The 57671-nt window shown below is 55.0% G+C and carries 48 protein-coding genes and 1 tRNA gene (2 of these 49 only partly in view); 21 read left to right on the top strand and 28 right to left on the bottom strand.

The window, feature by feature from the left end; genetic code table 11:
* Positions 1-494 carry the 5' portion of a calcium/sodium antiporter gene (locus AUP42_RS09760; protein WP_062951346.1) on the bottom strand. 469 nt of this gene lie to the left of the window's left edge, so only the first 494 of its 963 coding nucleotides appear in the window; it begins with the start codon at positions 492-494; its stop codon lies beyond the left edge, outside the window.
* A gap of 321 nt (positions 495-815) precedes the next feature.
* Here AUP42_RS09760 and AUP42_RS09755 point away from each other — a divergent pair, with 321 nt between their 5' ends.
* Entirely contained in the window at positions 816-2576 is a 1761-nt protein-coding gene (locus tag AUP42_RS09755) for a cation:proton antiporter (RefSeq protein ID WP_062951344.1), read from the top strand.
* A gap of 61 nt (positions 2577-2637) precedes the next feature.
* On the opposite strand, the gene phoB is transcribed toward AUP42_RS09755, so the two are convergent.
* The 7 genes from phoB to AUP42_RS09720 form a co-directional block, all read right to left on the bottom strand.
* Positions 2638-3333, bottom strand: a complete 696-nt coding sequence (gene phoB, locus AUP42_RS09750) for a phosphate regulon transcriptional regulator PhoB (protein WP_007091986.1) — start codon at positions 3331-3333, stop codon at positions 2638-2640.
* 17 nt (positions 3334-3350) lie between these two features.
* Positions 3351-4073: a phosphate signaling complex protein PhoU gene (phoU, locus tag AUP42_RS09745; protein WP_062951343.1), complete on the bottom strand. Its 723-nt coding sequence runs from the start codon at positions 4071-4073 to the stop codon at positions 3351-3353.
* A 22-nt stretch (positions 4074-4095) separates the two neighbouring features.
* Entirely contained in the window at positions 4096-4899 is an 804-nt protein-coding gene (gene pstB, locus AUP42_RS09740) for a phosphate ABC transporter ATP-binding protein PstB (protein ID WP_062951342.1), read from the bottom strand.
* Between the two features lies 1 nt (position 4900).
* Positions 4901-6250 carry a phosphate ABC transporter permease PstA gene (gene pstA / locus AUP42_RS09735; RefSeq protein ID WP_062951337.1) on the bottom strand — a complete coding sequence of 450 codons (1350 nt, stop codon included), beginning with the start codon at positions 6248-6250 and terminating at the stop codon, positions 4901-4903.
* On the bottom strand, positions 6243-7622 hold the full coding sequence (pstC, locus tag AUP42_RS09730) for a phosphate ABC transporter permease subunit PstC (protein WP_062951336.1): 1380 nt from the start codon (positions 7620-7622) through the stop codon (positions 6243-6245). Before pstC ends, pstA begins: the two co-directional genes overlap by 8 nt.
* Positions 7623-7754: 132 nt before the next feature.
* Entirely contained in the window at positions 7755-8783 is a 1029-nt protein-coding gene (locus tag AUP42_RS09725) for a PstS family phosphate ABC transporter substrate-binding protein (protein WP_062951332.1), read from the bottom strand.
* Between the two features lie 165 nt (positions 8784-8948).
* Positions 8949-9152 (bottom strand): hypothetical protein, encoded by a 204-nt coding sequence (locus tag AUP42_RS09720; protein WP_062951330.1) that lies wholly within the window; start codon positions 9150-9152, stop codon positions 8949-8951.
* Between the two features lie 57 nt (positions 9153-9209).
* On the opposite strand from AUP42_RS09720, the gene AUP42_RS09715 reads away from it, so the two are divergent.
* The gene (locus AUP42_RS09715) at positions 9210-9500 is read left to right on the top strand and encodes a hypothetical protein (RefSeq protein ID WP_062951328.1); all 291 of its coding nucleotides are present in this window, start codon (positions 9210-9212) and stop codon (positions 9498-9500) included.
* A gap of 91 nt (positions 9501-9591) precedes the next feature.
* Here AUP42_RS09715 and glcF read toward each other — a convergent pair whose 3' ends face one another.
* The 4 genes from glcF to pyc form a co-directional block, all read right to left on the bottom strand.
* A complete protein-coding gene (gene glcF / locus AUP42_RS09710) occupies positions 9592-10911 on the bottom strand; it encodes a glycolate oxidase subunit GlcF (protein WP_062951326.1) in 1320 nt (439 codons plus the stop codon).
* Entirely contained in the window at positions 10911-12152 is a 1242-nt protein-coding gene (gene glcE, locus AUP42_RS09705) for a glycolate oxidase subunit GlcE (protein ID WP_062951324.1), read from the bottom strand. Before glcE ends, glcF begins: the two co-directional genes overlap by 1 nt.
* A gap of 90 nt (positions 12153-12242) precedes the next feature.
* The gene (locus AUP42_RS09700) at positions 12243-13727 is read right to left on the bottom strand and encodes an FAD-linked oxidase C-terminal domain-containing protein (protein ID WP_062951322.1); all 1485 of its coding nucleotides are present in this window, start codon (positions 13725-13727) and stop codon (positions 12243-12245) included.
* Between the two features lie 16 nt (positions 13728-13743).
* Positions 13744-17211, bottom strand: coding sequence for a pyruvate carboxylase (gene pyc / locus AUP42_RS09695; protein WP_062951320.1), 3468 nt, complete (start codon positions 17209-17211; stop codon positions 13744-13746).
* Positions 17212-17645: 434 nt separating this feature from the next.
* Here pyc and AUP42_RS09690 point away from each other — a divergent pair, with 434 nt between their 5' ends.
* The 3 genes from AUP42_RS09690 to AUP42_RS09680 all read left to right on the top strand — a co-directional run bounded on the left by AUP42_RS09690 (position 17646) and on the right by AUP42_RS09680 (position 20664).
* Positions 17646-19049, top strand: coding sequence for a cache domain-containing protein (locus tag AUP42_RS09690; protein ID WP_231858222.1), 1404 nt, complete (start codon positions 17646-17648; stop codon positions 19047-19049).
* A 60-nt stretch (positions 19050-19109) separates the two neighbouring features.
* Positions 19110-19781: a response regulator gene (locus AUP42_RS09685; RefSeq protein ID WP_062951314.1), complete on the top strand. Its 672-nt coding sequence runs from the start codon at positions 19110-19112 to the stop codon at positions 19779-19781.
* 166 nt (positions 19782-19947) lie between these two features.
* A complete protein-coding gene (locus AUP42_RS09680; protein WP_231858221.1) occupies positions 19948-20664 on the top strand; it encodes a Crp/Fnr family transcriptional regulator in 717 nt (238 codons plus the stop codon).
* 19 nt (positions 20665-20683) lie between these two features.
* Here the strand turns inward: AUP42_RS09680 and AUP42_RS09675 are convergent, their stop codons facing one another.
* From AUP42_RS09675 to AUP42_RS09660, 4 genes are all read right to left on the bottom strand, one after another.
* Entirely contained in the window at positions 20684-21343 is a 660-nt protein-coding gene (locus AUP42_RS09675) for a hypothetical protein (protein WP_231858220.1), read from the bottom strand.
* Between the two features lie 139 nt (positions 21344-21482).
* Positions 21483-21842 carry a TraR/DksA family transcriptional regulator gene (locus AUP42_RS09670; RefSeq protein ID WP_062951311.1) on the bottom strand — a complete coding sequence of 120 codons (360 nt, stop codon included), beginning with the start codon at positions 21840-21842 and terminating at the stop codon, positions 21483-21485.
* A 110-nt stretch (positions 21843-21952) separates the two neighbouring features.
* The gene (locus AUP42_RS09665; RefSeq protein WP_062951309.1) at positions 21953-23167 is read right to left on the bottom strand and encodes a hypothetical protein; all 1215 of its coding nucleotides are present in this window, start codon (positions 23165-23167) and stop codon (positions 21953-21955) included.
* A 91-nt stretch (positions 23168-23258) separates the two neighbouring features.
* On the bottom strand, positions 23259-23537 hold the full coding sequence (locus AUP42_RS09660) for a hypothetical protein (protein WP_062951307.1): 279 nt from the start codon (positions 23535-23537) through the stop codon (positions 23259-23261).
* 511 nt (positions 23538-24048) lie between these two features.
* Between AUP42_RS09660 and AUP42_RS09655 the strand changes: the two genes are divergently transcribed.
* The 5 genes from AUP42_RS09655 to AUP42_RS09635 all read left to right on the top strand — a co-directional run bounded on the left by AUP42_RS09655 (position 24049) and on the right by AUP42_RS09635 (position 29791).
* A complete protein-coding gene (locus AUP42_RS09655; protein ID WP_231858219.1) occupies positions 24049-25965 on the top strand; it encodes an ABC transporter substrate-binding protein in 1917 nt (638 codons plus the stop codon).
* A gap of 45 nt (positions 25966-26010) precedes the next feature.
* Positions 26011-28368, top strand: coding sequence for an ATP-binding protein (locus AUP42_RS09650; protein ID WP_062951303.1), 2358 nt, complete (start codon positions 26011-26013; stop codon positions 28366-28368).
* Positions 28369-28636: 268 nt separating this feature from the next.
* Entirely contained in the window at positions 28637-28861 is a 225-nt protein-coding gene (locus tag AUP42_RS09645) for a hypothetical protein (protein WP_062951301.1), read from the top strand.
* A 79-nt stretch (positions 28862-28940) separates the two neighbouring features.
* Positions 28941-29489 (top strand): NUDIX hydrolase, encoded by a 549-nt coding sequence (locus AUP42_RS09640; RefSeq protein WP_231858218.1) that lies wholly within the window; start codon positions 28941-28943, stop codon positions 29487-29489.
* Between the two features lie 71 nt (positions 29490-29560).
* Entirely contained in the window at positions 29561-29791 is a 231-nt protein-coding gene (locus tag AUP42_RS09635) for a hypothetical protein (RefSeq protein ID WP_062951299.1), read from the top strand.
* 24 nt (positions 29792-29815) lie between these two features.
* Here AUP42_RS09635 and pncB read toward each other — a convergent pair whose 3' ends face one another.
* From pncB to AUP42_RS09620, 3 genes are all read right to left on the bottom strand, one after another.
* Positions 29816-31096 carry a nicotinate phosphoribosyltransferase gene (pncB, locus tag AUP42_RS09630; protein WP_062951298.1) on the bottom strand — a complete coding sequence of 427 codons (1281 nt, stop codon included), beginning with the start codon at positions 31094-31096 and terminating at the stop codon, positions 29816-29818.
* 179 nt (positions 31097-31275) lie between these two features.
* Positions 31276-35826, bottom strand: a complete 4551-nt coding sequence (gltB, locus tag AUP42_RS09625) for a glutamate synthase large subunit (protein ID WP_062951296.1) — start codon at positions 35824-35826, stop codon at positions 31276-31278.
* A 28-nt stretch (positions 35827-35854) separates the two neighbouring features.
* Positions 35855-37285 carry an NAD(P)-dependent oxidoreductase gene (locus tag AUP42_RS09620; RefSeq protein WP_062951294.1) on the bottom strand — a complete coding sequence of 477 codons (1431 nt, stop codon included), beginning with the start codon at positions 37283-37285 and terminating at the stop codon, positions 35855-35857.
* A gap of 265 nt (positions 37286-37550) precedes the next feature.
* Between AUP42_RS09620 and AUP42_RS09615 the strand changes: the two genes are divergently transcribed.
* Entirely contained in the window at positions 37551-38381 is an 831-nt protein-coding gene (locus AUP42_RS09615; protein WP_062951405.1) for an undecaprenyl-diphosphate phosphatase, read from the top strand.
* A gap of 62 nt (positions 38382-38443) precedes the next feature.
* Positions 38444-38992, top strand: a complete 549-nt coding sequence (locus tag AUP42_RS09610; RefSeq protein WP_231858217.1) for a GNAT family N-acetyltransferase — start codon at positions 38444-38446, stop codon at positions 38990-38992.
* A gap of 29 nt (positions 38993-39021) precedes the next feature.
* Here AUP42_RS09610 and AUP42_RS09605 read toward each other — a convergent pair whose 3' ends face one another.
* From AUP42_RS09605 to AUP42_RS09595, 3 genes are all read right to left on the bottom strand, one after another.
* The gene (locus tag AUP42_RS09605) at positions 39022-39297 is read right to left on the bottom strand and encodes a DUF3572 domain-containing protein (RefSeq protein WP_062951292.1); all 276 of its coding nucleotides are present in this window, start codon (positions 39295-39297) and stop codon (positions 39022-39024) included.
* 46 nt (positions 39298-39343) lie between these two features.
* On the bottom strand, positions 39344-39736 hold the full coding sequence (locus tag AUP42_RS09600; RefSeq protein WP_062951288.1) for a hypothetical protein: 393 nt from the start codon (positions 39734-39736) through the stop codon (positions 39344-39346).
* A 441-nt stretch (positions 39737-40177) separates the two neighbouring features.
* Positions 40178-40266, bottom strand: a tRNA-Leu gene (locus AUP42_RS09595).
* 240 nt (positions 40267-40506) lie between these two features.
* Here AUP42_RS09595 and AUP42_RS09590 point away from each other — a divergent pair.
* From AUP42_RS09590 to AUP42_RS09580, 3 genes are all read left to right on the top strand, one after another.
* The gene (locus AUP42_RS09590) at positions 40507-41904 is read left to right on the top strand and encodes an autotransporter outer membrane beta-barrel domain-containing protein (protein ID WP_231858216.1); all 1398 of its coding nucleotides are present in this window, start codon (positions 40507-40509) and stop codon (positions 41902-41904) included.
* A gap of 102 nt (positions 41905-42006) precedes the next feature.
* Positions 42007-42696, top strand: coding sequence for a 5,6-dimethylbenzimidazole synthase (gene bluB / locus AUP42_RS09585; RefSeq protein ID WP_062951287.1), 690 nt, complete (start codon positions 42007-42009; stop codon positions 42694-42696).
* Between the two features lie 29 nt (positions 42697-42725).
* Positions 42726-42977 (top strand): hypothetical protein, encoded by a 252-nt coding sequence (locus tag AUP42_RS09580; protein WP_062951286.1) that lies wholly within the window; start codon positions 42726-42728, stop codon positions 42975-42977.
* A 48-nt stretch (positions 42978-43025) separates the two neighbouring features.
* Here the strand turns inward: AUP42_RS09580 and AUP42_RS09575 are convergent, their stop codons facing one another.
* The 4 genes from AUP42_RS09575 to AUP42_RS09560 all read right to left on the bottom strand — a co-directional run bounded on the left by AUP42_RS09575 (position 43026) and on the right by AUP42_RS09560 (position 46263).
* Positions 43026-43367 carry a hypothetical protein gene (locus AUP42_RS09575; protein WP_062951285.1) on the bottom strand — a complete coding sequence of 114 codons (342 nt, stop codon included), beginning with the start codon at positions 43365-43367 and terminating at the stop codon, positions 43026-43028.
* 82 nt (positions 43368-43449) lie between these two features.
* On the bottom strand, positions 43450-44211 hold the full coding sequence (locus AUP42_RS09570; RefSeq protein ID WP_062951284.1) for a competence/damage-inducible protein A: 762 nt from the start codon (positions 44209-44211) through the stop codon (positions 43450-43452).
* Between the two features lie 58 nt (positions 44212-44269).
* The gene (mutT, locus tag AUP42_RS09565) at positions 44270-44701 is read right to left on the bottom strand and encodes an 8-oxo-dGTP diphosphatase MutT (protein WP_062951283.1); all 432 of its coding nucleotides are present in this window, start codon (positions 44699-44701) and stop codon (positions 44270-44272) included.
* A gap of 89 nt (positions 44702-44790) precedes the next feature.
* Entirely contained in the window at positions 44791-46263 is a 1473-nt protein-coding gene (locus AUP42_RS09560; protein WP_231858215.1) for an ankyrin repeat domain-containing protein, read from the bottom strand.
* A 113-nt stretch (positions 46264-46376) separates the two neighbouring features.
* Here AUP42_RS09560 and AUP42_RS09555 point away from each other — a divergent pair, with 113 nt between their 5' ends.
* Positions 46377-47252 carry an alpha/beta hydrolase gene (locus AUP42_RS09555; RefSeq protein WP_062951278.1) on the top strand — a complete coding sequence of 292 codons (876 nt, stop codon included), beginning with the start codon at positions 46377-46379 and terminating at the stop codon, positions 47250-47252.
* Positions 47253-47334: 82 nt separating this feature from the next.
* Here the strand turns inward: AUP42_RS09555 and secA are convergent, their stop codons facing one another.
* Positions 47335-50046 carry a preprotein translocase subunit SecA gene (secA, locus tag AUP42_RS09550; protein ID WP_062951274.1) on the bottom strand — a complete coding sequence of 904 codons (2712 nt, stop codon included), beginning with the start codon at positions 50044-50046 and terminating at the stop codon, positions 47335-47337.
* 333 nt (positions 50047-50379) lie between these two features.
* On the opposite strand from secA, the gene AUP42_RS09545 reads away from it, so the two are divergent.
* From AUP42_RS09545 to argJ, 4 genes are all read left to right on the top strand, one after another.
* A complete protein-coding gene (locus AUP42_RS09545; RefSeq protein ID WP_062951272.1) occupies positions 50380-51480 on the top strand; it encodes a hypothetical protein in 1101 nt (366 codons plus the stop codon).
* A gap of 69 nt (positions 51481-51549) precedes the next feature.
* Positions 51550-52677 carry a hypothetical protein gene (locus AUP42_RS09540; protein WP_062951266.1) on the top strand — a complete coding sequence of 376 codons (1128 nt, stop codon included), beginning with the start codon at positions 51550-51552 and terminating at the stop codon, positions 52675-52677.
* A gap of 228 nt (positions 52678-52905) precedes the next feature.
* A complete protein-coding gene (locus tag AUP42_RS09535) occupies positions 52906-53760 on the top strand; it encodes a peptidylprolyl isomerase (protein WP_062951262.1) in 855 nt (284 codons plus the stop codon).
* 146 nt (positions 53761-53906) lie between these two features.
* Entirely contained in the window at positions 53907-55136 is a 1230-nt protein-coding gene (gene argJ / locus AUP42_RS09530; RefSeq protein WP_062951261.1) for a bifunctional glutamate N-acetyltransferase/amino-acid acetyltransferase ArgJ, read from the top strand.
* A gap of 80 nt (positions 55137-55216) precedes the next feature.
* Here the strand turns inward: argJ and AUP42_RS09525 are convergent, their stop codons facing one another.
* Positions 55217-56488, bottom strand: a complete 1272-nt coding sequence (locus AUP42_RS09525; protein ID WP_062951256.1) for a pentapeptide repeat-containing protein — start codon at positions 56486-56488, stop codon at positions 55217-55219.
* A gap of 400 nt (positions 56489-56888) precedes the next feature.
* On the opposite strand from AUP42_RS09525, the gene AUP42_RS09520 reads away from it, so the two are divergent.
* Positions 56889-57671 carry the 5' portion of a response regulator gene (locus tag AUP42_RS09520; protein WP_062951398.1) on the top strand. 438 nt of this gene lie beyond the right edge of the window, so only the first 783 of its 1221 coding nucleotides appear in the window; its start codon is at positions 56889-56891; its stop codon lies beyond the right edge, outside the window.

The following is a 57671-nucleotide window of genomic DNA, read 5'->3' as shown; positions in this document are numbered from 1 at the left end:
TCGACTTCTTCCTCGTGCAGGTGGCTGGCTTCGCCCGGGCTTTTTTTGTCATGCTGATAGGTGAAATACCAGATCGCCGCCAAAACCAGCAGCATCACGGCTCCCGCCCAACGCTCCACAACACCGAACATACAAAGACCGATGAACAGTACAGTGCCCAGCAACATGGTGCCACCATCGCGAACAATCATGGTCCGGGACGCTGCGATTGGCTTCAGAACAGCCGTCGCACCAAGGATCAGAAGAATGTTGGCAATGTTCGACCCAACAACGTTCCCCATCGCGATATCCCCCGAACCGGCAAGTGCCGCATTCAGCGACACTACGAATTCCGGGGCCGACGTTCCGGCGGCCACCACGGTCAGGCCGACGATAACCTTGGAAACACCCATTAGCAGTGCAAGACCAACAGCGCCGCGAACAATGAACTCGCCACCGGCCGTCAAAAGCACAAGACCACCAATAATCTGCAAATAGGGGATGAACTGTTCCAAATGTCGGCCTGCTCGTATGGGGGAAAATTGTGATTATTTTTGTGCCCTTTAACGGGCCAGCGGAACATGGCATTCCGAACACAGAATAGCAAGCCGTGTCGTCCCGCCGCGGAACCCTTTTGGATGGCTGTGTGATGCTGTTCCCACACAGGCAAGCACGCCGAACGTAATCGCCAAGGTCGTGTACTCTTAATACGTGTCGTCTACCACAGATGTCTTCGCATACGCGAAATTTCCATAGAAATCATAGGGGTATTTCCGCTATCCTGATTTGAACGAGTTTCCTTTACACGCCCATCTGCGCCGGACGCATATCCCAACATGTCTCACAGCGTTCTTTTCGAACTGTTCCTTGTCCTGACGGCTGCGGTGATTGCTGTGCCGCTGGCCCAGAAATTACGTGCAAACTCGATCATCGGCTTTCTGATCGGTGGTTTTTGCATCGGACCTTTTGGTTTTGGTCTGATCAATGACCGCGAAGACATTTCAACGGTGGCCGAGCTTGGCATTGTCTTTCTGCTATTCATGATCGGTCTTGAACTGTCGCGCGAACGATTGCGCGTGATTGGCGGCCGGTTTGCCACCCTTGGCTTCCTGCAAATCGGCGTCACGATGGCGGTGATGTTCGGTGTATTGCTGCTGATCAATTACGATATGCCTGCCTCCATCGTGATTGCCGGGGCACTTGCCCTGTCATCGACGGCAATTATCCTCAAACAGCTTTCCGATGAACGCCAGTTGCATACTCGTTTCGGCCGCGCAGCCCTTGCCATCCTGCTGTTGCAGGACGTCGCGGTTGGTCCCTTCCTGATCATGGTGCAGGCCGCTGGCAAGGCCGGAACCGAAACCAGCCCATGGATCAGCGCGTTAAGTGGGGTCGGCGCTGTTGCCGTCCTGCTGCTGGCCGGTCGTTATCTGCTGCCACGGCTGTTTCGTTATATTGCGTCCCTTAAAAATCCCGAACTTTTTGCCATCGGCACCCTGTTTGTCGTTCTGGCTGCCAGTACCCTGACCGAAGCCGCCGGTCTTTCGATGGCGCTTGGTGCCTTCATCGCCGGGGTAATGCTTGCCGAAACCGAATTCCGCCATCAGATCGAAGCGGACATTTCGCCATTTCGCGGGGTTTTCCTGTCGCTGTTCTTCATGTCGGTCGGCATGTCGGTCAATGCCAATGTCGTCATTGGTCAGGCCGGAACCATCATTTTATGGCTGATCGGGTTGCTGGTCGTTAAGGCGGCGGTCCTTTTCGGGTTATCCCTGCTGATCGGCTTTAACCGAGCATCGTCGATCCGGGTTGCCATGAGCCTTGCCGCTGGTGGCGAGTTTGCCTTTGTCATGCTGGCACTGGCATCGCAGAATGGCGCGGTTCCGATTGATATTGCCGTAATGCTGATCCCGGTTGTCGCGATTTCGATGGGTCTGACCCCCTCCCTGATTTCGCTGGGTCACCGGATCGAACAGAAACTTCATCCCAAGGAAAACGATCAGCTCAGCGAAATTTCAGATGAAACCGATGGCATTCAGAAGCATGTTCTGGTGATTGGTTGCGGGCGTGTCGGCCGGGTTCTGGCCCGTCTGCTGCGTACCAAGGATATCCCCTTCATCGTTCTTGAATCCGATGCCCAGCAGGTTTCACGCGGCCGTGCCGAAGGTCTGCCGGTTTATTTTGCAGATGGATCACGTCCGGAAACATTCCGAGCGGCCCATACAGAACAGGCCCATATTGCCGCCGTTGCCATGGGGAACCCACACGCAACCGAAAAGACGGTTGCCCTGTTGCGCCAGCATTATCCACATCTGAAAATCTTTGCCCGCGCACAGGACATCACCCATATCGGGCCCCTGTCACGCAGCGGTGCGGATGCCGCCATCCCCGAAGTACTCGAAACCGGTTTGCGCCTGTCCGACCATGTTTTGGCCGCCTGCGACATCCCGCAGGAAGATATCGATATCGAAATTGCCAAGTTCCGTCGTGCCGATATGCTTCTGATGAACGAACTGGCGCCACGCACCGCGCGCCAGAAAACCGAAGATCCGGCATCAAAATCGGCCAAACCGGCAAAATCCGGGAAAACCACCTGAAAACAAAAACCCCCATCATAAAGATGGGGGTCTTTCGTTTCGTCTTCCGGAATAACCGCAATCAGGCGGCTTCGACATCCAGTGCATAACCCGCGGCACGAACCGTGCGGATCACATCGCGCGTTCCCTTGACGTCATTCAATGCCTTGCGCAGACGACGAATGTGAACATCAACCGTTCGGGTTTCGACATAGATGTTCGGCCCCCAAACCGCGTTCAGAAGCTGCTCGCGCGAGAAAACCCGCCCCGGATGTTCGAGGAAGTAACGCAGCAGACGGAATTCGGTCGGGCCAAGATGTATGGCCTTGCCGTTACGGCTGACACGATGGGCGGCTAAATCCATTTCGATATCGGAATAGATCAACTGCCCCTGTGGTTGCGCCGGGCCGGATCGACGAAGCAACGCACGAATACGCGCCAGCAATTCGCCAATCGCGAACGGCTTGGTCACATAATCGTCGGCACCGGTATCAAGGCCACGGATGCGGTCACCTTCTTCGCCACGCGCGGTAACCATGATCACCGGCAAATCGCGGCTTTCCGGTTTTCGGCGGATCTGGCGGCAAACCTCGATCCCCGACATTACTGGCAACATCCAGTCCAGAAGGACCAGATCGACATGGGTTTCGGCCAGAATCTTCAACGCTTCGTCACCGTCTCCGGCTTCGACAACCTGCATCCCCTCGCGTTCGAGGTTGTAGCGCAACATGGTTACGATTGCAGCTTCGTCCTCGACGATAAGAACCGTTGGGTCCATCTTCCTATGCTCCAGTGTCACTCATTCGGTTCTACGACAGCGAAATTCGCCGCGTCATTTTTTGGCCGAGTATCCATCGGCAGGTCTTCACCCTTGATCCGGTAATAGATCGTTTCGGCGATATTGGTCGCGTGATCGCCAATACGTTCGATGTTCTTGGCAATAAACAGCAGATGGGTCGATGCCGTGATGTTACGCGGATCTTCCATCATATAGGTCAGCAGTTCACGGAACAGGGAGTTATACATATCGTCAACTTCCTGATCACGCGCCCATACACGCTGGGCCTTTTCCGCATCGCCTTCGATATAGGCGTCCAGAACGTCCTTGATGATTTCCTGGCACAGCTTGGCCATGTTCGGGATCACCTGAACCGGACGAATCGGCGGCACCTGGTTGAGAACCTGCGCGCGCTTGGCAATGTTTTTCGCCAGATCGCCAATACGTTCCAGATCGTTGGAAAGTTTAAGCGCTGTCACCACCTGACGCAGGTCATCTGCCATCGGCTGGCGCAGGGCCAGAAGACGTACGGCAAAATCCTGTACTTCCTGTTCCAGCGTATCGATACGATGATCGGAAATAATGACCTTTTCGGCCAGTTCCGAATCCCGCTTCACGATTGCGCGGATCGCAGAAATCAGCTGGCTTTCGGCAAGCCCGCCCATCTGCGAGATGATATTGTTCAAACGGGTCAGTTCTTCGTCAAACGAACTGACGATATGGTGTTTTTCGTCGGCCATCTAATAATACTCCTGCCCGGAATTAACCGAAGCGACCCGTGATGTATCCCTTGGTGCGTTCGTCCTTGGGATTGGTGAAAATCTGATCGGTTTCGCCCACTTCGACCAGCTTGCCGAGGTGGAAGAACGCCGTGCGCTGCGACACGCGGGCCGCCTGCTGCATGGAGTGCGTTACGATCACAATGGTGTAGTTCGAACGAAGTTCGTCGATCAGTTCTTCGACCTTTGCGGTCGCAATCGGGTCAAGCGCCGAGCACGGCTCATCCATCAGGATGACTTCCGGGCTGACGGCAACCGCACGTGCGATGCAAAGGCGCTGCTGCTGCCCACCCGAAAGACCGGTCGCCGGTTCCGGCAGGCGGTCTTTGACTTCTTTCAGAAGGCCTGCCCGTTCAAGCGAGGTCATGACTATCTCGTCAAGCTCGTCCCGCGAGTTCACCAGACCATGAATACGCGGACCATAGGCTACGTTGTCATAGATCGATTTCGGGAAGGGGTTCGGTTTCTGGAACACCATGCCGATACGGGCACGCAACTGAACAACGTCGATGGCCTTGTCATAGATGTCACGGTCATCAAGCGTCACCTTGCCGTTGATCGTGACACCGTCAATCGTGTCATTCATGCGGTTCATGCAGCGCAGGAAGGTCGATTTGCCGCAGCCCGACGGACCGATCAGCGCGGTAACCTGACGTTCGACAATGTCAAGATTGACATCGAAAAGCGCCTGGTTGTCGCTATAGAAAAGATTAAGGTCACGGGCCGTCATTTTCGGGCTAGTGACTGACGGCTCTGCCGTCATTGCGCTTTGAGTTACAACAGCCATTTTACCACTTCCGTTCAAATTTCTTGCGCAGATACACGGCTAATCCGTTCATCAGGATCAGGAAGCCCAGCAACACCATGATCGCCGCCGAGGTTTTCTCGACAAAGGCTCGTTCCGGACTGTCAGCCCACAGATAAATCTGCACCGGAAGAACCGTCGCCGGATCAAGCGCGCCCCCCGGAACATCAACGATGAATGCCACCATGCCAATCATCAGAAGCGGTGCGGTTTCACCAAGCGCCTGCGCCATGCCGATGATGGTTCCGGTCAGAATGCCCGGCATTGCCAGCGGCAGCACATGATGCGTCACCGTCTGTACCGGTGATGCCCCAAGTCCAAGGGCAGCCTGCCGGATTGACGGCGGTACCGCCTTGATCGCTGCGCGCGATGCGATGATGATCGTCGGCAGGGTCATCAGTGCCAGCGTCAAACCACCGACAACCGGTGCCGAACGCGGCAGATGCATGACATTGAGGTAGACCTCAAGCCCGAGAAGACCGAACACGATGGAAGGTACAGCCGCAAGGTTGTTGATATTGACTTCGACAATTGTCGTGAAACGGTTTTTCGGGGCGAATTCCTCGAGATAAATCGCGGCCAGAACACCGATCGGGAATGACAGGAGAAGCGTCACAATCAGAGTATAGAACGACCCGACCGCGGCCCCCCAGATGCCGGCAAGTTCCGGTTCGCGTGAGTCACCATTGGTGAAGAACCGCGTGTGAAACTGCTTTTCAACAGCGCCTTCGGCGGTCAGGGCGTCATACCAGCCGAGTTCCTGGTCATTCAGGCGACGGTCGCCTTCATCTGTATCTGCGCTGATATAACCCTTGTTGAGCATATCAAAATCGTCACCCGAAATTAGCCAGACCTTGCGGGTCTGTCCAATCAGGCTCGGATTATCAAGCACACGTTGGCGCAGGTCGTAAGATGCCCCGCCCGAAACGATGTCATAAAGGTCACGGCGTTCGCGGCGATCGGTTACATCCGGGAACCGGTTGCGCAATGCTTCCTTGACCAGACCATCAAAATTGGCGCGACCGATAACTGCGGGGTCACCTGTTCCGTCCGGATCGATTTCAGCCGGATCGAAATGAATTTCGAGCTGAACATAGGTCTGGAAGAAGGCGCTATACCCCTTCGAAACAATCGAATAGCCAAGCACGACAAGCGCCATAAGAGCGATGGCAATCGCGCTCAGGCCATAAATCTTGAACCGGCGTTCCGCCGCATACCGCCTTTTGATGTTGCGGGCAATTTTCGGGCTATCCCAGTCAACCGGCGTGTGCAGATTGCCAGAGATCACTTTTGCGGCGGCTCTATCTTCCATAAGCGATGCCATATCAGTCATATTTCTCGCGATACTTCTGAACAACCTTAAGGGCAAACACGTTCAGGCCCAAGGTGACGAGGAAAAGAACAAGACCGAGTGCAAAGGCCGACAGGGTTTTGGCACTGTCGAACTCCTGGTCACCGACCAGAAGCGTCACGATCTGCACGGTAACGGTGGTAACCGCCTGCAACGGGTTGACCGTCATATTGGCCGCAAGTCCGGCGGCCATAACCACGATCATGGTTTCACCAATTGCACGCGACACTGCCAGCAGAACCGCCCCGACAACACCCGGCAGGGCAGCGGGAAGGATCACGTGGCGGATGGTTTCCGACCTTGTGGCACCCAGACCATAAGATCCGTCGCGCAGGGATTTGGGCACCTGCGACATGACATCGTCAGACAGCGACGACACAAACGGAATGATCATGACCCCCATAACGAGGCCGGCCGCAAGCGCGCTTTCGGAACTGACATCAAGTCCAAGAATAGCACCATTGTCACGCAGGAACGGCGCGACTGTCAGGGCAGCAAAGAAGCCATACACAACCGTCGGAACACCGGCCAGGATTTCAAGCGCAGGCTTGGCAAAAGCACGGAATTTCGATGATGCATACTCGCCCATATAGATGGCAGAGAACAAACCGATCGGCACTGCGACAAACATCGCGATCACAGTGATCAGCAGCGTCCCTACGAATAGCGGGATCGCACCAAAGGCCCCTTCGGATGCCACCTGATCAGCACGGATCGCCGTCTGCGGGCTCCATTCCAGCCCGAACAGGAATTCGAGCGGGTTGATCTTGGAAAAGAAATGCAGTGCTTCGAACAACAGCGAGAAAACGATCCCCACTGTCGACAGAATCGCGATCCCGGAACAGGCGATCATCGCATAACGCGCGATACGTTCGACATTGTTGCGTGCCCGCATTTCTTTTGCGATCTTGCGATACGAAAGCGCCAGCCCGACAACCGCCGTACTCAGCATCACGACAACCAGTGCTGCATTTGCAATGGTCTGCAGGTTCGCAAGTCGCTGGCCGGCTTCCACCACTTCCGGATCAACCGACAGATGTTCGCCATTGCCCGCGGCAATCAGCGAGATACTGTTCAGCGCCAGTGAAAGACGGCCCGAGTCACCGGTAATTTCAGCAGGAAGATCAGAAACGATCATCGCTTCGATGATCGACCCCTGAAACACGTGCCAGACCAAAAGCAGCAAAAGCGCGGGAATACCGCACCACATCGCCGTATAGGTCCCGTAATGGGCTGGCAGGGAATGAAGATTGCTGTATCGGCCGCCCGACAGGGCAACGGCCCGCTGCCGCCCGAAATAGAATGACAGCGCGCAAAGTGCAGCAACCGCGAGCAACAGAAAAGTCAGGGACATTTCGATAAATCCGTTTGCCTGGAGGGCCTGTTTAAATCACGAGGAGCCAATAGGACAAAAATAATAAATCAATCAAGCCAAGAAACAAAGAAACCGGTGGCAGCAGGGGCCGCCACCGGTTGAAAGATCGCGTTACATGCTCAGCGGAGCAAGGTTCAGCGCAGCATTGCGAACTGCTTCACGCTCGCTCGCATCCATCGGGATGAGACCACGGTCAGCAAGGTAACCTTCGTCACCAAATGCTTTGTCGGAGGTGAATTCGGTCAGATATTCTTTGATACCCGGAATGGTACCGACGTGGGCGTTCTTGACATAGAAGTACAGCGAACGCGAAACCGGGTAATCACCAGCCGAGATGGCTTCGAAGGTCGGCTCGACGCCACCGATCAGGGAACCCTGGAGTTTGTCGCCATTCTGATCAAGGAACGAGAAGCCGAAGATGCCAAGTGCATCATGGTTTGCTTCGAGTTTCTGAACGATCAGGTTGTCGTTTTCACCGGCTTCGATGTAGGCACCGTCTTCACGAACGCCTTTGCAAACTGCACCGTGCTGATCTTTGTTGTCCTTGATAGCTGCAATTGCTTCGAAAGAATTGCAAGCTTCTTCAAGTACCAGCTCGGTGAAGGCATCACGGGTACCGGAGGTCGGGGGCGGGCCGAGAACTTCGATTTTAACGTCCGGCAGGCTCGGGTCGATTTCGGCCCAGGTGCTGTACGGGTTATCGATCAGCGACTTGCCGTCTTTCGAAGGAACGGTTTTGGCCAGCGCCAGGAAGATCTGTTCTTTGGTCAGGTCAAGACGCGGAGCATCTTTGGAGTTCGACAGAACGATACCGTCGTAGCCAACTTTGACTTCGGTGATTTCGTTGATGCCGTTTTTGGCACAGGTTTCAACTTCGGACTTCTTGATGCGACGCGAAGCATTGGTGATGTCCGGGTGCTGTTCGCCAACACCGGCGCAGAACAGCTTAAGACCACCGCCGGAACCGGTCGATTCAATAACCGGGGTCTTGAACGAGGTGGTTTTACCGAATTCTTCAGCAACCGCAGTTGCGAACGGGAATACGGTGGACGAACCAACGATACGAATCTGGTCGCGTGCCTGGGCCGCGCCAACAAAGGCAACGCTCATCAGCGCCGCAACAGCAAGAGTCTTCTTCATGGTAAATTCCCCATTGATTGTTCCAAACCGGAACGGTGCAACGATCTGCGAGGCGGACTCTAACGCCGGGTGCTTACGGTATTGCGTCAGTTTTGTTAACGTTATGTGACAACGTATCAGAGATGCAAACGACCTTCTGAAAACCTTTATTTCTCAATGATTTTTTCAAAATAGCGCCCGTGAATAATCAAAGCCGGAACCGGCAATTCCAAGGCTGCATTGTTCGATTTTGACGGACTTGGTTACAAAAACTGTAACATTGCCCAAACACGGCACTGGAAATTCTTGAGACTGTCTAGCAAACACGCCCAAGCTGCTTTCTGCTTCCCCGACTTTACAAAGCGGGCCGAAAACACGAAGCTTGTTCATAAGATATCAATCCGTTGGGGACAAAGTAGCGCAGAACCGCGCAAAAGGGAGACGATAATGAGCACTTCGCTCGACGAGATTCAGGAACTGATCCAGAAACTTTCCGGCGAGTTGGGCGACATGTCCGAAGCCGCATCACGCCATATTGATGACCTGCATGTCGCGGTTAATAACATTGCATCCCATGTTCTTGCCATGGAAGCCGTCATTGCCGTGATGGCAAAAAAGGTCGATGTTAGCGAAGCCGAAGTGCAAAACTGGATTCGCGAAAAAACCGCTGCCTTCGCCGAAGACAGCAGCGAAGGTTCCGCCGCCGAAGGCATCGCCACCAGCCTGCTTGCGAAATAAGCGGCTCTACAACGCATCCATCCATCAGCTTGCACAAAAGCCCGCCGACATTACGTCGTGCGGGCTTTTGCATTAAAACTCCAACCGCCAGCTAGGCGGTCTTTTCCGTATAATAAGGCAAAAGCTTTTCCGGGACCGGTCCGCCCATTGCCCAGTCAAGCAATTGAACCGTATGCACAACCTTTAATGCATCGGTTTCAAGCTGCACCATGCAGCCGATATTGCCGGTCGCGACAAGGTCCGGTGCCGTGTTTCTGATATTGCCAAGTTTGCGTTCACGCAATTTACCCGCGATTTCCGGCTGCAGCAGGTTATAAACCCCCGCCGACCCGCAGCATAAATGTCCCTCGGCAATTTCAAGCACCTCGTAGCCGGCTTGCTTCAAAAGGTCGCGTGGCTCACGAATGATCTTCTGACCATGCTGCATCGAACATGCCGAATGATAAGCCACCCGTGCCCCGCCATGGGTCGCACCGGCAAAACGATCCACCGGGACATCAATTCCTGCCAGATATTCGGTCACGTCACAGGCAAGTTCCGAAATTCTGGCGGCTTTTGCCTCGTAATCCCGGTCGTTCCGTAACATATGCCCGTAATCCTTGACCGTTGTGCCACATCCCGATGCCGTGATGACAATCGCATCAAGCCCTTCGCCCGAAAGTTCACCGGTCCAGGCATCAATGTTGGCTTTGGCCTGCTGATGGGATTGCGCTTCCTTGCCCATATGATGGACAAGTGACCCGCAACAACCAGCCCCTTTGGCCACCACAATCTCGATGCCAAGGCGCGTCAGCAAACGGACGGTTGCTTCGTTGATCTCGGTCTCAAGCACCTGCTGTGCGCAACCGGTCAGGATGGCGACCCGGCCTTTACGTTGACCAATGGCCGGGATCACCTGCGGCTTATCAACCCAGCTTGGCGGCGGCATATGCCGTGCCCCCATCTTCACCATGCCCTTCAGCCGCCCGGGTAAAAGGCCAGCGAATGGCGATGCCAGCTTCGCCCCGATCAGCGAAAGTCTGAACAGTGTCGGGTTGGGCACAACAATAGATAAAATCCGACGTAACCATTTATCAGCAAATGGCCTGTCATAGGTTTCTTCGATATGGGCGCGCGCATTATCGATCAGATGCATGTAATCAACACCCGACGGACATGTCGTCGTGCAGGACAGGCATGACAGGCACCGGTCCAGATGCTTCACCACCTTATCGGTCGCCGGTTTATCGTTTTCCAGCATGTCCTTGATCAGGTAAATGCGCCCGCGCGGGCTATCGAGTTCATCGCCCAGCGTCACAAAAGTCGGGCATGTCGCTGTACAAAATCCGCAATGCACACATTTGCGCAGGATCTGTTCACTTTCGGCGATTGCCGGATGAGCAAGCTGGGCGGCGGTAAAGTTCGTTTGCATTACGCATCCCCCCGCTTGGTAAGCCTGTGTCCGATCCGCCCCGGGTTGAGGATGCCTGCGGGATCAAAATTTTCGCGGATTCTGGCATTGATACGGGCCAGGGCAGCGTCCTCGGCATGGAACACCGACATCTGATTTCGGATATCTTCTGGCGCACGGACCAAAACCGCCTGCGCATTGTGAAGCCGGGCAATGTCGCGCACTTTGTCGGCCATCGCATCACGCCCCGCCAGTTGCAGCCAGATTTGCGCTCCGGCCCAATCCATCATGACCTTTCCACCGGTTTCCGCCGCCAGCTTCGAGGCAATCGCCCCACCCGATGCCGGTGCTGCGGAAACACGCCATAAAATTCCCGCACCACCGGCAAACGGCGCCACATCGGCGACCGACCGCCAGAACGCATGACTGTTGGTGCTATGAAGTTCCTCGCTTGTGCCGATATCGGCCAGAAGCTTGCGCAATGCCTCGCACCGCCAGGCAACCGAGGGAGCCGGTCCCTCAACGCGCAGCCCGACAATCCCGGCCCCGATGCCGGTTGCGATATCCACACCAAGCATTCCAACCTGTTCCCGTGCAATCCATGCGGCGGCAGAAACTTCATTTTCGCTGCCCATGGCACACGTCATCGCATGCCCGGCACTTTCTATATCGTCACAGGCGATCAGAACGGTTCGGGTTTTCTCGTCGCGCGGCATGACTTTCATGGTGATGGTATGCATCACGCCAAGCGTGCCAAACGATCCCGCCATCAATTTTGAAAGATCAAAACCCGTCACATTCTTCATCACCCGCCCGCCGGATTTAAAATCCTCGGCCCGGCCGCTAATGGCTTCAAACCCCAAAAGATGATCGCGTGCGGCCCCAACCTTGATGCGGCGTGGACCTGACAAATTTGATGCAACCAACCCACCAATCGTTCCGGCATGATCCGTAACGCCATCGGCCAGCAATCCCGGAAAATTTCCGGGCTCAAAATGGAATTGCTGGTTTTTATCGCTCAGCAATGCGTGGATTTCGGCAAGAGACGTGCCCGCCCTTACCGAAATCACCAGTTCTTCGGGCTCATAAAACATGATCCCGCTCAATTTCGACAGGTCCAGCACATGGTCGGCGGCAACAGAATGTCCGTATGTTTTCTTGCTGCCCGATCCGATGATTTCCAGCGGGTTTTTTGAACCAAGCGCCCAACTGATGGCCTCGCGCAATTGTTCGGGTGTGGCGGGGGATATGACTTCCGTCATGACGGTTTCTCTCTTCCTCTCCTGATCCTTGCCGACCGGTTGGTGGGAACCGATGGCAGGATTATTTTTATTTTCGTTTTTCGGCCCGACTTAGAAACGCGGGATATCCGGGAACTTGTTGGCGACTTCACGCGCATGCAGGGTTTTAAGTTCCCCGCAGCCATGCAAGGTCGGGAAAACCTTGCCGGGGTTCAGCAATTCGTCTTCGTCAAACGCCAGTTTCAGGCGTTCCTGATGCTTCATGTCGTCTTCGGTGAACATTTCAGGCATCAGATCGCGTTTTTCGACACCAATCCCGTGCTCGCCGGACAAAACACCGCCGACCTCGACGCAAAGCTTCAGGATATCCGCCCCAAAGGCTTCCGCCCGTTCCAGTTCGCCGGGCTGATTGGCATCAAACATGATCAGCGGATGCAGATTGCCGTCCCCTGCATGAAACACATTGGCAACCCGCAACCCGTGGCGTTGCGACAAAACCTGCATGCCGGTCAGGACTTCGGCCAGACGGCGGCGCGGAATGGTGCCATCCATACAGATATAATCAGGCGAAATGCGCCCAATCGCCGGAAAGGCATTCTTGCGCCCCGACCAGAATAGCAAGCGTTCATCCTCGCTTTCAGAAATGCGCGAATAAACCGCACCGCATTCCTTGGCAATCGCGCCGACACGTTCAATCAGATAATCGACCTCGACCTTTGGCCCATCAAGTTCAACAAGCAGCAACGCCTCGACATCAAGCGGATAACCCGCATGGACGAAATCCTCGGTCGCCTTGATGGCCGGGGCATCCATCATTTCAAGTCCGCCGGGAATGATCCCGTCGGCAATAATCCGGGCGACGCAATTGCCGCCTTCTTCGCTGCTGTTAAAGCCAAGCAGAAGTGCGCGCGCCGTTTCCGGCTTGCTCAGGATGCGTACCGTGACTTCGGTAACGATACCCAGCAACCCTTCGGACCCGGTAATCACCCCCAAAAGGTCATAGCCCGACTGATCCAGCCCCTTGCCCCCGACACGAAGGATTTCACCTTCGATCGTGACCATTTCAACACCAAGGACATTATTGGTGGTCAGTCCGTATTTCAGGGAATGCACCCCGCCCGAATTTTCGGCGATATTGCCACCAATCGAACAGGCGATCTGGCTGGACGGGTCCGGGGCGTAATAGAACCCCTTATGTTCGACCGCACGCGTGACGCCAAGATTGGTCACACCGGGCTGCACAACGACCGCCCGGTTATCCCAATCGATATCCAGAACGCGGTTGAATTTCATCATGCTGATCGTGATCGCATCTGCCATCGGTAGCGCCCCGCCCGAAAGGCCGGTGCCCGCCCCACGTGGAACGACACGAATTTTATGGGTATGACAATATTTCAGGATGGCCGCGACCTGCCCGGTATTTTCGGGCAGGACCACGATCATCGGAAGCTGGCGATAGGCCATCAACCCATCGCATTCATAGGGCCTGAGCTGATCCTCATCGACGATAACCCCGCCTTCGTTCGGAACGATGTCCCGCATGGCGGCGATGATATCCTTGCGACGCGCAAGGGTCGATTGATCCGGCTCAGGCATCCTAAGCATGCGACGTTTACTCCCTTAATTCGATCAGCAGATCCTTGCTGTCGACCTGTGTACCGGCGGGGGCATGGATGGTTGCCACGACCCCGTCCCTTTCCGCATGAACCGCGGTTTCCATTTTCATCGCTTCAAGCGAGCACATCACATCGCCCGCCTTGACCTTCTGGCCTTCGGCAACATGGACTTCAACGACAAGGCCCGGCATCGGGGCTGCGATATGAAGCTGGTTGCCATCCTCGGCCTTCGGCTTGACCTTGCCAGTCGCGGCCAATGTCTTGTCGGCAACCTTGACTGTTCGCGGCTGACCGTTCAGTTCAAAGAACACGGTCCGATTGCCTTCCTCGTCCCCACCTTCGGATGTTGCAAGATAGCGGATAACAAGCGTCTTGCCCTTTTCCAGATCGACGGAAATCTCGTCATTCTGGCTCATGCCATAGAAGAAGATCGGGGTCGGCAGGATCGAAACATCGGCATTGTGGCTGCGATGTTCGGCATAATCGAGGAACACCTTGGGATACATCACATAAGATGCGACCTCGGCATCACTGATGCTGCGATGGGTTTTCTTTTCGATTTCCTTGCGGGTTGCCTCGAAATCAATCGGCGGCATGGATTTGCCCGGACGATCCGAAAGCGCCTCGGCACCCTTAAGCACCTTGCGCTGAAGCGCTGGCGGGAAACCGCCAACCGGCTGACCGATTTCACCGCGGAAGAACGAAATGACGCTATCGGGGAATGCGATGTCCTTTTTCGGGTCCAGAACATCCTTTTCGGTAATGCCCGATGTCACCATCGTCAGCGCCATGTCACCGACAACTTTCGAACTTGGCGTCACCTTGACGACATCACCAAACATCTTGTTGACCGCGGCATAGGCTTTCGACACTTCCGGCCAGCGTTCCTCGATACCAAGCGAACGTGCCTGCTGACGCAGGTTGGTATATTGGCCACCCGGCATTTCATGGACATAAACATCCGATGTGCCACTGCGGATATCGCTTTCAAACCCGGCATAATAACGCCGGACCTGCTCCCAATAGGTCGAAACTTCTTTAAGCGCCTCGGTATTGAGCCCCGGATCACGGGGCTGCCCGATATAGTTATTGGCAATCGACCCAAGGTTTGGCTGCGATGTCAGGCCCGACATCGAATCCATTGCGGCATCAACCGCATCCACCCCGGCATCAATTGCGGCAATCACGGTTGCTGCCGAAATGCCGCTGGTATCGTGGGTATGGAAATGGATCGGGATATTAACCGTATCCTTCAACGCCTTGATCAGGGTCGTTGCCGCTGCCGGGCGCAGAACCCCTGCCATATCCTTAAGCCCCAGGATATGCGCACCGGATGCCTCAAGCTCCCGGGCCATTTTGACATAGTAATCAAGGTTATATTTCGGGCGTTTCTCGTCAAAAATATCGCCCGTATAACAAATGGTCGCTTCGCACAGCTTGTCGGTTTTCAGAACCGCATCCATGGCGACTTTCATGTTTTCGACCCAGTTTAGGGAATCGAAGACACGGAAAACATCCATGCCGTGTTCTGCTGCCTGCTTGACGAAATATTCGACCGCATTGTCGGGATAGTTGGTGTAACCGACCGCGTTCGATGCCCGCAAAAGCATCTGGGTCAGGATATTGGGAACGCGTTCGCGCAGCTTGACCAGACGATCCCAAGGATCTTCTTTCAGGAACCGCATAGCAACGTCAAATGTCGCCCCGCCCCAACATTCCAGCGAAAACAGTTCCGGCAACCCATGCGCATAATAAGGCGCAATTTCGAGCATATCGAAGGTCCGCATCCGGGTCGCCAGCAGTGACTGATGGGCATCACGCATTGTGGTATCAGTGATCAGAACCCGTTTCTGATCCTTCATCCAGCGTGAAAAACCTTCGGCCCCCAACTGGTCAAGCTTCTGCTTGGTGCCCGGTCGGATTTCGCCCAGATCAATCGATTTCGGCATGACCGGCGCATGCAGGTTGGTCGGCACCACCCGGCCTTCGACTTCCGGATTGCCGTTCACCGTGACTTCACCGATGAAGCGCAGCAACCGGGTTGCGCGGTCACGACGGCGCACAAACTTGAACAGTTCGGGCGTTTCATCAATGAACCGCGTGGTATATTCACCGGCCCGGAATTTCGGGTGATTAATCAGGTTTTCAAGGAACGCAAGGTTGGTCGCAACACCACGGATACGGAACTCGCGAAGGGCGCGGTCCATACGGTCTACCGCTTCACGCGGGGTGCTGCCCCATGCCGTAACCTTTTCCAGCATGCTGTCATAGAACGGTGTGATCACCGCCCCGGAATAGGCCGTGCCACCATCCAGACGAATACCAAAACCATTGGCACCACGATACACCTTGATGATCCCGTAATCGGGGACAAAGCTGTTTTCGGGGTTTTCGGTCGTGATGCGGCACTGAAGCGCATGATCCCGCAACTTGATCTTGTCCTGCCACGGAATACCGGTTTCCGACGGGAAGCCGATGCGGCCACCCTGCGCAACAAGGATTTGCGCCTTCACAAGGTCAAATCCGGTCACGCATTCCGTCACGGTATGTTCGACCTGAATGCGGGGATTGACCTCGATAAAGTAAAACTTGGATGTATCGACATCCATCAGGAATTCGACGGTACCCGCATTGACGTAATTTGCAGCCTTGCCCAGACGAAGCGCTGCTTCGCAAAGTTCTTTGCGCTGATCTTCGTTAAGGTAGGGGGCAGGTGCCCGCTCAACGACTTTCTGGTTGCGACGCTGAACCGAACAGTCACGTTCAAACAGATGCACCAGCGTGCCATGCGTATCGCCCAGAAGCTGGACTTCGACATGGCGGGCACGACGGATCAGCTTTTCGAAATAAACCTCGTCATTGCCAAATGCGGCTTCTGCTTCGCGCTTGGCGGCCAGAACCTGTTTGGAAAGGTCCTTGGAATTCTCGATGACGCGCATCCCGCGACCACCACCGCCCCAGCTGGCTTTCAGCATGATCGGATAACCGACCTGATCAGCAATGCGGGCCACTTCATCCATATCATCGGGCAATGCGCCTGATGCCGGCATAACCGGCACACCCGCACTTTCCGCCAGATTGCGCGCGGCAACCTTGTTGCCCAGCGTGCGCATCACTTCAGAATCGGGACCAATGAATGTTATGCCAGCCTCGGCACAGGCATCAGCAAAATCGGGATTCTCGGACAGGAACCCATAGCCCGGGTGAATGGCATCAACGCCAGCTTCACGGGCAACGCGCAGGATATCCTCGATATCAAGATAGGCGCGAATGGGTTTGTTGCCCTTGCCGACAGTGTAACTTTCGTCGGCCTTGAACCTGTGCAGGGCAAAACGGTCTTCGTCGGAAAAGATGGCAACGGTGCGAATGCCAAGCTCGTTGGCGGCACGCAGAACACGAATCGCGATTTCACCGCGGTTCGCGACCAGAAGTTTACGGATACGCTTTGGTGCAGAACGCGTCATGGACACCGGGCTCCTACCAGATTTGTAGGGCAGGTGCGTCCCTGTGCGCCCCTGCCGAAAACCAAGAGAAACGCCACGATATGATCCCGAAATGCGTTGCGGTGCGGGATGCCTGCAACGCCATACCATCTGTGGCGATAAAGGATGTCTGTCACGTTAAAACGCGTGCAGTGCATCCAGGGTTCCTGGCGCCCGGTGGGCAGGCGACGTGTCTGATATATGCGCAATGCGCTGCCTCTGTCAAAGCATGATCTTCGAAATTGGTAATACCAATTTCACTTTGTCGCGGCCAGTGCCTTTTCACCATGCGGAAAATCTCGACTTTGAACAATGCAACCCAAAGGTTCGAAAACTGCGATCAGGCGCAGACTTTTGATGCTTTTATGATATTGTCCGGCCCGAAAAATTTTCCTGTATCCGAGACTTTTGCGCCCATGCCGAAAATCAATCTTCGACTAAAGTTTTTGCTGCTGTCGATCCTGCCACTGGTTCTGGCGGCGGCGGCAATCTCTTATCTGGTGTTTGCACAGGCCGAGCGACTGGCCGAAGCCGAAATCAGAACGTTCGAGCGCAACATCCTCGAAGCCCGCAAGGAAGAGCTTAAAAGCTATCTTGAACTCGCCCTTGCGTCTATCGATCACATCTATTCGGTTGCAAGCCCGCTGGATGCGGTTTCCAAGGAACGGGTCAAAAGCATCATCGAAGACCTGTCCTATGGCGAGGATGGCTATTTCTTTATCTATGACCGCGATGGCACTGCCCTTGTCGATCCGCCCCAACCGTGGCGACTGGGGCGGACATACTGGAACCTGCGCGATCTGAACGGGAATTCCGTCATTCAGGCGCTGATTTTCAATGCCGAAAAGGGGGGCGATTTCCTGCGCCATGTCTGGGAAAAACCGTCAACCGGCGAACCTGCGGAAAAGATCGCCTATTCCCTGATGCTCGATAAATGGGGATGGATGATCGGCACCGGGATTTATATCGATGACATTTCCGAACAGGTGAAGGAAATCGAGACCGAGGTATCATCCCACATCCGTGACACGACCATATCAATTGTCGGAATCACCATTCTGGCGGTTTTGCTGGTCGGCATTTCGGGTACTGTTGTTACGCTTTCAGAACGCAAACTTGCCGATTCCAAGCTAAAGGAACTGACCCATCGGGTTGTCGACGTACAGGAACAGGAACGTTTGCGGGTATCGCGCGAACTGCATGACGGCATCAGCCAGATCCTTGTTTCCGTCAAATATTCGGTCGAAACCGCCATCGCACGATTGGGGCCGGAAAAGAATGCCGCAACCGAACCGATGGAAAAGGCCGCCAAACGATTGCAGGACGCCATCCACGAAGTCCGTCGCATATCGCGCGACCTGCGCCCGGCGGTTCTGGATGATCTGGGCCTGCGTCCGGCGATTGAAAGCATGTGCAAGGAATTGGCAGACCGGTCCGACATGCAGATTGATGTCAAATCGGATAACATTGATGTTGTTCTTGATATCGCGAAAAAGACGACCCTGTATCGCGTCTTGCAGGAAACCCTGACCAATATTGAACGCCATGCCGATGCCACACATATCAAGGTCACGATCCGCCGCGAAGGCCAGAGTGTCGTGATGAAAATCATCGATAACGGTGTCGGGTTTGAAACCAACCGTTATATTCGAAATCGCGATCCGCGTGCCGGGATCGGACTTCGCAATATGCGCGAACGCATGGAATTCCATGGCGGCGGCATGACCGTCAAATCCGAACCGGACGATGGCACAACCATCACAGCCTATATTCCGGTTTCGCGTGATAATGATCTACCCGTCACCGCCATCACCGGCTAAGGTGACATCAGATGTTTCGGCCCAAATGTTTCGGCAATGTGACAGAGAACTGAATTGACCATGAGCAGCGCAAATATCTCCTATTCGCCCAACCGCCCCATTCGTGTTTTGCTGTGCGACGACCATGCGCTGGTCATGGATGGCATTCGTTCACGTCTTGAATGCTATGATCATATCGATATCGTCGGCGAAGCCGGCAACGGCATGGAAGCCCTGTCGCTTGCCTCTAATGTCAGACCCGACATCGTTCTGATGGATATCTCGATGCCTGTGATGAACGGGCTTGAAGCCGCCGAAAAATTCCGCGAAACCATGCCCGACATCAAGGTCATCATCCTGACCATGCATGAAAATCCGGAATATCTTCGCACCGCCCGACTGGCAGGCGCGCGGGGCTTCATCCTGAAGGACGTATCGTCAAACGACATGGTCCGCGCAATCGAAACGATTGCCAATGGCGGCGAGGCCTATAGCCCGACATTTGATCGCATCAGCAACAACGAAGGCATGCCTGACGACGGCATGCCGTTGACGACCCGGGAACGCACCGTATTGCGGCTTCTGGCCAAAGGTGCCAGCAACAAGCACGTTGCCCGCGAACTTGATATCAGTGTGCGTACCGTCGAAACCCATCGCCGCAACATCAAACGCAAGCTTGATATCGACAGCTCCGCCGGTCTGGTCCGCTATGCGATTGAAAAAGGCCTGGTCACTCTGGACAACACTGCATAACGGCCCTCCCGAAAAGGTCGTGCCATTGTGATGTTTTTCGCGTCTTGGTCGCTATTAGGTTGAATTTACAAATCAATAAGGTAGATTGTTCCAAGATTTAGAGTGCTTCCACCTAACAGCCTGCGGCGACCGATCCTGCATCTGTCCCGTTCCGTCAGGGGGTTTTGTGAATTACTCCGCACCGCAATCAGCCATGCCCGATATGTTGCGTTGTCGCCAATGCGGCGTTCGGCAACTTGCGCTTTTCAACGACCTGACCGATGCCGATTTCAAACTGGTTCATCTGCCAGTCGAAGACATGGCAATTGCCAAACGCACAGCCCTTTATAACGCCGGTGATGATGCGAACGCACTGTTCACCCTGCGTAGCGGCCTGATCAAACTGACACATTATCTCGCCGACGGCTCGCAACGGGTTGTCAGGCTTGTCCGCCCCGGCGGTACAATCGGCCTCGAAGCCCTTGTCAGCGATAGCTTTGCCCATCACGCTGAAGCCCTTCAGGACAGCACGCTATGCCGGATTCCGGTTGCGGTTGTTGAAAAGCTTGATCGCGAAAGCCCCCGTCTGCACAAACAGTTGCTCACCCGCTGGCATCAGGCGGTGATGGAATCCGATAACTGGCTTACCCAGATGTCGACCGGTTCCGCCCGGGAACGGGTTGCACGGCTGTGCCTGTATCTGTGTGATGATACCGATGACAGTTGCGTTCTGCCCGGTCGCGAAGACATGGGGGCCATGCTTGGCATCACGACCGAAACCGCCAGCCGGGTTATCGCCGAGTTTCGCCGACATGGTCATCTAAACCTGCGCAATCGCTCTGAATTTGGGCTTGATGTCAAAGCACTTCAGATCGTTGCCGGACTTGATCACGAAGCAGCCTGACCGAATTGCACAAAACCAGTCAACGCATTGCATCGGGCAATGTTGTCTGGAATGCTGAATCTGGTCCGCATGCCTTCGATAGCCGTTCATATTCTTCCGGGGTATCTATCGCACGATGGTCTTCGCGCCGCGCAAGATCGATGGCGCGCAATCGGCGTTTGAAATCCTGCCCATACTGGTTCAGCAAACGCCGTTGCAGGCGTTGCACCTCGCCCGCACCAACCGGTCGCATGGCGGCAAAGTCCGCGGTAATTTCCGCAACCATCGCGTCAAGTTCCCGCTGGATATCGCGTTCCATATGCTGGTTGATCTGCACATGTTGCCCTTCATGGGCATAGACCACATCATATTCGCATGTGCCACGCTCTAGCTCGGACGCGACATACACCAGATGTTTGATCACCTCGACCTCGGGATTGATCCTGATCGGATAAAGGCAAAATTGTCCCACCCCGACTTCGACTGGTTCAAGCCGCATGTCGAACCGTGCCTGAAGCTCATATTCGGTCAAGCCGGTCACCAGATAACGACTGCCCTGATTGGCCCGGTTGTTAAGCCAGCGCACAGACCGATGACGATCCAGCATCGGGTCCTGATTGATGAATGAAAGGCTTGCAACAGGTGCACGCGCGACCGCACAGCTGTTTTGCTGTGCGGCGGCATGATCGCTCGGCGTCACAAACAGAAACACCGCGATCAGAGTGCATACTGTAATTGCGCCCCACCTGATCAATGATTTGGGTACAGCGTGTTTCGCCCTTTGATCTGCCATATACAGGATACGTTAATTCGGCCTGACCGGTTTGATCAATCCGCCCCTAACTGTGTTTGACATGGGCAGCGCAATCAACGCAAAGCGGTGTGGTCGGATCAAATTCCAGGCGCTTCTTTTCGATTTCCTCGCCACAGTTATGGCAGAAACCGTAATCAGCACGTTCGATGCGGGCCAGCGTCTTTTCAATGCGATCAAGTTCGGCAGCGCGGCGGCGTTCCTGTTCCAGATGCATCTGCTGATCCTGAAGCGCATCCATCCGCGACAGACGGCCGACGGCCTGCTGATCAAGTTCGACCGGCTTTCGATAATCTTCCGAATGGTTTGAATGGGCACTGATATCCGCGCGCCGGTCTTCAAGACGCTGACGCAAGAATGCAATGTCAATATCTCTACGATCAGACATTCTGTTCCCTCACCGATTTGTTGCCGCCATAAAATACATATGGGTAGCGACCGGTGCCTTTCGCCAAGGGGGCGTCACGAATTTGTTCCGCCCCCTGCATTCAGCCGTGCCTACCCACAGTTTCCGCAGGCATCGACCAGCTTTTCCATCGCTGCCTCGGCCTCATCATCATCGAGCTTTTCGGCCTTCATCTTTTTCTGGATCTTGCAGCACAGTGCCGGACCATCGGCAAAGGCATGATCGGTCCAGAACGGAATATCGGTGCCGAAATATCCAATCTGGTCCAGGAACGACACACCGTAATAATAGGCTGCCCCGACTGAATTATAGAAAGTCGGATCATCAATGAACCCGCCATCCGACGTCATGGATTTGGTCAGGCACCAGTCAAGGATCGTGGAAATGTCGGCTGATGCGGATTTCTGGCTGCCGCTATCGACTTCATCCCAGCCAAGATCAAAGATTTTGGCAACGTCATAGTTGTTGTGATTGTTAAAATCACCATTGTGCTTCCAGCCAAACGGATAGGCATCATCACGGATTGCAAGTGTTGTCTTGAAGATGGCCGGCCATAGCCCGACCTTGCCATGCTGATAGGAAATATTGTGGAAGGTCAGACTAAGGTCAGGACTTTTCAAAATATCACCCGCATCTGTTTCAAACCAGCCGCCCCAATATCCCGATTGCGCATCCTGCCAGTCATCCAGCCAGCTTTTATAAGCCGCAATATAGTCATCGCTAAGATCAAAGCCTTTGACGTATTTTCGGAAGTAATCGCGAATTTCGCTTTTGAAACACATTTCCGATAATGCCGCACTGACCGCACCCAGCGCATCGCGGCGATCAAGCCCGTCGGCAAAAATCCGTGATGTTTTCTGACTGTTCAACCAGGCGACCAGATCGGCCGGTTGGGCAATCGGCGCCAGAAATGTCAGCGGATAATCCGGTGCAATCCCTTCGTCGGCCAACGCGTTGACCGCATCAATCATAGCATCCACCTTCAGGAACCACTGGTCGTAGCATGGCCCCCAGGAACCATCGCTTGCCACCTGTTCCTCGGCCCAGTCCTGATCCTTGTTTTTCAGCGACTTTTCAAACTGGGCCATCTTCTTTTCAAGCGCATCCCAGTCGGCGGTGTAAAGCAGCAACCACTTGCACTCGATCATATACTGATCGGATGCTGCCATGCTGTTGCCTGTCTGCTGGGCCGCGATAAGCTTTTCTTCCAGCGGGGCAAGCTTGTCGGCATAGGCACCTTTTCGATCGGAATAGTCCGGATCAAAAGCACTGAACTGCTGCTCTATCAAGGAATTGAAATCTGTCACGCGGGCCCCCTGTCATCGGTGTGTTCGACGACTTAAAACAGGTGCCGCCCGAAATGGAAAGTGAAACAGAAACAAAGATCAGCAACGACAGTCAGTCCTGAGCCAGCCAATTCCTGATCACGCGCAATGCCTGCCCTGGATCGGTATCGACAATCCTGTTGGCAATATTGACCTTGCGACGATCAATTTTTCCTTCAATCCCGGCCACCGAAAAACTGTCAGCATCAGAATCATGTACGCATTCATCCGGACGATAGCGGTCCGGCGACGATCCCGGCTCATAACGCGGGATCGGTGCCAAGGGCTTCGGCCCGGCCAGATAGCCAGGATCATAAGAAGCCTGCCCGGATGATGCAGATTTGTTTGCCATGCCGAAATTGTCTCTCCGATCAGCTCTTTCTGGCAAGAGGAATCACAGTTGGTATCTTTGCCGTCATATGGCCCACAAAGCGTTCAAAACGAAATTCATTACCAAAAACTTATATGGTGATAACAAGCACATCAGATTATGTTATACTTTAGTCTCAGCCAACGTTGATCAGCACGAAAGCCGATTCCCGTCCAAATGGTCGGGAAACCCGCACGGATCGCCGTAGAAGGTGTCGGCCTCAGTTGAACAAGGCCCGGTTTATCGCGCTATTCTAGGAGGTTCGAACGAAAATTTGGCGGACCGGTATGTTGTTTATAGATACAAAAAGATGCACATAGGAAAATTATCCGCCTGTACGTTGTAAACAACGAACAGCTCGCGCATCTTTAGAAGATCAGGGGAAAACCGGCTTTCAGAACTTTACCCGGCATTGGCTTTAGGATATTCACCACTTAAGAGTAGGAATATCGATACCTTTCGATAGGCATAAGAAATTCAGGGGAAGCCCGACGTGTACAGGGTAGTGGGTTGTTTTACATCGCTGGTATTATTGCTGGCCGTGGTTTTGACTGCGGTTGGAAATGGTGCGCATGCGGCTGAATTTGGTGAAGCACCGATGCTTGCCGATATGGTTGCAAACGGAAAACTGCCACCCGCCGGGGAACGTCTTCCGCGCACCCCGATGATTGTCACCCCCAATGACAAGCTTGGCCAATATGGCGGCACATGGCTGATGGCGCAGAATGCCGAACGCGATCACGCCCTTCTGATCAGAACCATCGGATATGAACCCCTCTTGCGCTGGACGCCGCAATGGACGGATACGGTTCCCAATGTTGCCCTTTCCATGCAAGCCAATAGCGATGCGACGGAATTCGTGTTCCGGCTGCGCCCGGGAATGCACTGGTCGGATGGTGCCCCTTTTACCGCTGATGACATCGCCTTCTGGTACGAAGACATTCTGCTTAATCCCGCATTTGAAAATGCAACGCCCGAATGGCTGACCGCCGGCGGAAATCCGGTGCACGTTGAAAAGATCGACGAAACCACCATCGCCTTTCGGTTCAACACACCCTATGGCCTCTTTCCGACCTTCCTTGCCCGTCCCGAAGGCGTCGAACCGGTAAGCTACCCGGCGCATTTCCTCAAACCCCTGCTGCCAAAATACAACAAGGATGCGGATGCAAAGGCACAGGAGCTTGGCTTCAAAGGATGGAAGGACCGTTTCGTTTCGGTATTCGGCACACCGGGCTCCATCGACGATCCCGGCCGATGGTTGAACCCGAATGTCCCGACCCTGAACGCATGGGTTCTGACCGGCGTTTACGGCAAGGACGACCCGCTTGTTGCCGTTCGTAATCCGTTCTACTGGAAAATCGATCCGGGCGGACGACAGCTGCCCTATATCGACCGCGTGTCCTTTGATCTGGTCAATAGCAAAGACGAAGCCGGTGATGCGGCGATTGCAGGCAAGGTTAACATGCAGGAACGCCATATCGGCCGTCGTGCGGACGAAATCCTTGCCGCCAATGACAACTTGCAATCCTTTACCCTGATCGAAAGCGACATGAATATTCTGACCCTGTCGCTCAATCTCAACGACAGGGACCCTGTTCTACGCGATATATTCCAGAACAAGGAATTCCGTATCGCCCTGTCTCATGCCATCGACCGCGACAGCATCATCGGCAGGTTCGTTCCCGGTGCCCTGCCCCATCAGGCCGCCCCACGCCCCGAAAGCCCGCTTTACCATACGGTACTGGCACGCCAGTTCATCACTTACGATCCGGTGCTTGCCGCAAGCCACTTGGCAAATGCCGGGCTGACACACAAAGACGACGAAGGCTTCCTTCTGCGCCCGGATGGTAAACGGCTGTCCTTCACCATCGATACCGAAGGCGCATCCCGCTTCGAGATGCTGTCTGCCGTTGTTGATTACTGGCGCGATATCGGCCTTGATGTGACGCCCCGCGATCTGTCGCGCGATGTTTTTGTAAACATGCGTGACAATAACAATCATCACGCCAGCGCATGGGGTGGTGACGGCGGCCTTGATGCCATGGTGATTCCGATCAACTATCTGCCGGTATCAAGCGAATCATCGTGGTACGCGACCGGCTGGGCCGAATGGTATACAAACCCGACAAATCCCGATGCAATCGCCCCACCCGCCGAGGTAATCCGTCAGCTGGCACTCTATAACCAGTTGAAAGCAACGGCAGATGCGGAAAAACAAAATAAACTTATGCGCGATATTCTCGACATCAGCGCAAATCAGTTTTACGTTATGGGAATTGCCTTGCCGCCCAATCGCAAGGGGCTCGTGGCAAAGAACTTCAAGAATGTTCCCAAGGTCATCCCTGCGGCTTGGAGCTATGCCACACCGGCACCGACCAATCCATCCCAGTATTATCTTGAGAGCCAATAACAGAATTAACCGGCAATCAGGCTGGGCCAGGGTTTAGAGGTTGGCGTGAAGAAGCTTTTTGACCGCCTGTTTGGCAGTCTGGTTTTCAAGATCGGGATCGCAATTGTTATTGTCGAAACCATCCTGCTTGGCCTCTTTGGCGGTTATTATGTTCAGTATTTCGGGGCAGAAATTGATCGGCGCATTGCCGAGCAGATAAGCGCACCCGGTCGCCTGATTCAGGATGAACAGCTCAAGATTTCCGTGATCAGCGACCCCAAGCAGCTTGAACTTCTTCTGGGTCCTCATCTTCGCGAAGCCATGGCAATCGGTTTTGACGGCACGATCTATCATGCGATGGACCCGATGCTGATCGGATCCGATATTGATTCCGTTCCCGATTTTCCGAAAGAACGGCTTTCTGCCGATCTGCGCAGTCAGGTGTTGTTCACCACCGATGATGCCGGTGGCCGCAACATGGTCAGCATTACCCCGCTGTTCAGCCTGAACGCCAATCAGCCTTTCATGTTTGCCTATTTCAAGGTTTCGACCGTCGGCCTCGAAGAAAGCCAGCGCCAGATGCAATCCGTGCTGCTGATCGGGTCGGTCCTGTGCATTCTGATGACGTCGGGGCTGATTTTCCTGTTCATGCAGCAAACCGTGTTACGCCGACTGATCACAGCCGCACAGTTCGTTTCCGAAATCCAGTTTGGCAAGCTCAGCGCCCGCCTGAAACCTGCCGGCCGAGACGAAATCGGCACATTGGAACGTGGCCTCAATACAATGGCTGAAAGTCTGGAACGACGCACCAATCAGCACCAGATCGCCCAGGAAGCCCTTCGCGACAGCGAGGAACGGTTCCGCGATTTCACCCTGTCATCTGCCGACTGGTACTGGGAAATGGGGCCGGACCTCAAGATCGCGTTTGCATCCTATAAATTCTATCAGCTGATTGAAGAACTGAACGGCTCGCCACAGGGTCAATCCTTTGACAAACTGGGCCTCAAGGCCGAAACCGATCATAGCTGGAACAGTCTGGTCAAACGGCTTGAAAGCCATCTGGCGTTTCAGAATTTTGAATTTTCCTGGATCTCGCGCGACGGACAAAAACATTTCGGACGCATCAATGGCGTGCCGGTTTTTGATCTGGATGGTTCGTTCAAGGGGTATCGCGGCACCGGCAGCGACGTAACCTCACAGCATCGCGCAACCGAAGAACAGCAGGCCCTGCAACGTCAGCTTGCCACATCACAAAAACTCGAAGCCGTCGGTCAGATGGCGGGTGGCGTGGCGCATGAATTCAATAACTGCCTTGCTGGCATTTTAAGCTTTGCCGAAGTTGCGCGCGCCAAAATTGACGATCCGGAACGGGTCAAGGAATACCTTGATCACGTGATCTCCCTTGGCGAACGCGCCACCAGTGTGGCCGATCAGCTTCTGATGTTCTCGCGCCGCCGTATTGATCAGCCCACCATCGTTCAGGTCGATACCGCGATTAGCGAAATGGAAAAGCTGCTCGTTACGCTACTGGAACACCGGATCGAACTGCAAATCTGGGCCAATGACGCGCCGCTTTACACACGCGTTGATCCAACACAGCTTTCGGCCTGCATCCTGAACCTTGCGATCAATGCCCGTGATGCGATGCCCGATGGCGGCACGTTGCAGATTTCCTGCTATGGTGCAACAGTTCCACCTGCCGATGAACGGTCCCCTGATGACGAAGATGACATCTTCCCAAAGGCCGCCGCAGGCGATTATGTCGTGGTAACAGTTCAGGATACTGGTACCGGCATTCCTGCGGATATTCTGGACAATATATTCGAACCCTTCTTCTCGACCAAGGAACCCGGCAAGGGCACAGGGCTTGGCCTGTCGATCGTCCATAGCTGGGTCGAAGAATCCAGTGGCTTTATTGATGTCGAAAGCGTCGAGGGCGAAGGTACGACTTTCTCGATCTATCTGCCGCGCTCCGAAGCCGGCAAGGTCAAGGCATCTGCCCTGCAGGAAATCGACTATTTTCCCGGTAATGGCGAACGGGTCCTGATTGTCGATGATGAACAATCACTGCGCACGACCGCCAAGATCATTCTTGAAGATGCCGGCTTTGACGCCATAGTCGCACGCAGTGCCGAGGAAGCCCTGCAGATCATCACCGAATCACAAAAGACCGACCGGATTGACGTTATTCTGACCGATGTGGTGATGACGGGGCTAAGTGGGCCGCAACTTGCCATCGAGGCACAGCGTCAATACCCCGATCTGGCCGTGGTCTTCATGTCTGGCTATCCGGCACGAACGCGCAGGGAAATGGAAAAGATGCTGGGCGATTATATCTTCGTCAAAAAACCGTTCCGACCCGCCCAGTTGCAAAAAGCCATCCACGAGGCTCTTGCCCACAAAACCGAACGCCAGCGGCTTTAGGGCATCATCAGCCGATTCGTCCAAACATCGTGGCGGTTGCGCGATCCCGTGGTGCCACGCTGTCACAGCACATCCAAAAATTTATTTTCCAAGGGAAGCATAAACCCTTGATTTGACATCGTTCACAAAAAAGTAATCGCTGTTTGATGCCATGCTGTGACAGCTGTCACTTTAAAAGTGTTAACCGAAGCCTAATCTGAGAGTCAGAAGCCGTGATATCGCCAATGCGCAGTTATCACATCTTCACGGAATTTGGGACGAGGATACAATGATCGGATCAGCAGGTTCAGGACTTAGCTCTGCCGCACAGGCCGTAAATGACGCGATCACACCGGGCGGTGGTAAAGATGGCGTATCCGCACCGCTTGCCGCAGCAACGTCTTCGATCCAGAAGGCGCAAGGCCTTGCACAGGTTATAGGCTCTATCGTCACGGAACATCAGCCGCTTGAAACCAGCGGCGCACGCGGTACCCGCGTCAATCTTCTAACGTGATTTTTCCCTCTCGTTAGCTTCCTCGGGGTGGTTTCGACCACCCCTTTTTCTGCGTGGCTTCCGGATGTATCCTGTCTGTATGCAGAAACCATCCGGACCCCGTGAAAAAATCATTCCCGAAGGCGATGACCGCGAACGGTTAAGCTGCCCCGATTGCGGTTACATCCGTTACGACAATCCCAAGATCATCGTCGGTGTCGTCGCAACCTGGGAAGACCGCTATCTGATGTGCCGCCGCGCGATCAATCCGCGCAAGGGCTTCTGGACGCTGCCCGCCGGTTTCATGGAAATCGGTGAAACCTCTGCCACCGGTGCAGCACGCGAAGCCTATGAAGAAGCCCGCGCCGATCTTTCGCTTGATCGTTTGCTCTGCCTTTATGACCTGCCCCATATCAGCCAGTTACAATTGCTCTATCGCGCAACCCTGAACAGTCCCGATATTTCCTGCGGCCCGGAAAGTCTTGATGTCGGCCTGTTTCGCTGGGCCGATATCCCGTGGGATAACATCGCCTTTCCAACCGTCCATTGGGCCCTGCATCATCATCGTGACGCCATCGGGCAGGATGTCTTTCCGCCATTTGGCAACCCACCCGGCGCATCGGCCCGAATGGGAAGCGATGGCAATTGATGCCCCCGCAACTTCATGACAAAACCCGTTGACCGTGCTAATCTTTTTGCGATTTCAGAACGGATGAACTCATGGCAACCAACCGGATCGGCAGCAGTACCACACAAACGGGCCTTCACGATGCCCGCTCCATGCCGCAAGGCGTGCCTTCGGGCGTGCGCGGCCGTGTTGCCGCCAACACTGATCAGCCATCATCCGACAGCTTTATCGCCGCCCAGCTTGCCCGTCTGCGAAATCTGATCGCAGCCGATCAGATTGACCACAATGCGCGGCGCGGGACTTATCTGAACATTGTCCTCTGATCCCGCTTATCCGGATCAAGCCTGTTATACAGGATTTCCAAAAACCCGGATGTAACGTTCAACCTGCGTGGGGTCGCCTGAAATCTTTTCCGGATTGTCTGAAAGCTTGACCGCCGGTTGCCCGTTGGCACTTGTCACCTTGCAAACCAGCGACATGGGTTCAAGCCCCTGTTCGCCCGCCGGATCACAACCGCGAAAATCATTGGTCAGGTTCGTACCCCAGCCAAAACTCATCCGGACCCGGCCATGGAAATGCAGATAGGTTTCGATGATCGCATCAATGTCGAGATTGTCGGAAAAGACCAGAAGCTTCTCGCGCGGGTCCTTGCCATGCTCTTCCCACCACCGGATGATCTGCTCACCACCTTCAATCGGTGGCGCACTGTCGGGGCGAAAGCCGGTCCAGTCCGCCAGCCAGTCCGGCGCACCTTTAAGAAATGCCGCCGTTCCATATGTATCGGGCAACGCGATCAAAAGATTGCCGCTATAATGCTGGCGCCATTGCTCAAGCACGCGATAAGGCGACGCAGCAAGTTCTTCATCGTTTTTGGAAATTGCCGCCTCGACCATCGGCAATTCGTGAGCGTTGGTGCCGATGGCTTCGATATCCGCCGTCATCGCCAGTAACACATTCGATGTACCGATAAACCGGCTGCCAATTCCTTCTTTCAGAGCCTCGACACACCAGCGCTGCCATAAAAAGCCATGCCGCCGCCGGGTGCCGAAATCAGCCAGAACAAGATCGGGCAAATCGCGAAGCCGTTCGACCTTTTCCCAAAGCTTGGCCTTGGCGCGCGCATACAACACATCGAGTTCAAACCGCCCGCGATTGCGCAATACAGCACGCGACCTTAATTCGGTAATGATCGCTAATGCCGGTGTTTCCCACATTGAGCTATGCGTCCATGGCCCGGAAAAATGCAGTTCAAACTGTCCGTCAATCTTGCGCAATTCATATTCCGGCAACTCGAAATCGCCCAGCCAGCTGATGAATTCCGGCTTGAACATATGGCTCCGCCCGTAGAACGTCGCCCCGGCCAGCCAGATCAGTTCCTGTCGCGTAAAACGCAAGCTTCGCGCATGATCAAGCTGCGCACGTAATTCGCCTTCATTGATGATATCGCCAAGCCTTATGTGATGGCTGCGATTGATCAGCGAAAAGGTAACCTCCACATCCGGATGTTCCTGCCAGATCGCCTGCAACATCAGAAGCTTGTAAAAATCCGTGTCCAGAAGACTGCGGATAATCGGATCAAGCTTGAAATTGTGGTTATAGGTCCGTGTGGCAATGTCGGTAACGGTCATGAACCACCTGTCAGATTGGCTGGGATGTTCGCTTTGACATAAGTATCAATGCCACCAGGCGAAAGCGCCACCCCGCAAACATTCCGACCGGCAAAAAAGAAGCCCCGTACAGAGTACGGGGCCAGTTTGTTTGTCCGGGTGTGTGGACAAGGGAGCTTGCGCAAAAGCGTGAAAAGGGTTCACGCAGTTGCCTGGTTTTCGCTCATCGAGCGAATGGGGTTTTCCAGCTTGTCGACGATTTCTTTCGGCACGATCTGCCAGAAATTGCCGCGTTCGCGATCCCAATTGTCAAGGATGGTGCGCGCGAAACCGCTGTCGGTTTCTGCAACATGCTCTTCAATCAGCGAACGACAGACTTCGTCCCAATGCTGGGTTTCAATACGCTGGTACAGGATGGAGCCATCATTGACGACATCCCCAAAGGTGCCTTCAACGTCATAGATGAATGCCATGCCACCGGTCATGCCGGCACCAAAGTTCTCACCGACCGAGCCAAGGATCACAGCCGTACCGCCGGTCATGTATTCACAACCGTTCGAGCCACATCCTTCGACCACAACCGTCGCGCCCGAGTTACGAACGCAGAAACGTTCCCCGGCCTGACCGGCAGCAAACAGCTTACCGGCCGTCGCACCATAAAGGATGGTGTTACCGATAATCGTGTTTTCGTTGGTCTTGAGCGGGCTTGACGGTCGCGGGCGCAAGACGATGGTACCGCCCGAAAGACCCTTGCCGACATAGTCGTTGGCATCGCCCTGAACTTCGATTTTCAGACCCTGAACCGCAAACGCGCCCAGTGACTGACCCGCAGAACCACGCAAACGCACATGCAGATGGCCCGGTTTCAGACCGGTCATGCCATATTTCTGCGTGATCAGTGACGAAATACGCGTCCCGATCGCACGCTGCGTGTTCTGGATGTTGTATTGCAGTTGCATCTTTTCGCCGTCTTCAAGCAATGCACGTGCATCCTTGATCATCTGGGCGTCAAGCGTATCGGGCACTTCGTTACGGCCGACAGTCGTGCAGTAACGTTTGTGATCACCGGCATCAGCCTGTGCAAGCAGCGGGTTCAAATCAAGGTCAACAAGGTCCTTCGCGCCGCGATGAACCTGCTGCAGCAGATCCGAACGGCCGATGATTTCCTGCAGATTGTCATAGCCAAGCTCGGCCAGGATATCCTTGACCTCTTCGGCCATGAAGGTGAACAGGTTGACCAGCTTGTCCGCGGTACCGACGAACTTGGCACGCAATGCCGGGTCCTGGGTACAAACGCCAACCGGGCAGGTGTTCGAATGGCACTGACGCACCATGATACAGCCAAGCGCGATCAGGGATGCGGTACCAATACCAAATTCTTCCGCACCCAGCATCGCACCGATCACCACGTCGCGGCCGGTTTTGAAACCGCCATCGACGCGCAGTTTCACCTTGCTGCGCAGGTTGTTCAGCGTCAGGACCTGATTGACTTCCGAAAGGCCCATTTCCCACGGAATACCGGCATATTTGATCGAGGTCTGCGGGCTGGCACCGGTACCACCGTCATACCCCGAAATCAGGATGACGTCGGCCTTTGCCTTTGCCACACCGGCTGCAATCGTGCCCACACCAGAACGCGACACCAGCTTGACGCAAACGCGGCAACGCGGGTTGATCTGCTTCAGGTCATAGATCAGCTGTGCCAGATCTTCGATCGAATAAATGTCGTGGTGCGGCGGCGGCGAAATCAGGGTCACACCCGGCGTCGCATGACGCAGCTGTGCGATTTCCACCGTGACCTTGAAGCCCGGAAGCTGACCACCTTCGCCCGGTTTTGCACCCTGGGCGACCTTGATCTGAATTTCTTCGCAGTTGTTCAGATATTCGGCAGTTACACCGAAACGACCCGATGCCACCTGCTTGATGGACGAACGCGCATTGTCCCCGTTCGAACGCGGACGGAAACGTTCACGCGATTCCCCGCCCTCGCCAGAGTTCGATTTCGCACCGATGCGGTTCATCGCAATCGCCAGTGCCTCGTGCGCCTCGGTCGAAAGCGCACCGTGGGACATGCCCGGTGTTACGAACCGTTTGCGGATTTCGGTGATGCTTTCAACCTGTTCCTGACGAACCGGTTTACGGTCGGAACGGAAGTCAAGCAGATCACGAAGATGAAGCGGCTCACGCGAACGAAGCCCTTCCGAAAACTTGCGGAAGGTATTGTACGAACCCGTGGTAACGGATGACTGCAACGTGTGGATCAGCGGGCCGGTCCAGACATGGCGTTCACCCGAACGACGATATTTGTAAAGACCACCGACCGGAAGGGTCACGACATTGCCGTTAAACGCTTCCTTGTGCTGGGCAATGCATCGGCGCTGGATACCCTGAAGACCAATACCCGAAATGCGCGACGGCATGCCGGGGAAGAATTCCGCCACCAGCGACCGCGACAGGCCGATACTTTCAAAGTTATAGCCGCCGCGATAAGAACTGATGATCGAAATGCCCATCTTCGACATGATCTTGAGCAGGCCGGCATCAATCGCCGCCTTGAAACGCTGCATGACTTCGGCGGTGCTGCCGACATTCGGGAACAACCCACGCGCATAACGGTCCAGAAGACCTTCCTGCGCCAGATAGGCGTTCACCGTCGTTGCACCCACACCGATCAGAACCGCAAAGTAATGCACATCCATGCATTCCGCCGACCGCACGTTAAGCGAGATGTAGGTACGCAGCGACGTCTTCACGAGATAACTGTGCACGCCACCCGTTGCCAGAACCATCGGAATTGCAGCACGTTCTGTCGTGATGCCTTCATCGGTCAGGATGATATGAAGCGCGCCACCACGAACGGCTTCTTCGGCTTCGCGCTGGATGCGGGTAATCGCATCGCGCAGTGCTGACGGGCCGCCATTGATGTCAAACGTGGTGTCGATTTCGACCGCCGTTTCACCCATATAACCGCGCATCGCGTCATATTCGGCATTGGTCAGAACCGGGCTTTCAAGCTGAAGCAGGTCACACTGGCTTTCATCCTCGTCAAGAATGTTGCCAAGGTTGCCAAGTCGCGTTTTCAGGCTCATAACGCGGGCTTCGCGCAAAGAGTCAATCGGCGGGTTGGTCACCTGCGAGAAGTTCTGACGGAAGAAATGATGCAGACCGCGATACCGATCCGACAGGATCGCAAGCGGGGTGTCATCCCCCATCGAGCCAATGGCTTCCTTGCCGTCCTCACCCATCGGGTGCAGGATCAGTTCAAGGTCTTCATGCGTAAGACCCATCGCCTTCTGCAGACGCAGAAGCGCTTCCTTGCCAAGGCGTGCCGGTTCGGTATGTTCCGGCGAAATCAGGTCATCAAGCACCTTGGTGCGGCCAACCCATTTCGACCAGTCACGACGGTTCGCGAGCTTGTCCTTAAGCTCGCTGTCATGGTACAGCTTGCCTTCTTCAAGGTTGATGGCAATCATCTGCCCCGGGCCAAGCCGCCCTTTTTCAAGGCAGCTTTCCTCGTCGATATGCACCATGCCTGCTTCGGAACCGGCAATCAGAAGGCCGTTACCCGTGACGGCATAACGCAGCGGACGAAGACCGTTACGGTCCGTACCACCCATCAGCCACTTGCCACCATAAGCTGCCAGTGCCGCCGGGCCATCCCACGGTTCCATCACCGCGTTGCAATAGGCATAAAGGTTTTTATAGCTGTCCGGCGTCGATGCCTTTTTCGACCATGCTTCGGGCACCATCATGGTTTTCACCATCGGCAGGTCACGACCGGCACGCACCATCAGTTCGAACACGGCATCAAGGGCGGCCGAGTCCGATGATCCCGGCTGAATAACCGGCTTCAGGTCTTCGATGGTGTCGGAAAATGCCTCGTGCGCCATGCGGGCTTCGTGGCTTTTCATCCAGTTGACGTTACCGCGCAGCGTGTTGATCTCGCCGTTATGGGCCAGAACGCGGAACGGCTGCGCCAACGGCCAGCTCGGGAAGGTGTTGGTCGAATAACGCTGGTGATAGACGCAGAAGTTCGAAACGAACCGCTCATCACGCAAATCCGGATAGAAGATGTCGACCTGCTCGGCAAGAAACATGCCCTTGTAGATGATCGAACGGCACGACATCGAACAGATATAGAAATCCTTGATCGCTTCGGACAGGACCGCTTTCTCTACGCGACGACGGATAGTGTAAAGATCGACCTCGAACTGGTCTTCATCAACGTCATCACGCGCACCGATCAGAACCTGCTCGATTTCAGGCCGCGTCTGGTTAGCTTTTTCACCAATAACCGAAACATCAACCGGAACCTGACGCCAGCCAAGAATACCGTAACCCTGTTTCAGGATTTCGGTTTCAACGATGGCACGGCACCGTTCCTGTGCCGACATGTCGATACGCGGCAGGAATACCTGACCAACCGCAATCAGGCTTTCCGGGGCTTCCTGGTTGATAACCTTCAGGTACGCCTTGAAGAAATCCTGCGGGATCTGCAGGTGAATGCCCGCGCCATCGCCGGTTTTACCGTCGGCATCAACCGCACCGCGGTGCCAGATGGCTTTCAGCGCCTCGATACCGGCTTCGACAACCTCGCGACGCGGCTTGCCATCAATCGCACCGACAAGACCCACGCCACAGTTGGCGTGTTCTTCGGCCGGGTCATACATGCCGTTCGCCGACAGATGTTCGGCATTCTTTTCAAAACGGGCGATCTCTTGCGCGCCACGGTCATGAATAATCTTGTTCATAACTCTCTCTCCTAATGCGGCAGCGGGCTTAAGCAGCAGCTTCTTTGCGCGCCAGCAGATATTCATCGATCCGGTCAGCCGCATCGCGACCGTCACGGATGGCCCAGACCACCAGCGACGCACCGCGCGCAATATCACCGGCGGCAAAAACGCCATCCAGATTGGTCATCATCGAGCGGAAATCGATTTTAACCGTGCCCCAGCGTGACACACCCAGTTCCGGTGCCTCGAACATGGTCGGCAGGTCTTCCGGCTCGAAACCAAGGGCCAAGATGACCATGTCGGCATCCATGGTGTAGTTCGAACCTTCGATCAGTTCCGGGCTCTGGCGGCCACCGGCATCCGGGGCGCCAAGGCGCATCTTGACCGCGCGCACACCGGTAACCTTGTCGTCGCCAACAAAGGCTTCCGGGTTGGTCAGCCAGACAAACTCAACGCCTTCTTCCTCGGCATTGGCCACTTCGCGCTGTGAGCCCGGCATGTTGGCACGGTCACGGCGATAAAGGCATTTGACCGACTTCGCACCCTGACGGATTGCGGTACGGACACAGTCCATGGCCGTATCGCCGCCGCCAATAACGACAACGTTCTTGTCTTTGGCGTTCAGCGTGCCGTCGTCATAGGCCGCAACCGTATCGCCAAGACCGATGCGGTTCGATGTGGTCAGATATTCCAGTGCCGGATAGATATTGCCAAGACCAACACCCGGCAGCTTCAGATCGCGGGACTTGTAAACGCCCGTTGCGATCAGAACGCTGTCATGTTTGCGGCGCAGTTCATCAAGCGTCGCATCACGGCCAACCTCGAATTCGGTGTGCATGACGACACCGCCTTCTTCAAGCAGCTTCACCCGGCGTTCAACGATATGTTTTTCAAGCTTGAAGCCCGGAATCCCATAAACCAGCAATCCGCCCATGCGGTCATAGCGGTCATAGATATGGACTTCATATCCTTTAAGGCGCAGCTGTTCGGCCGCTGCCATGCCTGCGGGACCACCACCGATGATCCCGACTGACATACCGTTTTCCTGCATCGGCTTGGGCGCCTTGACCCAGCCATTCGCAAAGGCGGTATCGGTAATGTATTTCTCGACAGAGCCAATCGTGACAGCGCCATGCGTTGACTGTTCGATCACGCAATTGCCTTCACACAGACGGTCCTGCGGGCAGATGCGACCGGTCACTTCGGGCATGTTGTTGGTTGCCGCCGAAATGGCATAGGCTTCTTCCATGCGACCTTCGGTCGTCAGGCGCAGCCAGTCCGGGATGTTATTATACAAAGGACAATGGGCCTGACAGAACGGCACACCACATTGCGAGCAGCGCGCAGACTGATCGGCCGCAGCTTCTGTCTCGAAACCTTCGTAAATTTCATTGAAGTCCGTGCGACGCTCGGATGCTTCTCTCTTGTGCGGATATTTTTGTTCAAGATGAACAAACTTCAGCATCTTTTCTGTCATAGCAGCCCTCTAAAAGGGTTTTATGTTGCGGGTTGGCTTTTGTATACGCGCCGGTTTTGCAAGAATCCAGCACAAAATGCATGATAGGTCAATATTACTGACCATTATATCCCCAAATAAAATCAGGATATCGGGAATTTCGGGTTTTAAAGCGCTGAAAGAAAGTTTCATTAGTACCATTTTGGTACTATTAATGCATTTCGCCTGTTCGCGCTAAGCTGCTATAAGCGGGGAGTTTTTGCCGATAACAGCGATCGAGGCCGGGGTGACGTTACAACATATAATTCTTCTGGCAGTCATCCAGGGGATCACGGAATTCCTCCCCATCAGTTCATCAGGTCACCTGATCCTGACCCCCGCCCTGACTGGTGCTGCAGATCAGGGTTTGTTGGTAGATGTTGCCGTTCATGTCGGCACACTGGCCGCTGTAATGATCTATTTCTGGCGCGATGTTTTCGCGATGATCGGCGGATTCTTCGTGCTTTTGTCCGGCCGGATCAATCCCGGTGCCCGACTCGCCCTGCACATCATTTTCGCCACCATCCCGGTGGTCGCGGTCGGCTTCTATTTCAAAGTCTCGGGCATCGAGGAACAACTGCGCTCGGTCGAAATCATTGCCTGGACCACGCTTGTCTTTGGCATTGTCCTTTGGATTGCCGACAAGATCGGCATGACGATCAACCGGCTTGAACATATGCGCTGGGGCGGGGCGCTGTTCATCGGCCTCGCACAGGTCGTTGCCCTTGTTCCCGGCACCAGCCGTTCGGGCATCACCATGACTGCGGCACGCCTGATGGGCTATGAACGTGCTGATGCCGCACAGTTTTCGATGCTGCTGTCGATCCCGGTCATTCTGGGCGCTGGCCTTCTGGCCGGTATCGATCTGCAACAATCGGGTGACATGGCCTTGACCATGGATGTCCTGCTGGCTGCCGGCCTCTCCTTCATCACCGCCCTGATCGCCATCGCCATGCTCATGAGCTGGCTTAAACGGTCAACCTTCACGCCGTTTGCGATTTACCGCATTCTTCTGGGCGGTGGCTTGCTGGTGTGGATTTATGGCTATGGCGGCGGCCCGATCCTGTTCCTCGGGTAATCCTGCCGTCACAATAGCCTGCCATTGCGCAACTGACCAACCAAATGGCCAAGTGATCGACCATGCCTGCCCGAATGTTTCTTCGCCCGATTGATCCTGTTGCTGACGGTGCGGCTCTCCACGCCATTTTTGGTGATCCGGAATGCTGCACATGGCTTCCCGAACCGGCCTTTGCATCGGTCGCGGATACCATCGCAAAGCTCAAACACTGGAACAGCGGCTTTGAAAAGACGTCATGGGCGGTTGCCGCGTCGCCGGATGGCCCGGCCCTTGGCCGCATCGCCCTTTATGATACCGGCGATGACCCAAACGTGTGGGAAGCCGCCTGTATGATTTCCCCTGTGGCACGCGGGCAAAACCTCGCCGCACGGGCCTTGTCCCATGCCATTGGGTATCTGTTTGAAACCACGACCGCGCGCCGCATCTTTGCCGATATCGATCCGGACAATATTGCATCGATCCGGGTATTCGAAAAACTGGGCTTTACCCGCGAAGGTCAGCTTCGTGGTACCTGGAACACGCATATCGGCATTCGTGATTCGGTGATCTACGGGTTGATGAAAACAGACCCACAACCCGATATCGGCCCGGCCCCCGTCGTGATGATATGAATCCGGTCCGACAACACGACCGGAAGGCATTAATCCTGCCAGATCGGCCCGCCCGAAAGGACGATTTGCGCACGCGCCGGATCTTCCGGCGCATAACCGCTATCGTCGACAAAACGCATCAGGAACGGCTCGTGCGACATTAAAAAGTCAATCGCACCCAATTGGACTTCATTGCTGGTGATCCCGGCTTTCAGGTCATCAAGCCCCATACCGGTCTGGGCAAAAAGCCCTTCAAGCAACTCGTCATCGCCCGCAATATGGGCAATTGCCCGGATGGCCAGAGTTTCAGCCGCTTCCTTGTTCATCGTCCCCTCATCCTTTATCGCTACACCTCGCCGTTTGCCGACGGGGCTAGCTGAACCACTTTGCCTTGGCCAGAGCACGCCAGACAACCAGCCCGGCAATCACGATCAGAATGCCGCCGATCATGCCGAAATTCTGCCCCAGCAACACGACGAGTCCCCAGAATCCGATGGTGCCAAACCCGACCGCAAGGGCCAGAAATGCCGATTTCGTAAGACTGTCCTGATTCTTCTGGGCGGCTTCGGCGCGTTTAAGCTCGTCAACAATCTCGTACCAGGCGATCTGTTGCCAGCGTGAATATTTAAGCCCCTTGCGCGGGCCCTTGCGCAGAAACTCGTCAAGCTGCTTGACGATATTGGCCGCACGTTCCTCGGGCACGACATATTTGCCGAACCGCTCTTTCTTGCGCGGGCCTTCGTCTTCACTATCGATATCGTTCACCCAACCACTCCGAAAGCTGCCCGTTTTCGGGCCATGCCATTGGTCATAAGCGTTTCTGATTTATATCCGGTAAATCCGGCAATGCTGTGAGAACCATCACGCAGCACTTTCTGTCCCGCAAAAAATTGCAGAAAACAGATAATCTCAGATGCCAAAAGAAAGAGTGGAAGTGTTCTGGCACGTTAAAACGCGCGCCCTCCCAGACCGCATCTGCGGTCCGAGACGCGCATCGTTATTTGCTTCAGGCAACAACCAGTGCACTGACAGCAATCACGCCGAATACAAAAAGATGGATCATCATTTGCTCCTGTCGCAAGGGGACATCGGTCCCGGTCAAACGCACGCATGTTGCGTTTGTTCCTGATAACTAGTTTGCAAAGCAGGTTATTTGATGGCGCATGTCCCCCGGACGAACGGGGCAATCTTACAATCAGATGTAAATGGTGCGGGCGGCCGGACTTGAACCGGCAAGGTCTTTAAGGACCGGCGGATTTTAAGTCCGCTGCGTATACCAATTTCGCCACGCCCGCAAAGCGCTCACAAGGCTGGAGTTCCAACCGGCAGAACAGGGTTCTAGCGCGGCTTTAAAAACGGCGCAATACCGGAATGCCCGATTTTGCCAATCCCGGTAAGCCCGACATGGGTGGTACCTGCATAATAGCGAATGCGGCATTGCGACATAATTGCCTGTCTTTCACCACATTACCCCCATTTTTCCCCGGCAAGGTTGCAACGATCCCAAAGGAATCCAACAGGCGATCCGGTTGACCGTGAAGAGGCACAGGTACATTTCACTGGCTATTTCAGCATGTCTGGCGCTTGCCATGCTTGGCCTGTTGTTGCGCCACGAAATCATTCCCCATGCCAACGCCGAAGATGACGGCTCCAGCCGTCTTGACGCTCCGATCCTGCGAAGTGAGACAATCAACCGGTCGGCCAACCAGCAACGCCACCTCAATCGCCTCTATGACAAGATGGAAAAAGATCTCGTCGGAAGCACAATCGGGCCTCTTTTTCTCGATAATTCGATTCCTGCCCCGGCCCAGCCGCCAAATGCACTTGCGCTTGGCACCGGTGATGCAACAACCATCGAAACATTTGGCGGCCGGTCCGCTTTGGCATCAATTGCCAAGAAACTTGATTTCGATACGGCGAATGGCACCTTCCCGAATCAGGCACGCCGTCGGGCCACGCCCATCAACATGTGGGTCCATGGCAGCCAGACGAATATCGAGAATCGCATTGCCGATACCGGTTACAACCCGAACCTCAGCGGCGATGTCATCTCGATTGATACCGGGGTCGATTATCAGGTTGATGACAGCCTGATTATCGGACTTGGTGTCGGTTGGGGCAGCACGCTGAGCGAAGCCGCCGCAAGGCAGGTTTTATACCGGGAAAACAACGTTACATTTTCCCCCTATTTTGTATCGCGCATGACCGAATGGCTGAATATTCGCGGCAGCATCGGAATTGGCAGCAGCACCATCACCCAATCCGCACTCAATGGCGGTTCGGATGATCTCAGCTATGCCGAAAATCTCGACAGTTCTACATTGTCGAGCTCCATCGGCTTCGGCACGGAATATGATCTCGGCTTTCTACCCGTCACGCTCAGCCTCGACGGGGATATCATCACCGCCCGCGAGGAATTTGAAAGCGCACGCGCGGTCGACGGATCACTGGTGCCGGCACGCACGGCCTTGAACCAGATTTTCGATAGCACCGCCGAGGCACGCTATAACCTTGTTCTGGGCGATCATCGCCTTGTGCCCTTTGCTGGCCAGGATCAGGCTATCACCCTGATGAACCAGGGTTATGGTCGTTCAACCAATCGCCGCTACTTTGCCGGCACCGAATATGCCTATGACCCATGGCAGATCGGGGCATCCGTCGAAGGCTTCCGCGAATTTTCACCAAATTCCGATGCGGTCGAGGGTATAAGGTCGGAACTCAGTCTGCGTTCGGAATTGCCCTATGGCTACGGGGTCCTGAGCCCCTACGTGACAAGTGAAAATACCAGCACCTATTCGCAAATGGGGGGTGGCATCACCCATAACTGGGGTGGCATTCCCGGTCAGATAAGCCTCGAGGTACAGCGAAAACTGACCTTCGAAACCGAACACAACAATCTTTCTGGCCTGATGACGATCCATTTCGATTTCTGATGTTTTCCGCCCCTTGCTGATATCTTGTGGCTTGGCGTTACATCCCTGTCCGGTTAGGGTGCACAAAGAATTCGAAACCGCCAAGACCAGCAGGTTCACGCCATGACCCAATCCGATCGCGATGCGCCCGATACGCCCGACGCGACAGATACACTAACCCCGCCGGTGTTTGATCGCACCTTTCAAAAGCAGTTCATCGATCTGCTTTTGTGGCGTCGTGACGTGCGGCGTTTTCGCACCGACCCGATCCCCAGGGCCGATATTGATGACCTGATCAAGGAAGCCTGCCTTGCCCCGTCTGTCGGCAATTCTCAGCCATGGCGTTTTGTAAAGGTCAACGATCCCGACCGCCGCCAGGCCATCCGCGACAGTTTTGAACGCGCCAATCAGCAGGCGCTCAACGACTATCACGGCGAACGTGCCAGACTTTATGCGTCCCTGAAATTGCAGGGCATGGATCAGGCCCCCGTGCAGCTCGCCGTCTTCGCCGACGAGGAAACCGAGGCTGGCATGGGATTGGGCCGCAAAACCATGCCCGAAATGCTCGATTATTCTGCCGTCGCCGCCGTACAGCTTTTGTGGCTGGCCGCGCGCGTCAAGGGCATCGGGGTCGGCTGGGTCTCGATCCTTGAACCCGAAACCGTTCTCAAAGCGCTTGAAGTCCCATCACATTGGCGACTGATTGCCTATCTGTGCATCGGCTATCCTGAAGAAGACCACGTCGTTCCCGAACTCGTCCGCGAGGGCTGGCAGGATCGCATCAATCCCGCTGACCTGACGCTTGAACGCTAACCCAAATCCGATCATCAAAGGAAATCCCGATGACCGCCGATAAAGGCCAACCAACCAACCCCGAACAACCCGCAAAAAAAGGCCTGCCCAATGGTCATTACTTCAAGATCATGGGCTATCTTCTGACCGCGGCGTGGGTTGGTTACATTCTGGCAATTTCCGGGGGCGATACCACGCACCCGATGTTTGACTATATCTTTGTCGTGCCGCTGGCATTCTGGATCGGTGGCATGATCATCGCCAAAATACTGCGTTCGCGCAGTGGTGCGGACCGGCCCTGATCGCGGTTCGCTAGATGGCAAAAGGCGCTGAAATCATCAGCGCCTTTTTTATGATCCGTTCCGATCATCACGATGCTTTTTTCGTTCGTCGTCATAGCTGTCATTATCGGAAAACCCGCCCAAATTCATGATTCCGATGCCAAGGCTGATACCGCCAAACGTGATGAACAACCCGAAAAACAGCAGCATGATAAAGATCGGCGCATCACGTGATGCCATGGCAAGGCTGTAAATCCCGCCAATGTCAAAAAACAGCACCAAGGCACCAAATACCAGCGCACCGAACCCGCCATAGGCGGTATGTTCGATCATGAACTTGATAATGGAACGGGCTTCGCGCGCAGCCTTGCTGTTACGAATTTCATCCGTGTCGTTTGACTTGCCCGTCATGCTGGTTCCTCCAACGCGACATCATCGGATTGTCATAGCCGGAATTATAGCATCGCCAAAATGATCAATCGCAATCCACGCGTTACGAAACTGCGCCGCTATCCTCGATAACCTCGCGGCCCTGCTCTATGATCGCAGCCCGGATGCGCTCGGATGCCAGATCGACATCCTTGGCCTCTTCGCCCCGCACCACAAGCGTCGTGCCCAGTTTTCCCTCACGCAGGAACGGATAGGACCCGATATCGGTATCGGGGAAATCATGCTGGATTTCGCCCAGCACCTTGGCAATCGTGCCTTCGGGGATATATCCCCCGATGGACCGCGAAACCATTGGTCGCCCGCCGGTCAGCTGATGTTTGATCCCCTGGAACATCGCCTGCATGATCATCGGCACACCGGCCATGACATAGACATTTTCCATCCGGAAACCCGGTGCCTTGGATATCGGATTATCAATCAGCTCTGCCCCGACCGGAATATGCGCCATGCGAAGCCGCGCCTCGTTCAGATCAGCCGGATTTTCATAATGGCTTTTCAGCAATTCATGCGCTTGTGCATTCAGTTCAATCTCGACCCCGAAGGCCCGCGCAACACAGGGTGATGTAATATCATCATGGGTCGGACCAATGCCGCCGGTGGTAAAGACATAATCGAACTTTGCCCGGCACTCATTGACCGTTTCGATGATCGTGGTTTCGATGTCGGGAATCACCCGCGTCTCGGCCAACCGAATGCCAAGCTTGTTCAGTTCTTCCGCCAGATAGGGCAGGTTCTTGTCATGGGTTCGCCCCGAAAGGATTTCATTGCCGATAATGATCAGACAGGCCCGAACCGCTTCAGACATCACAACCCCGCAAATTTGAATTCTTCATTTGATACGACCGGCGGCACCAGCCGGATCGTCACAGAAAATCGCGCAACATTGCCACCAGCGGCACATCGGCTGGCGGCATCGGATAATCACCCAACCGGATCGGGCGCACCCATTTGACCTGCTGGCCTTCCATCGGGGTAATCTCCCCCTTCCAGACCCGGCACAGATAAAGCGGCATCATCAGATGGAAATCGTCATAGGTAAATGATGCAAAGGTAAAAGGTGCCAGACAGCTTTCGGTGATGTCGATACCAAGCTCTTCCTTAAGCTCGCGCACCAATGCCATTTCCGGCGTCTCGCCCGCCTCGACCTTGCCGCCCGGAAACTCCCACAGCCCCGCCATCGATTTGCCTTCGGGGCGCTGGGCGATCAACACGCGATGATCTGCATCCACCAGCGCAACCGCACTGACAAACACCGTTCTTTCCGGGATTTTCCCCTGCCGCAGGTCCACCGACATGCAGCCTCTATCTGGATTCTGAATGCTCATGCGATTGTTTTATCCTGCAAGTCTGCTTTCGCCAAGTGCCGCATTTGACCGAAATCGGCTCAACCCTTTTGCCCGTCCAGCAATCGCAAAATCATCGCACGATCTTCGCTTGAAACCGTCGTATTCCCCGGCAAATCTTCCCGACCGATCAGGTAATCGCGCACCGAAAATCCTTCATCATCAACCGCATTGGTCTTGGCCCCGGCCGCAATCAGCATCTTCACGACCGCAGCCTCCCCTGCCGCCGCGGCATAATGCAATGCTGTTCGTTCCCCATGGCGGGGATATTCCCATTTATCCGTGGCATTTGTCCGCGCCTGAACATCCGCCCCCTTGTCCAACAACCATCTTACCGCTGGGCTGTTGCCCTGCTGGGCAGCGGCCATCAAGGCGGTTTTGCCAAAATCATTGCGTGCCTCGATATCGGCGAGATAACCCTTCTGCGACAAAATATCGAGGATTTCCGTACTGTCGGATCGCATCACTGCAACATGCAATAACGGGTCAATACCCCCGTACGCCGCACATCGGGCAAACAGGTTTCCATCCTGCCCCGCACCGCGCGTTGCCATCGCCACGATATCCGCAACCGGGCGGTTTTCGATTAACATCACACGCATCGCATCAACCGGTACCGGCGTATCGCAATCGGCCCCATACACCACGGAAAACAGGGTATCGCGGGCGATTTTAACTGCCATATCCCGGCTTTCGCCGCGTGAAACCCAATAGGTAATCAACGCATCCTGCGCCGGTATCCGCGCGGCTTCAATCGCGTTGAAAACATCCCGGTTGGCGGGCGAAAGATACGACCAGACCTCGAACGGTTTACGCGATCCCGTGGGGGCAGACGGCAATTCATCAGGCTTTAGCATCGCCATCTCAAGATCGTGACTTTGCCCTGCCATATGCGCAAAACGTATCGTTCCGTTTTCCGGGGCAAACATATCCCCACTGGCCAGATAAGCCGCGTCAGCATAGGCATTCATCAGCGCGGTTGGATAGCCCGCAACCACCCCGCGCCCCCATTGGCACCCCGAACGCGGCATGAAATTGTCGCGATTGCCGCCCCATGTCGGTCGGGTTGCATCTAGAAGCCCCGGCTGTCGCTGCAAAATCGCACAGGGAATGGCGTAAAACGCGGAATCCGTATTCGCATAACCGCTGCTCGACGCCAGCGTGATCGTCGGCAACAGGCTTTCAATTGATCCGTCAAAGCTTTGCAAGTCCCCCAGCACACTGCGTTCCAGCTCGTCAGTCAACGGAATGACGTCTTCATTGACGCGGTCTTGCAAGGCAGCGATTTCACGATCACGTGCCGGGCTCTGGTCCTTAAACGCGTATAAAAACAACATCCGGTCCAGCAATCCGACACCGTCCGACCGGCCCTTAACCGCCTTTTCTGCGGCTTGCGGATTTTGTGTCATACCGGCAATCGCGGCTTCATAAGCCTCATTGTCATTGTCTGCGAATGCCGCAGATGAAAAGACGATCAGAACCGGCATCACAACCAGTGTTCTTGCCAAAGTCATCAAACCCGAACTGCGATGCACGTCTAACACCCTTGAAATGAAACAAATCCCGATGGCGGGCTTTCGCGTATAAGCTTTAAATCCAAATCGATAATATCTGTTTTACGGTGACAATGCGCGTACTCAAACTAACGGCAAATGCCCTGATCGCAGCCCTGTTTCTGGCGGCCTGCGACAAACTCGCCGCATTCAATCACCTGCAGGCAGGGGACTATCACCCGACTGTTGCCGACCTGCGATACGGCGATGATGAACGCCAGAAACTTGATCTCTATCTGCCGCCTGACCGCTCAAAACCGGCCCCCCTGATCGTCTGGTTTTATGGCGGATCGTGGGATTCGGGTGACAAGGCAAAATACGCCTTCGTCGCCAAACGCTTTACCGATATGGGCTACGCGGTGGCCATCCCCGATTACCGGCTGGTGCCCCAAATCCGTTTCCCCGAATTTATCGAAGACGGCGCCAGGGCACTCGCCTTCATGAAGCAGTACGGCAATCAACATCCCGACCGCATCACCACAATCCCGATGATATTGGCTGGTCATTCCGCCGGTGCCTATAACGCGGTTCAACTGGTGGCCGATCAGTCCTATCTGGCATCTGTGGGCATGTCGTCTAACGACATTGCAGGCATCATCGGGCTTTCCGGCCCTTATGATTTCTATCCCTACGATGTTAAGGCAACCCGGATTGCCTTTGGCGAAACCCCTGCTGCCCAAAGCCAGCCGGTCGAACAGGACCTGTCACACATGCCGCCGATGCTTCTGATCACGGGTACGCGTGATCATACGGTCTACCCCCGCAATTCCCGCCGCTTGGCGGAACTTGCCCCGGATGCAAAACTGATTGAAATCGACGACACCGGCCATGCCGGAACCCTGATTGCACTCGGCAGCATCCTGACAGAAAACCGGGCCGTGCTGAATCCCATTCTGGAATTTCTGGCCGCACGAAAGATGCAAACTGCGCCATTACTTTCGACACAGTAACAAGCGCATAAAACCCCGGTCATAAAACAAAACGCGCCGTTTAAAACGACGCGTTTTGCAAATCAAACCCACATAGATTGGCTTACGCCAGCTGACCGTGGCAATGCTTGTACTTTTTACCCGATCCGCACGGACATGCGGCGTTTCGTGCAACACGGCCCCATGTCGATGGATCGTTGGGGTCAACATTGCCCGATGCCGCACGCGAATGGACCGTTGCACTGTCACCACTTTCACCCGCCATGGTTTCGGGTTCCGGGTGATTTTCGTGCATTTCCTGCGGTGCGCGGCGTGGTTCAAGGTCTTCCGGGCGTGGGGTGGACTGCAATTCAACATGCGACAGCATCTGGGTCACACGTTCACGCAATGTCACCAGCATGCCTTCAAACAGGTTGAACGCCTCGCGCTTGAACTCGTTTAACGGATCGCGCTGGCCATAGGCGCGAAGACCAATGCCCTGACGCAGGTGATCAAGCGCCAGAAGATGCTCTTTCCAGGTCTGATCCAGCAGCTGAAGAACAAGGCTCTTTTCGACCTGGCGCATGATATCGGCGCCATAATTGGCAACCTTGGCTGCCATCTTGCTTTCAACCGCCTGCTCGATCCGCTCGCGCATGACTTCGACATCAATCCCTTCTTCCTTGACCCAGTCGGTCACCGGAAGATCAAGGCCAAACAGACGCGTGCATTCTTCATGCAGGCTGGCCGCTTCCCACTGTTCCGGATAAACCTTTTCCGGGCAGTATTTGGTCACGAGGTCTTCGACGACTTCGCTGCGCATGTCGGCCACATCTTCGGCAACATGCTTGGCCTGCATCAGATCGCGGCGCTGTTCATAAATGACCTTACGCTGGTCATTCATGACGTCATCAAATTTCAGCACGTTCTTACGAATGTCGAAGTTGCGCGCCTCGACCTTCTGCTGTGCCTTTTCAAGCGCCTTGTTGATCCACGGGTGATAGATCGCCTCGCCTTCCTGAAGGCCAAGCTTCTGAAGCATCCCGTCCATACGCTCGGACCCGAAAATACGCATCAGGTCATCTTCAAGCGACAGGAAGAATTTCGAACCACCCGGGTCACCCTGACGACCGGAACGGCCGCGAAGCTGGTTATCGACACGACGCGACTCATGGCGTTCGGTACCGATCACGAACAGACCACCGGCATCCAGAACCTTCTGCTGATCGGCCTTCACTTCGGCCTTGATCCGCTCGATCCCCTCGGCACGCTTTGCATCGTCGTCGATATTGGCAAGCTCGATCTCGGCACGCATTTCAACGTTGCCGCCAAGTTTGATGTCAGTCCCGCGACCGGCCATGTTGGTTGCAATCGTGATCGCGCCCGGCGCACCGGCCTGTGCCACGATGAACGCTTCGCGTTCATGCTGCTTGGCGTTCAGGACCTCGTGCGGGATTTTGCGTTCTTTCAGCAACGCGCCAAGAATTTCCGATTTTTCAATCGAAACCGTGCCGACAAGGGCCGGCTGGCCGCGCTTATGGCAATCTTCCAGAAGATCGGCAATCGCGTTCCATTTTTCCTTGGCCGTCCGATAAATTTCATCATCGGCGTCTTTACGGGCAATCGGGCGATGGGTCGGGATTTCAACAACCTGAAGGTTATAGATTTCCTCGAACTCTTCGGCTTCCGTTATTGCCGTACCGGTCATCCCCGCAAGCGTCGGGTAAAGACGGAAATAGTTCTGGAAGGTGATCGAGGCCAGAGTCTGGTTTTCGTTCTGGATCTTGACCTTTTCCTTGGCTTCCAGTGCCTGATGCAGGCCATCGGAATAACGGCGGCCTTCCATCATACGCCCCGTGAACTCGTCAATGATCACGACCTTGTCGTCCTTGACGATGTAATCGGTATCCTTCTGGAACAGCTTGTGCGCCTTCAGCGCCTGATTGACGTGGTGCACCAGATGCACGTTGGCCACGTCATAAAGCGTGCCTTCCGTCAGGATGCCCATCTGCTGCAAAAGCTGTTCGGCATTCTCGGTACCATCTTCGGTCAGGGTGACGGCGCGTGCCTTTTCATCCTTCTCGTAATCGTCCTCGGTCAGTTTCGGGATCAACGCATCAATCGCGCGATACAGCTCCGAACTGTCTTCGGCCGGGCCGGAAATGATCAGCGGGGTACGCGCTTCGTCGATCAGGATGCTGTCAACCTCATCGACGATGGCAAAGTTGAACGGGCGCTGCACCATGTCTTCAAGGCGGAACTTCATGTTATCGCGCAGATAATCAAAGCCCAGCTCGTTATTGGTGGCATAGGTAATGTCGCACGCATAGGCCGAACGACGCTGGTCATCGGTCATGCCATGCATGATCACGCCAACGCTAAGACCCAGGAAGCCGTATACCTGCCCCATCCATTCCGCGTCACGACGCGCAAGGTAATCGTTGACCGTAACAACGTGAACACCCTTGCCTTCAATCGCGTTCAGATAAACCGGAAGGGTCGAAACAAGCGTTTTACCTTCACCGGTTTTCATCTCGGCGATCTTGCCAAGTGTCAGAACCATGCCGCCCATAAGCTGGACATCGTAATGACGTTCGCCGCGCACACGCTTGGCCGCCTCGCGGACGGTGGCAAATGCATCAGGAAGAATATCCTTCAGAGTCTCGCCCTTCGACAGACGTTCGCGCAGCCAATCGGTACGGGCGCGCAGTTCGTCGTCACTAAGCTTTTCGACTTCGGGTTCCAGGGCATTGACTTGCTCGACCGTGGCCCGCAGGGCTTTGACTTCACGATCGTTAGCTGAACCGAAAATTTTCCGGGCAATTACGCCGAGCATTAAAACGTTCCTGAACAAATGAAAAAACAGTTATGGGGCAACGGCTATATACCGAGGCCCGATCACAGATAGAACCCTGTCTGCCATCTGTCAACGGAACGAACCATTATCGCTAATGTTCGGGCTGTTATGACCCCCAAAAGTCCGGGCCAAAGGGGCCGACTTGCACAACCTTTGCCTGTACTCGCGAATGTCACTTCCTTCATGCTTGAGGAAATCGCGAAAAACACGTATGATCGGTGTTCAACTTTGAATTAGAGAGCAAGTAGCTCATCTTTTTCGCGACATATCAGGGTTCAACCCCTTGCGCGAAAGAAGCCTCAGGAGGAGGAAATGGTGGATTTCTCCACGCTTAATCCCTTTCGACAGGGACAGTCTTCACTGACCGATACGCGTCAGCCGATTGCCACATCCGGGAACCCTTCGGGCAACGGTGCGACACAGACCGGCTCGAAACAGCATCCGGTTGTTGATCCTGTGGATCTGTCCGAAGATGCCGTTGCTGCACGCAATGCGGATAAAAATCTGCAACCGGCCGGTTCAAAATCCCTGACATCCGAACCGATGACCACGGATGAACTTTTCGCCAAGGCGCTCGACGCTGCCCTTGAACTGATCAAGGATGACATGGTCGAAATGTTCAAACTGGCCGGAATGGATGACAAGGAAGCCCTTGCCGCAACCAACGCGATGTTCAAGGGAATCCGCGAAATGGCTGCTGATGACGGCCAGATCGATTTCTCCTTCCAGCAGGCGATTGCCAGCCATTCGCGCACCGAAATCTCTTATGCCGGGGCGAAGGGTGCCGGTGTCGGGGTTTCCGAGTCCGCGATGATGGCAATGCAGTCCCTTGATATCAACATCAACAGCGAAACCGGCGAATTCTCGTTCAATTACGAGGCGTCCAAGGTTCAGATCGTCAGAACCGAAGCCGTTGCCATCGGCAACAGCATGGGGGCTGCGATGGGTGCGCTTGGCGCCGTCATGAATGGCCTTGGCGGCGGTAATCTGGTCGATATGCTCGGCAATCCGGCCAGTGCGGGCAATGGCGGTCTTCTGTTTGACATGGAAGGCAGCGGAGTCGCCGAATTCATCCGCGATCTGATGCTTGATACCACCGGTGCCGCACCGGCAGCCGAGGGCAAAGAAAATGCAGATGGCACCACCGAAGATGCCAGCATGCAGGACATTCTCGCCAGCCGCATGGCGAAACTCAATGCCCAGATCATGGAACAGGCAACCCTGGTCGTACGTGGTGTGACCGAAACCATGGCCGAAGACGGTTCTGGTGATCCGATGCTGAAACTGTCGGTCGACATGCTGATGCCGATGGGCCGTTTCGGACAGGATGAAAACGGTGCCACCTTCCAGTTGCCGAACGGTGAAACCGTTTCCGTAATTGACCCAAGCCAGGAACAGGACGTTCTGGCCTGACCATAGCAGCACGGGATGGGGCCGCAATTGCCGCTCCCGTCCCGCAGCCCTTCAGGAAGGAGGCGCTGAATGTTTGGACACCCGTCGTTTAATAACAGCACCCAGGGACGATCCGCCGATTTGCTGGCAACGTCCCGTCGTGTTTCGGCCACCGACATTCAGCCCGACACGCGGCAAAAACGCCCATCCCCGGAACCGCAAAATGTTCGCGAAGGACGCCGCATCATCGATCAGATCGATGAAAGCCTGCGGATCAATCTGCGCCTTGATGAAACACTCGGCGATGGTGCCCTTTCCAATCCTGTGCCTCCAACGGCAATTGAAAAACTGACCGGTGCCGTCGGCGCAACCCTTGGCGACGCGGCGACAAGAATGAACCGTGATGCTTTCATCGTACTCGCCATGCTGGGCATTCCCCCGGCCGAGGCCCGTGAAATGGCCGATGCCCTGACCAAGGGGCTTGAGGGTGATATGGTGGCTGCCGCCGGTATTGATGGCAGCCCCGCCGCCATGGCGCGTGATTTTGGTCTGGCTTTGGCCAATGGTTTTGCCGAACGCGGCAGCAGTGCGGCCTTTTCGATGGTGTCGCAAAGCATCCGTATCGATATGAAACAGATCGAAGCCCGCTTTTCCGACGCCCTTGGCAGTGGCAGCATCTCGATCAGCGAATTTCACGCCCGCGTCGAACAGATCCGCGTTGAAATCATCGGCATTACCCAGCAGGACCCGCTGATCCTTGATCTTGACGGCAACGGGATCGACATCACCAGCCTAGAAGACGGCAGGATATTTGACATCAATGGTGACGGCACGCAGGACCGAACCGCATGGATCACAGGGAATGACGCCCTGCTTGCGCTTGATCGCAACCGTGACGGCATCATTAATGATGGCACCGAATTGTTCGGCGATCAGAATGGTGCAAAAGACGGCTTTGCCGAACTTGCCAAATATGACGGCAACAAAGATGGCCGGATCGACAGCAACGATGATGTTTTTTCGTCCCTGATTCTGCTGCGCGCTGATGGTTCGACCACCAATCTAGCCGATGCCGGAATTTCCGCGATTGATCTGACTTTCATCACTCCGCTTGATCAGAAACTGGTCGGTGGTGTTCTCGCGGCAAGTGCCGGTTTTGAACGTGATGACGGCAGCACCGGCACTGTTGGCGAAGTCTTTTTTGACGTTCGTGCCTAGCTGTCATTTGCCGATCTGCGCCACAACCCATCAGGGAAGAACATTAAAGCCCCCCAATTCGCGGCTATTATGTTTTCCGCGCTACATCAGCATTTCACATTTTAGCCAGATTGCTTTGAAAAAACCGTGACACCCGAGGGGAACCCTTGTGTGTCACGAACGGATGTGATTTATCCGTGGGGTGAGGCATGGGGCAAAATCCCCCTAAAATGAAAGTCTGGAGAAAATATGCTGCGCAAAACCCTACTCGCTGCGTCACTTGCGACCGTTATGTTTGCAAGCCCGGTTATGGCTCAGGACGCTGCACCGGCCGAAGACCAGGTTCTGGCAACCGTCAATGGCGAGGAAATCCTGGAATCCGAAGTGCGCGCGACGCAACAGGGCCTGCCCCAACAGTATCGCCAGCTCCCGTTTGAAATGCTCAAGCCGATGCTTGTCGACCGCGAAATCAATCAGCGCCTGCTGATGCTTGCCGGCCAGGATGCGGGTCTTGCCGACGACGAAGAGGTCAAGAAACAGCTCGCAGCCCTTGAACGCCGTATCGTTGCCGAAACCTATCTTGAGCGCGCAATCGAAGAGAAAGTCACCGACGACGCGATCAAGGCCCATTACGACGAATTTATCAAAACCAACGAGCCGGAGCCGCAGGTTCACGCGCGTCACATCCTTCTGGAAAACGAAGAAGACGCCAAAGCCGTGATTGCCGAGCTTGATGGCGGTGCCGATTTCGTCGAACTCGCCAAGGAAAAATCAACCGGCCCATCCGCCCCGAATGGCGGCGATCTTGGTTTCTTTAACAAGGGCGACATGGTCGCACCGTTCGCCGAGGCAGCCTTCTCGATGGAGCCGGGCACCTATAGCAAAGAACCGGTTCAGACCCAGTTCGGCTGGCACGTGATCCTGGTCGAAGAGAAAAAGGACGGCGTCCAGCCGAGCCTTGAAGAAATCCGTCAGCAGATGGAAGCCGAAGTAACCCAGCAGGCCGTTCAGGACCTGATTGAGGAACTCCGATCCGATGCCGAGGTGGTGAACAACACCGAAGCCCCGGCAGCAGACGACAGCGCAGAAACCCCGAAAAACTAAGCCGTACGGCTTGACCGGTTTCAAAGCTGGGATCCAGAACGGGGTGGGCCATCGGGCTTCACCCCGTTTTTTTATCATCCAACCGTTCCAAATGCGCTACCTTTGAATTAATGGCTTGATCACGTTCAACGAAGGAAATTGAACAGATGGTTGCGACTTCGCTTTCTCCGCTGGCTCCGGCCGGTTTTCCCGATCTTCCGGCAATTTCCGGTGTCAAACTGCATACCGTAACCCTTGGCATCCGATACAAGGGCCGCCCCGATGTCCTTCTGGCCGAACTGGAACCGGGCACACAGGTCGCGGGTGTCTTCACCACCTCGACCACGGCATCGGCCGCGGTTCGCTGGGGACGCGAAGCACTCAAGGGCGGCACCGGTCGCGCATTCTTTGTCAATGCCGGCAACTCGGTTGCCTTCACCGGCAAGGCAGGCGAAAAATTCGTCGCCGACAAAGTCGAAGCCGCCGCAAAGGCACTGGGTTGCGACAAGACCGAAATCTTCACCGCCTCCACCGGTGTGATTGGCGAACCAACCACTGCAAACCGCATTACCGATGCCCTGCCCGACCTTCTGGCGAACCAATCCGGTTGGCTTGATGCCGCCAAGGCGATCATGACCACCGATACCTTCCCCAAGGGTGCATCGGCCACCGCCACCATCCATGGTGCCAAGGTCACGATTGCCGGTTTTGCCAAGGGTTCAGGCATGATCGAGCCGAACATGGCCACCATGCTGGGCTTCATCTTTACCGATGCCGCCGTGCCCCATGACCTGCTTCAGGCGCTGCTGGCCGATTGCACAAACAGGTCATTCAACGCGATTACGGTCGATAGCGATACCTCGACATCCGATACCGTCCTTCTGGCCGCAACCGGCAAGGCGGGAAATGCCACCGTTTCGGGTATTGATGATCCCGCACTGGCCGGTTTCAGAACTGCCCTTGAAGACGTGATGCGTGATCTGGCCCATCAGGTGGTGCGCGACGGCGAAGGGGCTTCGAAATTCATCACCGTCAATGTCACTGGCGCCATCAGCGAAAAAGAAGCCAAAATCACCGCCAAGGCGATTGCAAACTCCCCGCTGGTCAAAACCGCGATTGCCGGTGAAGACGCCAACTGGGGCCGTATCGTCATGGCAGTTGGTAAATGCGGCGTTCAGGCCGACCCGAACAAACTGACCGTTTCCATCGGTGGTATTGTTCTGGCGAAAAACGGCGAACGCGTTGCCGATTATGACGAAGCCCCGGTCGCTGCCCACATCAAGGGTCAGTATATCGATATCGACGTCGATCTCGGCTTTGGCGATGGCAAGGCCACCGTCTGGACCTGCGATCTGACGCATGGCTATATCTCGATCAATGCCGATTATCGCAGCTGATTGATCCAAACGACCTGAATAAATCAAAGCCGCCTTTCATGCGAAGGCGGCTTTTTTGCTGTCGGAGGTACCGGTTCTGCTCAGGAATGATCGGGCAAATGCCCGCTCAGGATCGCGCCGACATTCGCCCCCTCGAAATCAACACCGCTCAGATCCGTATCGCCAAACGCAACGCCCGAAATATTGGTCCGAATCATTTTGACATCGGCCATTTTCGGATTGGTGAAGATCGCATTGCGAATATCGGCCTTGGAAAAATCCGCGCCACTAAGGTCTGCATGCCACGTCACCCCGGTTTTGTGGCCATGGCCGTCACGCTGCTCGACCGCGCCAAACCGTGCCCCCTGGAAAATTGCCTTCTGGCAGTTCGCCCCGTTCAATCGCGCCCCGTTCAGGGTCGCACTGTTAAGCTTCGCAAGCTTGAGGTCCGCCCCGCGCAAAGATGCCATGGCAAGAATGGTATCGATAAACAATGCCCCGCGCAGGCCGCAATCGTCAAAACAGGCGGCCGAAAGGTCCAGCCCCGAAAAATCCATCCCCGAAAGATCACGCCCCGTCGCGTTAAGCGGCTTACCCTGCTGGCCACCGCTCGAAAGCCATTCACTATGCGCATTCACCAGATCGCGAATATCATCCGGCAGGGGGGCGACCGCCTTGCTGCCCAGACTGTTGGCGATATTGGCCTGCGAAAGATCCACACCGTTCAGGTCGACATTTCGAAGATTGGCCCCGCTTAAATCCGTTCCCGAAAGCACCGCATTCTGAAGCTTCGCCCCCTTGAGGTTGGCGTTCTTCATCTTGGCCCCCGAAAGATTGCAGCCCGTCAAATCCGCCCCCGCAAGATTGACGGCAAACATGTTGGCATCGCTCAGATCGGAATCCATCAGGTTCGAACCCGACATATTGGCTTCCGCCAGATTGGCCCCCACCAGCATCGATCCTTCCATATCCGCATTGGCAAGATCGGTGGCCCGTTTAACCCGGCGTTCGCGCCCGGCATCCATCACGATCATCACACCGGATCGAAGATCCGCCCCCTTGAGGTTGGCATTGCGCAACTTGGCCCGTGCCATATTCGCCCCGCGCAAATCAGCCCGCACAAAGCTTGACCCTTCAAGATCGGCTTCAACAAAATTGGTCCCGAAAAGATCGCAAAAATTGAAACTGACATCCTTGATCACGGCCTGGATAAAGTTCGATCCTGGCATGATCGCGTCATCAAGGCTGATCTTGCTCATTTTGATACGCGAAAGGTTCCCGTTGCGAAGCTGCATGCGCTTGCCGCCAGGTTGCTTCAATACATATCGCTGATGCTTTTTGATCGCTTCAATCAGCTCTGTACGTGAAACCATTTTCTAGGATCGATCCCCCGATGATCTTCTGGCCCGGAACAGTTTTGGAACGGTTACAGCTTTATGATAGCCCGGCTTCAACGCTAATTTTCTGACACAATATGACATCTTGGCATTTTCACGCCGCTTTCCAACAAGTTGATGCGATAAATCGCAAACAAACCTGCCTATCCGCACAGATACGCGGAAATCTGACACCTGTCTTGCCGCCGTTTCCCGGCAAAACCGGTTGCCTTGGGGGTAGGTTGTCCCTGACACATTCGGTGACATAATCTGTAACGTGCAAAAATTTTCGGGCACAACTTTAATTAATTGCTGTCCGATACCTTTGATCCGGCGTGCAAAATCACCAAATCCATAGTTGGCACCCAACGCCGAAATCGATGCATGGGCCCGATTAATGAATCAGATTCTGTTCGTTGACGATGACGAGAACATCTTGCACGGCCTGCGCAGGCGCCTGCGCAGCATGCGACCCGACTGGCAAATGGTCTTTGCAACCAGTGCGGCCGAAGCATTGGAACTTTCCAAAAGCATGCAGATTGATGTGATCGTATCGGACATGCGCATGCCCGGCATGGACGGGGCAACACTGCTTGGCACCCTGCAAAAAACACATCCGCATGCCACACGCATCATCCTGTCGGGCTTCGCCGAAGAAGAAGCCGTCCTCAGGACCGTCGGCCCCGCCCATCAGTATCTGGCCAAACCGTGCGAGGATTCGCTTCTGATCGAAACCATCGAAAATGCACTGGATCTTCGCGGTCTGCTTTCCCGTCCGGAATTGCGTTCGCTGGTTGCCAGCATCGATACGCTAAGCTCCCCGCCCGATACCTATCTTCGGCTGGTCAAGGCCCTCGAAGACCCGAAAATCTCGCAGGAACAGATCACCCAGATCGTTTCATCCGACATCGCGCTGACCGCCGAAGTCCTGAAACTGACCAACTCGGCCTATTTCGCCATCGCCCAGAAAATAAGTTCCGTTTCCCATGCCGTGCGGATGATCGGCACCGAAACGCTTAAGGCCCTGGCACTTTTCGTTGGCATTTTCCGCGGCTTTGACGGCCCCAAAAGCGAAGCCGACAATCTGCTGCGCCTTTGCCATCGCAGCCAGCAGATTGGCGTTACTGCCGCCCTGATTGCCGAATATGAAAAACTGCCGCGTCCTATATGTCAGGCCGTC

The sequence above is a fragment of the Thalassospira lucentensis genome, from assembly GCF_001613805.1.
Classification (GTDB): Bacteria; Pseudomonadota; Alphaproteobacteria; order Rhodospirillales; family Thalassospiraceae; genus Thalassospira; species Thalassospira lucentensis_A.
Note: the sequence above shows the minus strand (reverse complement) of the source record. Positions and strands in the feature narration are given on the sequence as shown.

Coding starts and splice junctions, on each gene's coding strand:
- AUP42_RS09755 (WP_062951344.1), top strand. CDS start 816: ATGTCTCACAGCGTTCTTTTCGAACTGTTCCTTGTCCTGACGGCTGCG.
- phoB (WP_007091986.1), bottom strand. CDS start 3,333: ATGGACCCAACGGTTCTTATCGTCGAGGACGAAGCTGCAATCGTAACC.
- phoU (WP_062951343.1), bottom strand. CDS start 4,073: ATGGCCGACGAAAAACACCATATCGTCAGTTCGTTTGACGAAGAACTG.
- pstB (WP_062951342.1), bottom strand. CDS start 4,899: ATGGCTGTTGTAACTCAAAGCGCAATGACGGCAGAGCCGTCAGTCACT.
- pstA (WP_062951337.1), bottom strand. CDS start 6,250: ATGACTGATATGGCATCGCTTATGGAAGATAGAGCCGCCGCAAAAGTG.
- pstC (WP_062951336.1), bottom strand. CDS start 7,622: ATGTCCCTGACTTTTCTGTTGCTCGCGGTTGCTGCACTTTGCGCGCTG.
- AUP42_RS09725 (WP_062951332.1), bottom strand. CDS start 8,783: ATGAAGAAGACTCTTGCTGTTGCGGCGCTGATGAGCGTTGCCTTTGTT.
- AUP42_RS09720 (WP_062951330.1), bottom strand. CDS start 9,152: ATGAACAAGCTTCGTGTTTTCGGCCCGCTTTGTAAAGTCGGGGAAGCA.
- AUP42_RS09715 (WP_062951328.1), top strand. CDS start 9,210: ATGAGCACTTCGCTCGACGAGATTCAGGAACTGATCCAGAAACTTTCC.
- glcF (WP_062951326.1), bottom strand. CDS start 10,911: ATGCAAACGAACTTTACCGCCGCCCAGCTTGCTCATCCGGCAATCGCC.
- glcE (WP_062951324.1), bottom strand. CDS start 12,152: ATGACGGAAGTCATATCCCCCGCCACACCCGAACAATTGCGCGAGGCC.
- AUP42_RS09700 (WP_062951322.1), bottom strand. CDS start 13,727: ATGCCTGAGCCGGATCAATCGACCCTTGCGCGTCGCAAGGATATCATC.
- pyc (WP_062951320.1), bottom strand. CDS start 17,211: ATGACGCGTTCTGCACCAAAGCGTATCCGTAAACTTCTGGTCGCGAAC.
- AUP42_RS09690 (WP_231858222.1), top strand. CDS start 17,646: ATGCCGAAAATCAATCTTCGACTAAAGTTTTTGCTGCTGTCGATCCTG.
- AUP42_RS09685 (WP_062951314.1), top strand. CDS start 19,110: ATGAGCAGCGCAAATATCTCCTATTCGCCCAACCGCCCCATTCGTGTT.
- AUP42_RS09670 (WP_062951311.1), bottom strand. CDS start 21,842: ATGTCTGATCGTAGAGATATTGACATTGCATTCTTGCGTCAGCGTCTT.
- AUP42_RS09660 (WP_062951307.1), bottom strand. CDS start 23,537: ATGGCAAACAAATCTGCATCATCCGGGCAGGCTTCTTATGATCCTGGC.
- AUP42_RS09645 (WP_062951301.1), top strand. CDS start 28,637: ATGATCGGATCAGCAGGTTCAGGACTTAGCTCTGCCGCACAGGCCGTA.
- AUP42_RS09640 (WP_231858218.1), top strand. CDS start 28,941: ATGCAGAAACCATCCGGACCCCGTGAAAAAATCATTCCCGAAGGCGAT.
- AUP42_RS09635 (WP_062951299.1), top strand. CDS start 29,561: ATGGCAACCAACCGGATCGGCAGCAGTACCACACAAACGGGCCTTCAC.
- pncB (WP_062951298.1), bottom strand. CDS start 31,096: ATGACCGTTACCGACATTGCCACACGGACCTATAACCACAATTTCAAG.
- gltB (WP_062951296.1), bottom strand. CDS start 35,826: ATGAACAAGATTATTCATGACCGTGGCGCGCAAGAGATCGCCCGTTTT.
- AUP42_RS09620 (WP_062951294.1), bottom strand. CDS start 37,285: ATGACAGAAAAGATGCTGAAGTTTGTTCATCTTGAACAAAAATATCCG.
- AUP42_RS09610 (WP_231858217.1), top strand. CDS start 38,444: ATGCCTGCCCGAATGTTTCTTCGCCCGATTGATCCTGTTGCTGACGGT.
- AUP42_RS09605 (WP_062951292.1), bottom strand. CDS start 39,297: ATGAACAAGGAAGCGGCTGAAACTCTGGCCATCCGGGCAATTGCCCAT.
- bluB (WP_062951287.1), top strand. CDS start 42,007: ATGACCCAATCCGATCGCGATGCGCCCGATACGCCCGACGCGACAGAT.
- AUP42_RS09580 (WP_062951286.1), top strand. CDS start 42,726: ATGACCGCCGATAAAGGCCAACCAACCAACCCCGAACAACCCGCAAAA.
- AUP42_RS09575 (WP_062951285.1), bottom strand. CDS start 43,367: ATGACGGGCAAGTCAAACGACACGGATGAAATTCGTAACAGCAAGGCT.
- AUP42_RS09570 (WP_062951284.1), bottom strand. CDS start 44,211: ATGTCTGAAGCGGTTCGGGCCTGTCTGATCATTATCGGCAATGAAATC.
- mutT (WP_062951283.1), bottom strand. CDS start 44,701: ATGTCGGTGGACCTGCGGCAGGGGAAAATCCCGGAAAGAACGGTGTTT.
- AUP42_RS09560 (WP_231858215.1), bottom strand. CDS start 46,263: ATGACTTTGGCAAGAACACTGGTTGTGATGCCGGTTCTGATCGTCTTT.
- AUP42_RS09555 (WP_062951278.1), top strand. CDS start 46,377: ATGCGCGTACTCAAACTAACGGCAAATGCCCTGATCGCAGCCCTGTTT.
- secA (WP_062951274.1), bottom strand. CDS start 50,046: ATGCTCGGCGTAATTGCCCGGAAAATTTTCGGTTCAGCTAACGATCGT.
- AUP42_RS09545 (WP_062951272.1), top strand. CDS start 50,380: ATGGTGGATTTCTCCACGCTTAATCCCTTTCGACAGGGACAGTCTTCA.
- AUP42_RS09540 (WP_062951266.1), top strand. CDS start 51,550: ATGTTTGGACACCCGTCGTTTAATAACAGCACCCAGGGACGATCCGCC.
- AUP42_RS09535 (WP_062951262.1), top strand. CDS start 52,906: ATGCTGCGCAAAACCCTACTCGCTGCGTCACTTGCGACCGTTATGTTT.
- argJ (WP_062951261.1), top strand. CDS start 53,907: ATGGTTGCGACTTCGCTTTCTCCGCTGGCTCCGGCCGGTTTTCCCGAT.
- AUP42_RS09525 (WP_062951256.1), bottom strand. CDS start 56,488: ATGGTTTCACGTACAGAGCTGATTGAAGCGATCAAAAAGCATCAGCGA.